This is a genomic window from Mesorhizobium shonense (assembly GCF_040545255.1).
Lineage (GTDB): Bacteria > Pseudomonadota > Alphaproteobacteria > Rhizobiales > Rhizobiaceae > Mesorhizobium > Mesorhizobium shonense.
This window is the reverse complement of record NZ_JBEPLM010000004.1, coordinates 402,070-458,399: the sequence shown is the minus strand read 5'-3', so window position 1 is coordinate 458,399 and position 56,330 is coordinate 402,070. Positions and strand designations below refer to the sequence as shown.

Sequence of the window (56,330 nt, the reverse complement as noted above, 5' to 3'; positions counted from 1 at the left end):
CTCAACGCGACGTCGCCGATCTTCACTTTCCTGCTGACGGCGTTGATCACCCGCCACGAACCGGTGACGCTGCGCAAGCTGGTCGGCGTCGGCGCCGGCATCGCCGGCATTTGCCTGATCGTCGGAACCGAGGCCCTTGGCGGGCTCGGCCATCAATTGTGGGCGCAGCTCGCCGTCATCGCCGCTACCGTCAGTTATGCCGCTGCCGCCATATTCGGGCGCAACTTCAGGGGGCTCGATCCGATGCTGCCTGCGGCCGGTTCGATGATCTGCGGCGCCGCGATCCTGATTCCCTTGAGCCTCGTCTTCGACCGGCCGTGGACATTGACGCCGTCGACGGCATCGGTCCTTGCCCTTCTAGGGCTTTCTGTCTTCTCCACCGCGCTCGCTTTCTCGATCTTCTTCCGCCTCATTCACACGCTTGGTTCGGTCGGGACCACCTCGCAGGCCTATCTGCGCGTGCCGATCGGCGTCGGCATCGGCGCCCTCTTTCTGGGTGAGAGCCTCGGGCCGACGGCCTGGCTCGGCATGGCTTTCGTCGTCGTCGGCGTCGCTGCCATGACCATTCCGGCTCGTCAGGCCAGGCTCGCCCGGTAGTTGCGCCGATCAAAAAGCCTGCCTATGTCCGAGAGCACCTTTCTCGATGAGGGGCTTGAACCTCCTGTGATCCTAGACGCCGCCCGCGCCGCCGCCAGCCAACTGTTCTCGCCCGAATTCCGCTCTGTCTTTCTGAAGACGCTGGGCCTGACGCTGCTGGCGCTGGTGGCGCTGTGGTTCGGCATCGAAAGCCTGCTCGAATGGCTGGCATGGCCATGGCTGCAGACATTTGTGCCCGGTCTGCCGTCCTGGGCGGGTTGGCTCAGCGCCATCATCGCCGGCATCATTCTGGCCGTTGGGATGGCGCTGCTCATCGCGCCTGTGACGGCGATCATCGCCGGCCTTTTCCTCGACGACGTCGCCGAGGTGGTCGAGCGCACCGACTATCCGGGCGATCCGCCCGGCCGCGCCGTGCCGGCGCTGCATTCTCTGGTGCTGGCGATAAAATTCTTCGGCGTCGTCATCCTCGGCAACATCGTCGCGCTGCTTCTGCTTCTGGTGCCGGGCATCAACATCGCCGCCTTCTTCATCGTCAACGGCTACCTTCTTGGGCGCGAGTTTTTCGAATTCGCCGCCATGCGTTTTCGCCCTGAAGCCGAAGCCAAGGCGCTGCGTCGCAAATATGCCGGCACGGTGTTCCTGGCCGGACTGCTTATTGCGGTCTTCCTTGCCGTTCCGCTGCTCAATCTTTTGACGCCGCTTTTCGCGGCCGCCATGATGGTGCATCTGCACAAGGCGGTTTCGGTGCGGGAGCTGGTTTAGTCCTGCTCAGGAGCGCCCCCGCGAAACAGCGCCTGCAGCTTGCCGAACGGCATCGCGGCGCGGGTGAAGCCGAAGGTGCCGTCCTGCTGGATCTCGCGTGCCGCCGTTTCCAGCATGCCGTAGGCGAAATTCGTCAGCCATGGTCCGAGCGAGATGCGTTTGACGCCGGCTGTGGCAAGTTCGGCGACGGTGAAGCCGGGTCTTGCCATGATATTGACGGGCTTCGTCACCGCCGAGCAGACCGTCCGCACGGTCTCCGTATCGCTCAAGCCCGGTGCGTAGAGCACGTCCGCGCCGGCTTGCTCGAAAGCCTGCAGCCGCTTGATCGTGTCGTCGAGGTCGGTCTTGCCCCACAGGAAATTCTCGGCCCGCGCGGTGAAGACGAAATCGTGCTTGAGCGCCCGGGCCGCTTCGACGGCCGCGGCGACGCGTTCGACGGCATGCGAGAAATCGTAGATCGGATTGCCGGGGTCGCCGGTATGGTCCTCGATAGAGCAGCCGGCAAGGCCGGCGGCTTCGGCCGCGAAGATGGTTTCGGCCGCCTGCTCGGGGCTGTCGCCCTTGCCGCGCTCGAGGTCGGCCGAAACCGGCAGATCCGTTGCAGCCGTCACTTCGCGGCAATGGTGGATCATGGCATCGAAGGTTACGGCGCCGTCGGGCAGGCCGCGCGAGAAGGCAAACCCGGCGCTGGTCGTGGCCAGCGCCTTGAAACCGAAAGAAGCCAGAAGCTTTGTCGTGCCGATATCCCAGGGATTGGGCATGACGAAGGTGGAGGCGTGCAGATCGCGAAAAATCTTGCCGTTGTCCATGGCGTGTCCTCAATCGTGATCGGGGTTGTGACGGGAAATCTATCGCGCGTGCCGGGGCCGGGCAAATGAATGCGCTTCGTTCAGAAGCGTTTCTCGTTTTCTGCTGACAATTTCTCGAAGGCGTCGGAATCCTTGACGTAGCGCGACTTGGCCTTGTCCCAATGATAGGTGACCGAAATGTCGTGCGAGACCGCCTTGGGTGCCGCCTCCTCGCAGCTTTCCCCGCTCGGCGCCGTGGCATCGGTCACCGTCACCTTGATCGCCGCATAGGGCCGACTATGGCCCTTGGTCTGAAAGGCGAGGTTCTGCGTGCGCCTGTAGGCGCAGTAATTTTCGTCGAACGTGTAGATTGTGTCGATCAATTCGAAGCGGTCGTCTCGGACCATGATCAGCAGCGTGCCGACATAGCCCTGGTTGGAGTTGAAATGCGTGCTCGTGGTGACGATGGCATCGTCGCCGGCGGCGATCGAAATTTTGCCGGGCTCGCGGAAAGAGGTGCTTCTGTCGACGGCCACGTTTGCGGTGTCGAGCAGTCTCGGCTTGCCGGAGAGATCATAGAGCGCCAGCACGGCGAAGCCCTCGGCGTCGTCGGATGAGTAGCCGAGGTCGTAGAGCATCGCCAGCCGGTCCTTGCCGCCGGCCTTGATGGTGAGCACGGCGGCGTCCGACAGGCTTGTGGTCGGGGGCGGCGAGCCGCCATCATCATCGCCGGTTATGTCACGCATCTGGATCGGCGGGGTGCCGTCGTCCGGGATGATCAACTTCGCGAGGTCGAGATAGGTCACGCCCGGATGGCCGGGAACGGCGCTGCTCGGTTCGGGAAAGCTGACGGACTCTGCGCCCGCGGGCGCCCACAGGCATGGCAGCAGCAGGCATGCGAGCAGGAATCGGAGCAGGATGAACGTCATGGAGCGCCCCCTTGAGAGCACGCAGGCTAGCACGGCCAACGGTGACAAACAGCCGGATCGTCCGCGCCGAAATGAACTCAGTGAATCGGCACCAGTCCGGCGAGTTCGCGCATGTCGTCGAACAGGATGCCGCCTGCTTTTACGAGGCCCTCCGGGTCCGAGAACGGATCGGCATGATAGGAGAACACGCGCATGCCGGCGGCGATGCCGGCCTGCGTGCCGGCGACGCTGTCCTCGATGACGATGCAGTCGGCCGGCGCGAAGCCCATCGTTTTTGCCGCATGGAGGAAGAGGTCCGGGAACGGCTTGCCGCGCGCGACCATGGTGGAGGAGAACATGGCGTGCTCGAACAGCGGCAAAAGCCCGGTCTGGCCGAGCGTGATATGCATCTTCGAGACCCGCGCCGATGAAGCCACGCAATAGGCGATGCCGGCGGCGCGCACCTTCTCGATGAAGTCGCGCACGTGAGGGATCGCCTCGACGCCATGCGCGAACAGGTCCGGCAGGCCGGCGTTCCAGCGCTCGACGAAATCGGCGCCGAGCCTGACGTCGGTCTCCGCTTCGATCTCTTTTTGCACCGAGGCCATGCTGCGGCCGGAGAAGTTCTTGCGGCAATATTCGAATGTGGTTTGAAAGCCGGCCTCGGAAAGCCATTCGGCGAGGCGCCGGTTGGCAAGGTTTTCGGTGTCGACCAGAACCCCGTCGCAGTCGAAGATGACCAGCCTTGGAACTCGCATCTTACATCAGGCCGTGCCGGTCGACCCGAACCCGCCGGCCCCGCGCGCCGTGCCGCCGGCGAGCGACCGTTCCTCGCCGGCAAACTGCGTCACCGCGGCGAACACGATCTGGGCGATCCGCATGCCGCGCGTCACCGCGAAATCCTCGTCGCCGAGATTGACGAGCAGCACCTTCACCTCGCCGCGATAGTCGCTGTCGATGGTGCCGGGCGTGTTGAGGACGGTGAGCCCATGCTTGAAGGCAAGCCCGGAACGCGGCCGTACCTGGCCTTCCATGCCTTCCGGGATTTCCAGGATCAGCCCTGTCGGCACCAGCGCGCGTTTTCCCGGCAGGATCAGCAACGGCCGGTCTTCCGGCACCGCGGCGCGCAGGTCCATGCCGGCAGCGCCCGCGCTTTCATAGGCAGGCAGCGGCAAGCCCTCGCCATGCGGAAGCCTGACGAAACCGACGGTGGGGCCGATGACGGAGGAGGGATAGACAGCGGTGCGCATGAGCCCATTCCTATCGGCGCGAATGGCGATTCGGTCAACTCGAAGCCGAGCCTATCAACGGCTTTCTTTAAGCGCGGTTCCGGAAGCTAAAGCGCGTCGCGATCTTTCAGATTCGCTCTTGCGCTTTAGGTTTTTGATTTTACGCATGTCTTTGTCCCGAAACCGGTTCCCACTTTCGGGAGACATGCTTTATCAGCGTAGCTCTACTGGAACGACCGTCGTCTCCTTGATTTCCTCCATCACGAAGGACGCCGAGACGTCCGACAGCGCCACCTTGGCGATCAGCCGCTGGTAGAGCCGGTCATAGGCTTTGACGTCGGCGACGCGGGCCCTCAGCACATAATCGAGGTCTCCGGACATCCGGTAGACGCCGGTGATCTCGGCAAAGCCGGTCACCGCCGCGCGGAACTTTTGCAGCCAGTCCGGGTCGTGGTTCGACGTGCGGATCAGTATGAACACCGATAGGCCGAGCCCGAGCTTGTCGGCATCGACCAGCGCCACGCGCCCGGTGATGACCCCGTCCTCCTCCAGCCGCTTGACGCGGCGCCAGCAGGCGTTGCGCGACAGCGCCACCCGCTCGGACAGCTGGTCGACGGAAAGCGTGCCGTCGCGCTGGAGCTCGGCCAGCAGTCTTCGATCAATTTCGTCGATATCGGATGCCATTATTGGGATGAATGTCCCAAAATAAGGTCGAATGCAAGGATAATTTGGGATCGATGAACCTTCGGCGCGTGGCAGGATACCCAGCATCGGGGCTCATCCCGGCAGGAGGGACCACCATGACGACACGGCTTACGGCGCTCTTCACGTCTCACCCGGAAAAGGTCGGCGAGACCTATTTCGGCCACATGGCCTTTGCCGCCTGGTTCTGCTCGCGCCTGTCGATGGCCGCGGGCGCTGCGCTCGTTCACGCTTTCTTGCCATTTCTGTTCGAGACTACGGCCAGCCGCATAGTTCGCGAGCTCTATGAGCGCACGCACAATCGAGGCTCACACGCGGTGAAGGAGCCGAAGGCTCTCATGGATCGCGCCTGATAGATGGTGGAATGCGATGTGCCGGTGGGCGGCCTATCTGGGTGAAGCGGTCTTCCTCGAAGACATCATCACCGCGCCCTGCCATTCGCTGATCGCCCAGAGCCACTGTGCCCAGGAGGCCAAGTCGCCGACCAATGGCGACGGCTTCGGCCTTGCCTGGTATGGCGACCGCCCCGAGCCCGGCCTCTATCGCGACATCCTGCCGGCCTGGTCGGACCCCAACCTGAAAAGCCTCTGCCGGCAGATCAAATCCGGCCTGTTCCTCGCCCATGTGCGCGCCTCGACCGGCGGCGCCACCAGCCGCATGAACTGCCATCCCTTCATCTCCGGCCGCTGGTCGTTCATGCATAACGGCCAGATCGGCGGCTTCGAAAAGATCCGCCGCGCGTTGGAGAATTCGCTCTCCGACGAAGTCTTCGACCAGCGCGAAGGCACCACCGATTCCGAACTCTTTTTTCTCCTGATGATCGACGAGGGTCTGTCCACTGACCCGCAAGGAGCGGTGTCGCGCGGCACCAGCCGCGTGCTGGAAGCCTCGCACCGCGCCGGCATCGAGCCGTCGCTGAAACTTACCACCGCCTTTTCCGATGGGCAGGCGCTCCACGCCGTGCGCTACGCCACCGACGATCATGCGCCGACGCTCTACACCTCCGCCTTTCGCAATGGCGGCCGCTGCGTCGTCTCCGAGCCGTTCGACCGCGACGGCGGCGAGTGGCAGGCGATCCCTCCGGCGAGCTTCGTTACCATGACGGCGGATGGCACCAGCATCCGGCCGTTCGCGCCGGCAACGAACAAGCTGGCTGTGGTCGGCTAGGCGCAATCCCAACCCGCCGAGAGACCTGCGACCTGGGGTCGGGTCGGTGGCGCGACGGATTGCCGGCGTCTTCTGGACAGTCTTCGGCAAAGGATCAGCAAAACATCAGCCCGACATAAGGACGCCAAACCGTCCTCCTGTCATCTGTGGCGCCTTACGGGGGCGTGAATGGATTTCATTCGCGGCCTCGATTCGATGCGCAAAAGAGGATGACTGAACAATGTGCAGATGGGCCGCCTATCTCGGCGAAGCAATCTTCCTTGAAGAGATCGTCACCGCGCCCTGCCACTCGCTGATCGTTCAGAGCCGTCACGCGCGGGAGGCGAAATCACCGACCAACGCCGACGGCTTCGGCCTTGCCTGGTATGGCGACCGGCCGGAGCCTGCCCGGTATCGGGATACCCTGCCGGCCTGGTCCGATGGCAACCTGGCAAGCCTCTGCCGGCAGATCAAATCCGGACTGTTCCTGGCTCATGTGCGCGCCTCGACAGGCGGTGGCACCAGCCGCATGAATTGCCATCCCTTCGTCTCCGGCCGCTGGTCGTTCATGCACAACGGCCAGATAGGCGGCTTCGAGAAGATCCGCCGGGTGCTGGAGAATTCGCTCTCCGATGCCGTCTTCGACCAGCGCGAGGGCACCACCGATTCCGAGCTCTTCTTTTTGCTCATGATCGCTGAAGGTCTGTCCCGCGACCCGCATGGCGCCGTCTCGCGCGCCACCAGCCGTGTCCTGGAAGCCTCACGCCTAGCCGGTGTCAACCCGTCGCTGAAGCTCACGGCCGCCTTCAGTGACGGGCAGGCGCTCTACGCGATACGCTACGCCACCGACGACCAGGCGCCGACGCTCTACACCGCTGCCTTCGCCAAGGGGGTCGGCCGCTGCATCGTCTCCGAGCCGTTCGATCGCGATGGCCGCGCGTGGCACGAGATTCCGCAGTCGAGCTTTGTCACCATGACCAGGAATTGCACCAGCATCCATCCGTTCGCGCCCACTGTCGCCGAGCTGGCGCTGGCGGGCTGAGGCATTCATGCGCCCGGCGCAATTTCAATCAAGCGCGGCCTGGCACGCAATGCTGGATTCGGCTTGAAGCCTTGCCGCCATCCGCCATGTTGATGGACAGGCGCGAGAGGCAGACGGAGCGCTCGCCATGGATATCGTGTTTTCCTCGACCATCGAACTCGCTGCCGCGATCGCGGCAGCGGGAAATCTCGGCGGTGGAGGTCCTCGATGCCCATCTTGCGCAGATCGACAGGCACAACGGGGCAGTCAACGCGGTCGTCACGCTTGACCCGAACGGAGCCATTGAGGGCGCCAGGCAGGCGGATACGGCCCTGGAGCGTGGTGATACAGTCGGCCCCCTGCACGGTGTGCCATTCACGCTGAAGGACGCGCATGAGACGGCGGGAATGAAGACGACCGCCGGCTTCCCACCCTTTGCCGACTATGTGGCGAGACAAGACAGTCCGGTGGCCGCCCGGCTGAAGGCCGCCGGCGCCGTATTGGTCGGCAAGACCAACGTCGCCACCATGCTGGGCGACTGGCAGTCGGACAATCCGCTCTTCGGCCGGACCAGCAATCCCTGGGATCTGTCAGGCACGGCAGGCGGGTCCAGCGGCGGGGCGGCCGCCGCCGTCGCAACAGGCATGACGCCGTTCGAGATCGGCACCGACATGCAGGATTCCATCCGCCTGCCGGCCAGCTTCTGCGGCGTCTACGGCCTGAAGCCGACCGAAAATCGCGTCTCGCTGGCCGGCGCCTTCCCCGATCCGGGCGGCACGCCGCGCAGTGTGCGACTGATGTCTTGTGTCGGCCCGCTTGCCCGCAACATCGAGGATCTGGCGCTGATCCATCGGATCATTGTCGGGCCGGACGGAGCGGATACCGATCTGGCGCCGGTCCCGTTTGACCCGACGCCGAAGCTCGAATTGAAATCGCTGCGCATCGCCTGCGCAAATGCCTTCCCCGGCTTCCCGGTTGCCGCCGAGATCAGTGCCGCCGTCGAAGGCCTGGCCGCGGAGCTCGCGTCAGTTGGCGCGACTGTGGAGGAAGCGAAATTGCCGAAGCTCGATCTGCACGACGATCTCGCCGAGGGCGGCAAGCCGATCGGCATGATGATGGAGGCCACCCAACCGGAGCCGCCGGAGCAGCCGACGCCGGTGTCGCGTTGGTTCGCGGCGCTCGCCCGCCGCGACCGGTCGATCCTTACCTGGGAGCGTTTCTTCGAAAGCTGCGATGCCTTGCTCTGCCCGGTCGCGATGACCACGGCCTTTGCGCATTGCAAGCCTGGCAGCCCGCTTAAGGTCGACGGGAAAGACGAAAGCTATTGGATGCTGCCGGCCCATGGCTCGGTCTTCAACTATTCCGGCCACCCGGCAATCGCGATCCCTTGCGGCCACGACGGGAATGGCTTGCCCATAGGCTTGCAGCTAGTCGGGAAGAAATGGTCGGAATCGCGGCTGCTCGGCATCGCCGCGGCGATCGCGCCGCTTGCCGGCGGTTTCCGCCGGCCGCCGGGTTATTGACCGAAACGCGACAGCGCATAGGGCGCGAGCAACGCATCGCGCTCGCCGTCGAGGATTTCGCGGGCCGCAAACAGTCCAACCGCCGGCGCCAGCGTGATGCCGGAATGGGTGACGGCGACATAGAGGCCGCCGACGCCGTCGGCGCGGCTGACGATCGGAAAGCCGTCGGCCGGGGTAGGCCGGTAGCCGACGGTGTGGAAATCGAATTCCAGCCCGTCCGCGTCGCGCAGCATCGCCTTCGTCGCTTCGAAAAGCGCGCGTGCGGTGGCTTCCGGATTCTCGCCCGGATCGCCGCCGCCGAAATCCGAGCCGGCGATGATGCGCCCCTCGGCCGTCTGGCGCATGTGCAGCCTGTCGGCCAGCACCAGCCCGTTGAGCAATTTCTTGTAGGGGCGCGAATGGACGATCAGGCCGGGCGGCGTCTCGATCGGTATCCTGATGCCGGCCGTCGCGGCGATCGCCGGAGAGCCGGCGCCGGCAGCGATCACCACCTCGTCGGCGGCGATGGTTTCACCTGAAACGACGACGCCCATGACCTGTCCGTTGGACAGCGCCAGCCTATCGACGGTCGCGTTGACGATCCGCGCGCCACGCCGCTCGGCATCGGCAAGCAGCGCCCTGGCGGTGGCGACCGGTTCGGCCACGCCTTCCTCCGCGACGTAAAGGGCAAACTCGGGAAACTCCGCGAGATTGGGCTCGATGCGCGCTGCTTGCATGGCGCCGATCCGCTCGATGCCGTAACCCCAGGACGAATGCTCGGCCGCATAGGCTTCGAGCCTGTCCGCCGGCTGGTCCCAGCACAGGCCGCCGCACCAGGCGAGCGGCAATCCCGGCAAGTCCTTCGCCAGCCGCTTCCACTCGGCTATGGCGCGGATGCGCAGCCGAAAATAGGTTTCAGGGTTACCCCAGCTGGCATTGATCCAGGCGAAGGAATTCGGTGTCGCCACACCGCCGGCGCCGCTCCCGGAAACGATCGTCACCCGCGCGCCGGCCTTTGTCAGATGCCAGGCGATCGATGCGCCGATGATGCCGGCGCCGATGACGATGACTTGTTTGGCCACGATATTTTCCTCCTCGGCTTTACGTCCCGGACCTCCCCACTGCCATTTGCCGCGGCCCTTGCCAACGCAAAATTTTTCGTCGCTTGACATCAATACGTACGTACGTATTATATACGCATGGCTAGACAATCACTCCGCGAAAACCTCCTCGAAGCCGGTTTCCAGACCATTTGGAATTCCGGCTATTCGGCGGCCGGCGTGCGCGACATCGTCGCCGCGGCCGGTGCCCGGCCGGGCTCCTTCACCAATCACTTCGCCTCCAAGGAAGAGTTCGCCGGCGAGGTGCTGGAACGCTACTTCGCCTATGTTAGCGGGCTGGTCGAAAAGGCGCTGGCGCAGGATGGCACGCCTCCGGCCGGCAGGCTCCGCCGCTATCTCGATGTCATCACCTCGAAGCTTGAAGCGCATGACTGGGCGCGCGGCTGCATGATCGGCAATCTCAGCCTTGAGACAGCGGTTCACAGCGAGCCGCTCAGGCTGCGGCTGGTCGACATTTTCGAGCGCTGGCGCCAGCCATTCGCGGCTTGCATTGCCGAAGGCCAGGCGGCGGGCGAGATCACCAACGCATTCGATGCCGAGGACCTCGCCGATTTCCTGCTGTCGTCCTGGCAGGGCGCCATGCTGCGCATGAAGGTCGAGCGCGGTCCGGAGCCGCTCGAGCGGTTCAAGAAAATCATCTTCGGCACCGTGTTTGGGAAGGAGACAGCGCGATGAATTCGAAAATCGACGGACAACAGACCGGCGCTGCCGCGCCGCGGCGGTCAGAGGTCGCGGTGCTCGATTCCACCATGTCCTATATGGAGGCCGGCACATCCGGCCCGACGGTGCTGTTCCTGCACGGCAACCCCACCTCTTCCTACATTTGGCGCAACATCATTCCGCATGTCGCGCCGGTCGGCCGTTGCATCGCGCCGGACCTGATCGGCTACGGCCAGTCGGGCAAGCCCGATATCGACTATCGCTTCTTCGATCACGTCCGCTACCTCGATGCCTTCCTCGAGGCGCTCGACATAAAAGACCTGGTGATTGCCGCGCAGGACTGGGGCACCGCCCTTGCGTTCCATCTCGCGGCAAGGCGGTCGCAACGCATTCTGGGCCTTGCCTTCATGGAATTCATCCGGCCTTTCGAGCACTGGGAGGATTTCCATCAGCGCCAGCAGGCGCGCGAACTGTTCAAGGCGCTGCGCACGCCCGGCGCCGGCGAAAAGCTGGTGCTGGAGGACAACGTCTTCGTCGAGAAAGTGCTGCCAGCCTCGGTGCTGCGCACAATGAGCGATGAAGAGATGGCCGCTTATCGGGCGCCGTTCCCGACACCCCAATCGCGCAAGCCGGTGCTGCGCTTGCCAAGGGAATTGCCGATCGAGGGCCAGCCGGCGGATGTCGCCGCCATCAGCGAGCACGACCATCGGGCGCTGCGGCTTTCCTCCTGTCCGAAACTGCTTTTCGCGGGCGATCCCGGCGCGCTGATTTCGCCGCAGGCGGCACAGCAATTCGCGGCCGGGCTGAAGAACTGCCGGTTCATCAATCTGGGGCCTGGCGCGCATTATCTGCAGGAAGACCATGCTGACGCGATAGGCAGCGCCATTGCCGGCTGGCTTCCTGAAATCGTTCAGTCGAACCGCACGGCTGAGCCGGCCCAAGCCTGATCCGGAAAGCTGGTTTCCCCTGAAGAGCCGGCCCTGATACGTATCGGCAACCGGCATAGTCCTCGCCGCCGGTCTCGAGAGGTGCCGGGCAGGTCGCAAGACAGGTCTGCCAGGGCTTTACTTGCTAGCCAAGTGCTTCTCTCTTCGCGCCTGCGAGCAGTCCGGTCAGCTCTTCATATCGCCGCATGAGACGCGGTGAGTCGACTTTCCTTGCGACAGCAAGCACGGTGCCGAGCTCCAGCTCCGCGCCGGCGCGATCGCCCAACTGAATGAGCAGCGCCGCGAGCGAAAGCCTGGCGTCGGCGACATTGATCGGCGAGCCGATCTCATTCCAGCGCGAGCATGCGATCTGCAGTTCCCTAGCAGCTTCGGTGAGGCGCTCCTCCTGTACGAAAAGCTCTGCCTTGGCCTCCGCGGTCAGCGCCTGGATGGATGCCATCGGCCAGCGCTGCGGTTGCGTCTCCAGTTCGGCGATCACCTCTTTCGCGCGCTCAGGCCGATTGGTGCGTGCCGCCACCTTGGCGAGAGTGGCAAGGACCATGCCTCGCCGCTGCAGGGTCGGCCAGCCGTTCCCCACCAGGGAGCGCTCAAGGGCGCTGAAAGCGGCCTCCGCTTCGCCCTGCTCGAGTTGCAGCAGCGCCAGGCCGGGCTGCGGATCCCAGCCCGCTGCATGCGAAGCGCGGTAGGCCGTTTCCGCTTCCGTGAATTCTCCGGCCGCGAGATGAATGTCGCCGAGCACACGTAAGGCATCGCCCGTCGCCCAGGGCGCGTCGAGCGCGAGCTGGTCGAGTGCCGCGCGCACCAGGGCCTCCGCTTCCTTCAGCGTGCCGTGAACGCCGAGCACCTCGGCGCGATGCAGCCGGCACGAGCCCGACAGTTCTTCCAGCCCGTGTCCCCTGCACCAGTCCTCGTAGCCGGAGGTCCATTGGTTGGCTCTCGCCCAGTCGCCGAAATTCCGGCAGGCCCACAGAATGTTGCAGTAGAGGATTCCGCCGACGACCGGGTCCACGTCGCTGGAAAGACCGAGCGCGGCGGCAAAATCCTGGTCTTCCTGCCCGGCCTTGGTTTCGCCGAGGCAGAGCTTGAAGAAGCCGCGATAGATCAGGCCGAGCGATTCCACGACCGGATCATCGAGGTCTCTGCCGACGGCAAAAGCCTGCTCGGCGAGCGCAAGCGCCTGCTCCGGCTCGGCTTCCGCGCCCATGATGCGCGCGCCCATCCAGCACCACAGGCCGTGCTCCCTGCTGTCGGCGGCGTTGTCGATCAGCTGCGCGGCGCGCTTGTGCCAGCCCTTGGCGACGGCAAGCTCGCCCCTCTCGAGATGGATCCTGGCGAGGGTGATTGCCGGGGAAGCCGCGCGCAAGCGCTCGCCGGCCACGCCGTAAGCCGTCACCGCGCGCGCCAGGAGCGGGATGGCTTCAGCCGGCCGCCCCATGCATTCCAGCGCCAACGCCCATTCTTCCAGATCGGCAGTCAGCAGCTCGTCGGCGGCATCCGCTTTTGCGAAAGAAGCCGCGGCCTCATGCCATTTTCTGCCCGCAACGGCCGAACGTGCCGACAGGATCGGTGAACCGGGGCTCGAAGGCTTGCCGCCCGCATCGGCCGGCCTGTTCTCCGAAACGGGCGGCTGATCGAGGCAAATGCGGTAGCCGAAGCGGGGCAGGTTGCGCAGCGCCGTCTCCATGCCGCTCTGGCGCAGAACGCCGCGGGCGAGACTCGCCACGCGCTGCAAGGAGGCTTCGGTCACCGTCACCCCGGGCCACAGCGTTTCAAGCAATTCGTCCTTGCTCAAGGCGCGGTCCTGGTGCCGCAGCAAAATGGCGAGGAAGTCGAAGACCAGGGGCTGCGCCTCGATCTCGCGTCCGGCGAGAAGAAGGGCGCGAGAGTCCTCGTTAAGCTCGAAATCGCCGAAGCGATAAATTCCCATCGGCAGCAATCCCCGAAACAGCAATAGGCAAAGGATCAGAAGAAGATAAGGGCGGCGTAAGGACTGTCGGCCGCCTCTTGCGCAATTCTCCGTCTGCCTGGCGGGCCAAGCTGCAGTTTAGCTCAGCGGCCCCGGGGATGTCACCGGCACCGACCTGGTCGAGCGTCCGGAGGCATTTGAACCTCAGATCAAGGAGATTGCGACATGCAGAAATACATCATCGAACGGGAAATCCCCAAGGTCGGCACCTTCGAGCGCGAACAGCTTCGCGACGCCTCCAAGGCCTCGAACGCCGTTCTGGCCGAGCTCGGCCCGGACATCCAGTGGGTGGAATCCTTCGTGGCGGACGACAAGACCTTCTGCGTCTACCTCGCCAAGGACGAGGCGATCATCCAGCGCCATGCCAAGATGAGCGGCTTCCCGGCCACGAAGATCACTGAGGTCAAGCGCCTGTTCGATCCGACGACGGCCTACGCTCGCGCCTGACCGGGAGGACGGATCGTGAACCGCTTCGCAGATATCGTCCTTGCCATGGGCGTCTCCGTGCTGTTTTGCGGCGCCGCTCCTGCCCATGACATGCCCGATCCGGTGCTCAACCGGTCTCGGGAAATGGCGGCCAAGTACCTCGACATAAAGGTCGCCAAGGCGGAGGGCTACCAGCAGCTTTTCGAATGCACGACGCATGACGAGCATGGCACCATGGGCGTTCACTTCATCCATCCCGGCCGTGCCGGGGACGGCAAGCTGGTGCTCGGCGAGCCGGACGTCCTGACTTACGAGCCCGAGGCCGACGGGTCCATGCAGCTCGTCGGCATGGAGTACATCGTCTTCGAAAAGGACTGGAAGGGAAAGGCCGTTCCCGAATTCCTCGGCCGAACCCTCCAGCGCAAGACGACGGTAGGGACCCACCCGGTGGACCCCTACTACCAGCTCCATGTCTGGCACTGGCGGCACAATCCGGCTGGCATGTTCGCCGACTGGAACCCCTATGTGAGCTGCGAGCACGACCGGTCCTGACCTCTTGTCGGCACAGCCTTTTGGGAGGGTCATCGAAGGCCCTCGCAATTTCATCGTTCAACTGAAGGAGATATGACCATGACTGCCCTTGGACAGGAGCTTGTGGCCAATCGGTCCGTGCTCGGGCGCTTCTTTGCCATAGCCATTGATATCTGCCGTGTCGGCGGAAGTTTCCTCGCGCGAATCATCCGTATCCGCAGGGATCGTGCCTGGCTGGACGAGTTGCCGGACCATCTGCTGCGCGACATCGGTATCGAGCGGGCGGAGATACGGTCGAGCACCAGGTTGGGCCGCAAGGGCGGCCGTAGCGAGCGGACCTGAAAGGACGCGGGCTTCCTTGCCAAGGTCTGCGGCAGCGCCGCTCGGACGTGCCCGATCTGCCCGAAACTGTCGACATGCCCAAAATGCGCTGCTAGAAGCCCGCGCCACAGACAGGATTTCACGACTTGGCAGAAGACATCGAACAGGCGGTATCGCGCCGCCGCACTTTCGCGATCATCGCCCACCCCGACGCCGGCAAGACCACGCTCACCGAAAAGCTGCTTTTGTTCGGCGGCGCGATCCAGCTTGCCGGCGAGGTCAAGGCCAAGAAAGACCGTATCCAGACCCGGTCCGACTGGATGAAGATCGAGCGCGAGCGCGGCATCTCGGTCGTCACCTCGGTGATGACCTTCGAATATGACGACAATGTCTTCAACCTGCTCGACACGCCCGGCCACGAGGATTTCGCCGACGACACCTACCGCACGCTGTCGGCGGTGGACTCCGCCGTCATGGTCATCGACGCCGCCAAGGGCATCGAGCCGCGCACGCTGAAGCTGTTCGAGGTTTGCCGGCTGCGCGACATCCCGATCATCACCTTCGTCAACAAGATGGACCGCGAGAGCCGCGATCCGTTCGAGATTCTCGACGAGATCGAGCAGAAGCTGGCGCTGGATACGGCACCCGTCACCTGGCCGATCGGCCGCGGCAGGACGTTTTCCGGCACCTACCACCTGGCGCAGAACGCCGTGCGCAGGAGCGACGACGAGAAGGAGCGCACGCCGGTCCACGGTCCCGATTCCAACCGCGTCGCCGGGCTTTTGCCGGAAAACGAGCGCAACGACTTCATCGAGGAGCTGGAGCTCGCGCGCGAAGCCTGCCGTCCGCTCGATGTCGACGCCTTCCGCGAGGGCCATCTGACCCCGGTCTATTTCGGCTCGGCGCTGCGCAATTACGGCGTGCGCGACCTGATCGAGGCGCTCGGCGCCTACGGGCCGCCGCCGCGCGCGCAGGAAGCCGATGAGCGAACGGTCGAGGCGACCGAGGAGAAGATGACCTCCTTCGTCTTCAAGATCCAGGCCAATATGGATCCCAACCACCGCGACCGCATCGCCTTTGTCCGCGTCTGCTCTGGCAAGCTCGAGCGCGGCATGAAGGCAAAGCTGGTGCGTACCGGCAAGCCGATGAGCCTGTCGGCGCCGCAGTTCTTCTTCGCCCGCACCCGCGTCACCGCCGACGAGGCCTTTGCCGGCGACGTCGTCGGCATCCCCAACCACGGCACGCTGCGCATCGGCGACACGCTGACCGAGGGCGAGGAGATACTGTTCCGCGGCGTGCCGAACTTCGCGCCCGAAATCCTGCGGCGCGTGCGCCTCGGCGACGCCATGAAAGCCAAGAAGCTAAAGGAAGCGCTGCATCAGATGGCCGAGGAAGGCGTGGTGCAGCTGTTTTCGCCGGAAGACGGCTCGCCCGCCATCGTCGGCGTCGTCGGCGCGCTGCAACTCGATGTGCTCAAGGAACGGCTGAACATCGAATACACGCTGCCCGTCGACTTCGAGATGTCGCGCTTCTCGGTCTGCCGCTGGATCTCGGCGGACGACGGGGCGGAAGTGCAGCGCTTCATCGAAGGCCATCGCGGCGATATCGCCCGCGACCTCGACAACGATCCGGTGTTCCTCGCCCAGCACGCTTTCTCGCTGAACTACGAGGCCGAGCGCTGGAAAGCGATCCGCTTCACCGCGGTCAAGGATTACCAGATCCGCGACAAGGCGGCGTGATTCACGGCGCTCCCTTCTCCCCTTGTGGGAGAAGGTGTCGCCGAAGGCGACGGATGAGGGGTGTTCCAGGGAACACCAGCCTCTCATTCCGTCCAGCACCCCTCATCCGTCTCGGCGCTGCGCGCCGATCCACCTTCTCCCACAAGGGGAGAAGGAAAGGCGCTCACCCCCTGGCCGCCGCCTCGATCTTGGCGATGTCGATCTTGCCCATCTGCATCATCGCCGACATCACCCGGCCGGCCTTCGCCCTGTCTGGATCCTGAAGCAGCCTCGGCAGTTGCTCCGGCACGACCTGCCAGGAAACGCCGAACTTGTCCTTCAGCCAGCTGCAGCGTCCTGGTTCGCCGCCGCCTTCGGTGAGCTTGGTCCAGAAATGATCCACCTCTTCCTGCGTCTTGCAGTCGATCGACAGCGAGATCGCTTCGGTGAACTTGTATTGCGGCCCGCCGTTGAGGGCCTGGAACTGCACGCCGTCGAGCTCGAACGAGGCCACCAGCACCTGGCCTTCAAGGGCATGGCCCTTGGGCCAGCGCGTGACGCTCAGCACCTTCGAATTCTTGAAGATGGAAACGTAGTGGTTCATGGCCTCCTCAGCCTGGCCGTCGAACCAAAGGAAGGTGGTGATCTTCTGCATGTCTTGCTCCTCGGACTTGTTCAGGTTGGTTCCATCTTCAAACGGCGCGCCGGCGATTTGGTGCAGCTTCCGTGCCGTCTGCCACAAGGACGCTTCAGCGAGGCGTGGTCCGACAGCGGCAGCAAAAATTTCCTGAAGAGCTCAAATTTCCCGAAGCGTGCTGGTGCAGCGCAAAACTGTGGCAAGGCCGGACCTTGGCCGCTATAACCGCTGCCGACTGAAATACAGCGCCGTCGCGCCACGCTCAGCGCGGCCAGCCAGCAAGGACAATCCGATGCCTGCCTATCGTTCCCGCACCACCACCCATGGCCGCAACATGGCCGGCGCCCGCGGCCTGTGGCGCGCCACCGGCATGAAGGATTCGGATTTCGGCAAGCCGATTATCGCGGTGGTCAATTCCTTCACCCAGTTCGTGCCGGGCCATGTGCATCTGAAGGACCTCGGCCAATTGGTCGCGCGCGAGATCGAGAAGGCCGGCGGCGTCGCCAAGGAGTTCAACACCATCGCAGTCGACGACGGCATCGCCATGGGTCACGACGGCATGCTCTATTCGCTGCCGTCGCGCGAACTGATCGCCGACTCCGTCGAATACATGGTCAACGCGCATTGCGCCGACGCCATGGTCTGCATTTCGAATTGCGACAAGATCACGCCCGGCATGCTGATGGCCTCGCTGCGCCTCAACATCCCGACCGTCTTCGTGTCAGGTGGGCCGATGGAAGCGGGCAAGGTGGTGCTTTCCGGCAAGGCGCAGGCGCTCGATCTGGTCGACGCTATGGTGGCGGCGGCCGACGACAAGATCTCCGACGAGGACGTCAAGGTCATCGAGCGCTCGGCCTGCCCGACCTGCGGCTCGTGCTCCGGCATGTTCACCGCCAATTCGATGAACTGCCTGACCGAGGCGCTCGGTCTTTCGCTGCCCGGCAACGGCTCGACTTTGGCTACCCATGCCGACCGCAAGCGCCTGTTCGTCGAAGCCGGCCATCTGATCGTCGATCTGGCGCAGCGCTACTACGAGCAGGAGGACGACAGCGCGCTGCCGCGCAGCATCGCTACCAAGGGCGCCTTCGAGAACGCGATGGCGCTCGACATCGCCATGGGCGGCTCGACCAACACGGTGCTGCACATCCTCGCCGCCGCGCATGAGGGCGAGGTCGACTTCACCATGGAAGACATCGACCGGCTATCGCGCAAAGTGCCGGTTCTCTGCAAGGTGGCGCCGGCCAAGTCCGACGTGCACATGGAGGACGTCCACCGCGCCGGCGGCATCATGGCGATCCTCGGCCAGCTCGACGAGGCCGGGCTGATCAACCGCGACCTGCCGACGGTGCACACCGCAACTCTCGGCGAGGCCCTCGACCATTGGGACATCGCCCGCACCTCGGCCGAAAACGTGCGCGAGTTCTTCCGCGCCGCCCCCGGCGGCGTGCCGACGCAGGTCGCCTTCAGCCAGGACCGCCGCTGGGACGAGCTCGACACGAACCGCGAGACGGGTGTCATCCGCTCGGCAAGGACGCCGTTCTCGAAGGATGGCGGCCTCGCCGTGCTGAAAGGCAATCTGGCGCTCGACGGCTGCATCGTGAAGACCGCCGGCGTCGACGAGTCGATCCTGAAATTCACCGGCCCGGCCCGCGTCTTCGAGAGCCAGGACGCTTCCGTCAAGGCGATCCTCGGCAACGAGATCAAGGCGGGCGACATCGTCGTCATCCGCTATGAAGGACCGCGCGGCGGGCCAGGCATGCAGGAAATGCTCTACCCGACCAGCTACCTGAAATCGAAGGGCCTCGGTAAGGCCTGCGCGCTGATCACCGACGGCCGCTTCTCCGGCGGCACGTCGGGCCTGTCGATCGGTCATGTCTCACCGGAGGCCGCCGAAGGCGGGCTGATCGGCCTGGTTGAGGAAGGCGACACGATCGAGATCGATATTCCGAACCGCAAGATCCATCTAGCCGTCGGCGAGGCCGAGCTCGACGCCCGCCGCAAGGCGATGGCGGCGAAAGGCGCGGATGCCTGGAAGCCGGCGGAAAAGCGCAAGCGCAAGGTGACGACCGCGCTGCGCGCCTATGCCGCCTTCGCCACCAGCGCCGACAAGGGCGCGGTGAGGAAAGTGCCGGAGTAGGAAGCACTTCCCCTTCTCCCCTTGTGGGAGAAGGTGTCGCCGAAGGCGACGGATGAGGGGTGTTGGAAGGATCTCAACGATGAAGAAATCGGCACTTGAAGCATCCCATTCTTCAACGCCTCATTTCTTCCAACACCCCTCATCCGTCTCGGCGCTGCGCGCTTATCCACCTGCTCCCACAAGGGGAGAAGGGGAGCGCCGGAGTCACGGCATCAGCTGATATTCATAAAGCTTCTGGTAAAGCCCGCCCTGCTTGAGCAGGGTTTTGTGCGGGCCGCTTTCCCGCACATTGCCGTGCTCCAGCACCACAATCGTGTCGGCCTGGTGCACGGTCGACAGCCGGTGGGCGATGACGATCGTCGTACGCCCGGCCGTGAGCTGCTGCAGCGCGTCGCGGAACAGCGCTTCGGATTCGGCGTCGAGCGCGCTGGTCGCCTCGTCGAGCAGCAGGATCTCGGCATTGCGCAACATGGCGCGCGCGATCGAGATGCGCTGGCGCTGGCCGCCGGACAGCAGCGAGCCGTTCTCGCCGACTTCCGTCTCGTAGCCCTTGGCCATGGCGCTGATGAACTCATGCGCGTTCGCGGCCCTGGCGGCGGCGATCACCTCTTCGTCGGTCGCACTCTCACGGCCGAGGCGGATGTTGTGCATGATGGTGCCGGCAAACAGGAACGTGTCCTGGCTGACATAGGCGATCTTTTCGCGGAGCGAGGCGATCGTTGCAAAGGAGATGTCCTGGCCGTCGAACATAACCTTGCCGCCCTGCGGGTCGTACATGCGCATGATCAGGTTGAGGATCGTCGACTTGCCGCTGCCCGAAGGCCCGACCAGCGCCGTCATCTTGCCGGCCGCGAGCGTCAGGTCGAAGCCTTCGAACACCGGCGGGCTCTCCGGATAGGCGAAGCTGACATGGTCGAACCGGATTTCGCCCTGGCCCGGCTGCAGCGGCTTGGCGTCGGGCTTTTCGGCGAGCGTCAGCGGCCTGTCGGCGAGCTGGAACATCATGCGCACGCCGACGATGCCGGTCTCCAGCGAAATGCGCACGCGCGCCAGGCGCTTTGCCGGCTCATAGGCAAGCAGCAGCGCTGCGATGAAGGCCATGATGTTGCCCGGCATCTGGCCGCCTTCCAGCACCAGGAAGCCGCTGACCAGCACGGCGCCGGCGATTGCCAGCCCGGCGAGCGTTTCCATCACCGGGCTGGTGGCTGCCTCGAGCGTCGCGATGTTGTTGGCGCGGTTCTGCACGTCCGACACGGCCTTGTACATGCGCTTGCGCATCGCACCTTCGAGATTGAAGGATTTGACAACACGCACGCCGATCGCCGTTTCCTGCATCACATGCACGATCTGGCCGAGCGAGCGGAATTCCATCTTGGCGATCTTGCGGACGCGCTTCAGGATACGGTTGACGCCGTAGATGGCCACGGGACCGACGACGAAGCAGATCAGCGACAGTGCCGGTTGTTGCCAGACCATGACCGCGACCAGGACAATCAGCGTCACCAGATCGCGCACGTAAGATGTCACGACGAGGTCGAGCACGCTGCGCGCTGCCTGGGCGTTGTTGGTCATGCGCGTGATCAGCTCGGACGACGAGGTCGCATGGTAGAACTCGATGCCTTGCGCCAGGATCCGGTCATAGATCTTGCGTTGCCGGTCGGCGATGATGGCGTTGCCGACCCGGCTCATGAAATAGGCCTGGACGAAGTTGGCGACGCCCTTGAGCAGGAAGATCACCGCGACCGCCGCCGCAATCAGGTTGACCCGGTCGATCCGCTTGTAGATCACGAATTCGTTGGTGATCTCGCGCAGGATCCAGGCGCTGGCGCCCGTCATGGCGGCCACCACCAGCATCGACACTATGGCGGCGCCGTAGCCGAATTTATGCTCCCGGAAAGATTCCCTCACCAGCCTCGCGACGAGGCGCTGGTTTTCCGTCGAGCGGAAGAAGCGAAACAAACGGCCGATCCCCTGCCTGTGAATTTCGGATTCGCCACGAGGGCGAGAGGCGGCTTATAGAGCGAGTTGTCGCCGGAGGAAACCTTTCGCCGCCGGGGAAGGAAACGGCTGCGGCAGGCCATCCTTTCGGCCACGATGATTGCTGATTCTATAAAGGGATGACGACAGATGGATTTCGACCTCATCGTGCGCGGCGGCACGCTGCCGGACGGTAGGATTGCCGACATCGGCATCACCGGCGAGACCATTCGAGCGATCGAGCCGGAACTGCCGGGCTCGGCGCGAAGCGAAGTCGACGCGCGCGGCAATCTCGTCTCGCCGCCCTTCGTCGATCCGCATTTCCATATGGACGCCACGCTCTCCTACGGCATTCCGCGCATCAACGCCTCCGGCACGCTGCTCGAAGGCATCGCGCTGTGGGGGGAACTGAAGCCGCTGTTGACGCATGAGGCCGTGCGCGATCGCGCGCTCGCCTATTGCGACTGGGCAGCGTCGATGGGCCTGCTTGCCATCCGCAGCCATGTCGATGTCTGCGACGACCGGCTGTTGGCAGTCGAGGCGCTGCTCGACGTCAAGAAAACGGTCGCGCCCTGTATCGACCTGCAACTGGTCGCCTTTCCGCAGGACGGGCTTTATCGCTCGCCGACGGCGCGCGAAAACACCATTCGCGCGCTCGATCTCGGCGTCGACATCGTCGGCGGCATCCCGCATTTCGAGCGCACCATGGCCGACGGCACGCGCTCGGTGACGGAGCTTTGCGAGATCGCCGCCAAGCGCGGCCTTATGGTCGATATGCATTGCGACGAGACCGACGATCCGCTGTCGCGCCACATCGAGCAGCTTGCCTATGAAACGCAGCGGTTGGGCCTGCAGGGCAGGGTGGCCGGCTCGCATCTCACCTCGATGCATTCCATGGATAATTACTACGTCTCGAAGCTCCTGCCGCTGATTGCCGAGGCCGGTGTCTCGGCCATCCCCAATCCGCTGATCAACATCATGCTGCAGGGCCGTCACGACACCTTCCCGAAGCGGCGGGGGCTCACCCGGGTGAAGGAAATGCTGGCGCTCGGCATCCGCGTCGGCTGGGGCCAGGATTGCGTGCTCGACCCCTGGTATTCGCTGGGCACCGCCGACATGCTGGACGTCGCGTTCATGGGCCTGCATGTCGCGCAGATGTCGAGCCCGGCCGACATGGCGCGCTGCTTCGACATGGTCACCAACGTCAACGCCGCCATCATGGGCCTCGACCATCTCGGTCTCGCCGTCGGCAAGCGGGCGAGCCTCGTCGTGCTGGACGCAGGCAATCCGATCGAGGCCGTACGCCTTCGCCCCGAACGCTTGTGCGTCGTCGCCAGAGGCAGGGTGGTGGCCGAGCGGGAGAAGCGGGAGACCAAGCTGTCGATCGCCGGTCGGCCGGAGCAGGTGAACCGACGGCATAAGACGTCGTAGGTCTCTGTACAGCGATCTGCTTGGTTTGGGGCAAAGCATCACGAACGGTTCGCGATTGGCCGGAACGCTCGTGACTTCGTCATTCTATGGCGGAGCAAGGAGCGAAGCGACGCGGCGCAGACCATAGAATCCATGCCGTTACCTCTAAGCGTCGCTGCGGTGTAGAACGATCTCTGTCCTGCGCCGCCTCCGCCCTTCGCGCGAGGTCACGGAATGGATCCTCGGGTCTGCGCGTCCGCTTCGCTCCCGCTCCGCCCGTGGATGACGAAGTTCCGGAGCTTCGGCCAACCTCGATTTCAGCCGCTGGTCTTACGAATTTCCCTCGTCAAGCCGCCGGCTTGCAGCTAGGGAGCCCGCATGGCTCCTCTTGCCCGCAATTTCACGATCAGGAACGTTCTGCTGGCCGGCATCCTTTTGATGCTGGCCGGCGACTTCATGTTCGCGCTGAACGACGCAATGGGCAAATGGCTGGTCGCCTCCTTCTCCGTCGGTCAGGTGGTGCTGATCCGTTCGATCGGCGCCTTCTTCGTGCTCGGCCCGATGATCGCCAACCAGGGTGCGGGCAAGCTGTTCCAGATGGAGCGGCCGATACTGCAGTTCCTCCGCGTCGTGGCGACCACGCTCGACACCGGGCTCTTCTATGCCGCCGTCGTCTATCTGCCGCTCGCCGACGTGATGAGCTTCTACATGGCCGGGCCGATCTATGTCGCGGCGCTCTCGCATCTCTTGCTTGGCGAGAAGGTCGGCTGGCGGCGCTGGCTGGCGATCCTGGTCGGCTTCTGTGGCGTGTTGATCATCCTTAAACCCTCGTCGGCGGCGTTCTCGCTGGCGTCGACCTATGCGCTCATCGGCAGCGTCGCCTTTGGCTTCGCCATCATCCTCGGCCGGCGTTTGCGTGGAACGAGCGACACGACACTGGTCACCTGGCAGACAATCGGCACGCTGATTGTCGGCGGCGTTCTCACCATCGGCGCCTGGCGGACCCCAACCGCGCTCGATTTCGGCGCCATGCTCCTCCTCGGCGTTGTCTCCTGTGCCGCCCATCTGATGATCACCCGGGCGTTGAAGCTGGCGCCCGCCTCAACGCTGGCGCCGCTGCATTACAGCCTGCTTCTGTGGGCCGTGGTCTTCGGTCTTGCCTTCTTCGGTGACGTTCCGAGCACCCGCATCCTCGTCGGCTCGGCCATCGTCGTGCTTGCCGGCATCTTCATCTTCCACCGTCAGAAGGTGGTGGAAACCGTCGTGCCGCCGGAAAACGTGCCGAAGGGCGTCAATTAGCCCCTTCGTATCGCCGCCAGATGCCGTGAAAACTCCGGCGTCTCCATCAGCGCCTTGCAGCGCGCGAAGCGGCCGTCGGCATAGGCGCGGAAGTCGTCGACCGGATTGTTGTTGGCGAGCTGGATCAGTCCCCACAGCGTCCAGAGCAGGTCGCACATCGCCTTGTGGATGACGACGCGGCCGCGCTCGGCCGGTCTTGCCTCGCCGCCGAAATAGGCGCGCATCAGTTCCTCGTCCTGGGTCGCATCGAACTTGCCCTCGACCGAGAGGTCGCCGAGGTCCCACAGCGGATCGTTCATGCCGGAATATTCCCAGTCGACGATCCACATCCGCTCGCCGGTATCGAGGAAGTTCTCGCAGAGCGGATCGCAGTGGCAGGCGGCGAGCTGGATGGGATGGGCGGCAAGCGCCTCGCGCACAATGCTCGCCTCGCGCACCACGTCGTGATAGCCGGGAGGCAGAGCCACATCCTTGGTCGACAGCACCTTCAGATAGTCGTCGATCATCGCAAACAGCTCGAAACGAAACGGGAAGACCGCGCCCGACATATGCAGCTTGCGGAAGGCCCCGCCGGCACGCGCCGGGCTGCCCGGCCTAGCCTTGAATTTTTCCGGCGACATTGTTTCAGCGCCGGCGATGAAGCGCGTCGCCATCACGCCCGACGCCGGATCGGAAAAGAGCACCTCCGGGCTGACGCCGGCCTCGGCCGCTTCGCGCGCCGCCATCGCCTCGTTGGCGCGGTTGATGTATTCCTCCGTGCCCTTGCCGGGAATGCGCAGGCAGACCTCGCCGGCCCTGTAGACACGGTTGGTAAGGCCTCCCAGCCGCTCCAGCGGACCCTCGTACCCGGCAAGCGCCGGAATGGCGGCCAGCGCCGCGCGCGCCTCGTCCATCGTCATCCCCCTTTACCATCACGCCATGTTTATACGGCGGAACGGTTCCACAGTTTTTGCCGCTTGGCTACCATGGGCGGACGCGAATCGGCGGCGGGAGCGGCAATGAAGGACGGCAAGCACAACAGCGCGCTGGGCGCTGCTTACGCCGCAACACGGCCGGATGAAGTGGCGGCGATCTATGACAGCTGGTCCGAGACCTATGACGCCGACATGTCGGCCGCCGGCTATCGCCACCCGACGATCTGCCTGGCGCTGCTTGCCCGCCATCTGCCGCGCGGCGCCGAACCCTTGCTCGACGCCGGCGCCGGCACCGGCCTGATCGGTGAGTGGCTCGCCATCACCGGCTACCCACAGGTCGAGGCGCTCGACATCTCGCAAGGCATGCTGGACAAGGCGGCTGCGAAAGGCGTCTACACGGCGCTGCATCGCCTGGCGCTGGGCGGTGCTTTGCCCTTCGCCAACGGCGCCTATGCGGGCATCGTCTCGGCCGGCGTCTTCACCTCGGGCCATGTCGGGATCGAAGGCCTGGACGAACTGATCCGCATCTGCCGTCCAGGCGGCATCATCGTGCTGACGGTCAAGAACACGCTCTGGCAGGCCGGCTTTGCCGAACGGATTGCCGCGCTGGAAGCGCAGGGCACTATAACCCGCATTGAGGAAACTCGCCCTTACGCTTCGATGCCTGGCGAAGGCGACACGGTGCCGAGCCGAGGTCTGGTGCTGCGCGTCCGCTGAGCCCAGCGCTAACGCTTGTGATTCGAGTCGTTAGTCCACATGGCCGCGCCCCAATCGTGTTGCGGCGTCGCGACAATATTGCCGAACTCAGCGCTGCCCCTCATCCGCCTGCCGGCACCTTCTCCCCGTATAGTGACGGGGAGAAGGTGGCTGGCCGCAGCCTCGGCGCTCTTTTCTGCAACGAGCGGGGATTGGCGAAACCGCCGATGACAGCGTCCTTCTCCCCGTTCTAACGGGGAGAAGATGGCGGCAGCCAGATGAGGGGCAGCGCGACGCTCGGAGGTCTGTTTCTCCGCATTGAACCGAGGTAAGCGGAGCGGAGACGTTACGCTTTGATCTTTTCTCCTAGCGGATCATACATCGGCTCGAGATGGATTTTTGCCGGCGTGCGCTCCATCGCCACCACCAGCTCGTAGTCGCCCGAGGCGAGAAAGTCGTCGCTGATGCCGTCGGCATTGCGCACATAACCGTAGCCGATGTTCTTGGCCACCGTGTAGCCGTAGCCGCCGCTGGTGAGATAGCCGACCGGCTCGCCGTTGCGCAGGATCGTCTCGCGGCCGACCAGCACGATCTCCGGATCGTCAACCGTGAAGCCGGCAAAGCGTTTTGTCGGCGGCTTGCCGGCCGCCTTCTCCAGCGCCCGTCGTCCGACGAAATCGATGTTCTTCCTGAGCTTGACCGCCCAGCCGAGACCCGCTTCATGCGGCGTGTCGTTCGGCGTGATATCCGATCCCCAGGCGCGGTAGCCCTTTTCTAGCCGGAGCGATTCCAGCGCCCGGTAGCCGACCGGCCGGATGCCGTGCTTCTTTCCCGCCGCCATCAGCGCGTCAAAAATCTCACCCGTGGCGGCGATCGGCACATGCAGTTCCCATCCCAGTTCGCCGACATAGGTTACGCGCAGCGCCCGCACTACGTGGCCGGCAATTCCAATCTCGCGCGCGTGGCCGAAGGGGAAGGCGGCGTTGGAGACATCGGCGTCCGTCACCGCCGCCAGCACATCGCGGGCGCGTGGTCCCATCAGCGACAGCGTGCCGAAATCTTCGGTAACATCCTTCAGCCGGGCGTCGAGACCCTCGCCGATATGGTCGCCGATCCATGAAAGATCATGGATGCGGAAGCCCGTCCCGGTGACGACGTAGAACCGGTCCTCGCCGAGCCTCGACACGGTAAGGTCCGCCTCTATGCCGCCGCGCGTGTTGAGAAGCTGCGTGTAGGTCAATCGTCCGACCGGCTTATTGATGTCGTTGGCGCAGATCCAGTCGAGCGCCTTCAGCGCGTCGGCGCCGGTCATCTCGAATTTGGCGAAGGAGGACTGGTCGAAGATGCCGACTTTTTCACGCACGTGGCGGTGCTCGTCGCCGACCGGTCCAAACCAATTCTGCCGCCCCATCGAATAGATGTCCTCAGGCGCTGTGTCATCCGGCGCGAACCAGTTCGGCCGTTCCCAGCCGAGCTTGGAGCCGAACACGGCGCTGTGCGTCTTCAGCCGCTCATAGAGCGGCGAGACGATACGTGGGCGGCCGGACAGATATTCCTCATGCGGGAAGCCGATCGTGTAGTGCTTGCCATAGGCTTCGAGCGTGCGGTCGCGGACCCAGTCGCGGTCACGGTGCAGATTGGAAAAGCGCCTGATGTCGACCACCCAGAGGTCGAGCGGCGCCTCGCCGTCGACCACCCACTGCGCCAGCACCCAGCCGGCGCCGCCGCCGGACGCGATGCCGAAGGCGTTGAAGCCGGCGCCGACGAACATGTTGGCGCATTCGGGCGCGACGCCGAGGATGAAATTGCCGTCCGGCGTGAAGCTCTCCGGCCCGTTGATCATCTGCTTGACGCCGGCGTTGGCCAGCGCCGGCACGCGCTCGATCGCCTGGTGCATATGCTGCTCGAAGTGATCGTAGTCGTCGTCGAACAGCCGGAACTCCCAATCACTAGGGACATCGCCGGTCGTCCAGGCCTGCGGGTTCGGCTCATAGCCGCCCATCACCAGCCCGCCGACCTCCTCTTTGAAATAGGTGCGGCGGTCGGGGTCGCGGATCGTCGGCGCGTCGTTGGCGAGCCCCTCGATCCTTTCGGTGATGATATACTGGTGCTTGACCGGCTGCAGCGGCACGTTGATGCCGGCCATGGCGCCGACCTGGCGCGCCCATTGTCCGGCGCAGTTCACCACCTTCTCGCAGGCGATGTCGCCCTTCTCGGTCTTCACCGCGGTGATGCGGCCGTCCTTCATCTCGAAGCCGGTGACGCGCACATCCTCGAACAGTTTGGCGCCATGCATGCGCGCGCCCTTGGCGAGCGATTGCGTGATGTCGGAGGGGCTTGCCTGGCCGTCTGTCGGCAGCCAGGAGGCGCCGACGAGGTCGCCGGTTTCCATCAGCGGCCACATCCGCTTCACCTCGGCCGGCGACAGGAGCTGCATCTCCATGCCGAAGCTCTTGGCCGTCGTCGCCAGCCGCTTGAACTCGGTCCAGCGGTCGGCGTTGGTGGCGAGCCTGAGACACCCCGTCATCTTCCAGCCGGTCGCCAGCCCGGTCTCTGCTTCCAGCCCCTTGTAGAGCTCGACCGAATATTTGAGCACACGCGTGATCGACGCCGATGACCGCAGCTGCCCAACGAGGCCGGCGGCATGCCAGGTCGAGCCCGAGGTCAGCTTGCCCTGTTCCAGCAGCACAACGTCGGCCTTGTGGTCGCGCGCTAGATGATAGGCGGTCGAGCAGCCGATGATGCCGCCGCCGATGACGACGATCCCGGCATGGCTGGGTAAGGTCATGGGGTTAGTTTTCCATATTTCGTCCGGTAGTTTTCCAGCGCCGCGTCGAGCCGCACCAGGTTCTCCTCGGTATAGGCGACGTAGTCGATGCCGGGCGCGTCGAGATAGAGCTCGGAGACCATGCTCCACATCGCCTCGCGCAGCAGCGAGGCGCATTGCATGGCGGCGTGCGACCGGCGGATCTCGCTGTCCGGCTCCTTCATGAAATAGGCGGTCAGGAAGGCGAAGGATTCGTCGTCGCTCATGCCGGCATTGGAGGCGGCGCCGGCGAGATCGAACATCGCGGTGTTGAAGCCGGCATATTCGAAATCGATCAGCCATAGCCGCTTGCCGTCGTCGAGGATGTTCGCCGGCAAAAGATCATTGTGGCCGAAGACGATCGGCAAAAGCTTCTGCGCCCGTTCGAGCTCGTCCGCGAGCGTGAGATAACGCGGCAGCTCTTCCTTCTTGCGGCTGCCGCCTTCGTCCAGCGTGCGGGCGTAGTCCCGGATGACGTGGAACACCCAGAACATGAAGCCGGCGCCGGAGACATGGTTGGGCATCTCGCGATGGAAGCCGCGCAGCAGTGCCGCCACGCGGCCGAGATCGGCGCGCACGTCCTCGGCGAGGAAAGTCCTGGCGCCGAGAAATTCCGTCACCAGAATTCCGGGCTCGGCATAATGCACGGCCGGCGCGAAGCCCGCCGCATGCGCCGCGCGCGCCGTCATCACCTCGCGCTCGCGGAAGACATGATGGAACGGAAAGTCCTGGCCGAAGCGCACGACATGCCGCCCGGCGGCGTCGGTGACGACGTAGTTGGCGTTGCTGAGACCACCCGGCAGCGGCTCGATCTCGATGCTGCCGCTCCAGCAAGGCAAGGCACGGATGCGGTCTTCGGCGACTACGGGGGCACTCACGGGCCTGGTCCTGCTTCAGCCGGCTTTCGACAAAGCGCCGGTTTTTGACAAAGCGATGAGAGAAAACAAAAAAGCCTCGTCGGTGCGGGACGCCAGGATCGATATCCCGCACCGCACCGACGAGCCCCTTGGCCAGGTTCAGGATCCCGGCATCCGCCCCCGCGGATTCGAAAAAAGCTCGCGCCAGGCACGTTCCAGAAAATCTGGTCGGTCGATTGCGGCTCTGCCATCACCCTCCCGTGGCAGTTCCGAGCCTGTCACTCCATCAATCTCACGCCAGCGTGACATTGCTGTCAATAAAAAGCTGTGACCTTTTTTGGGTGTTTTGCCCGAAAATATAAGCAATTCCTTTAAAAGCGTTAGGAATGCCTTAGAATCGGTCAAAATCCCGGACATCCACATGATCCATTCGAAACGGCATGGCGAGATCCTGCGGCTCCTCGGCGAGGAGGGGACCATCACCATCGCCAGCCTGGCAGAGCGGCTGGGCGTGTCGCTGGAAACGGTGCGGCGCGACGTCAGGCCGCTTACCGACGAGGGATCGATCCTCAAGATGCACGGCGCCGTCAGCCTGCCGTCGATGGCAGGCGAAGCGCCGTTCGAACGCCGCATGCGTGAGAACGCCGAGGCCAAGCGCCTGATCGCCCGCATGGTCGCGGCCACCATCCGCGACGGCGAGTCGGTCATGCTCGACACCGGCACCACCACCTCCTTCCTGGCGCGCGAGCTGCTTGGTCATCGCCGGCTGACGGTGGTCACCAATTCGTCCGACATCGCCCGCACGCTGGCGACCGTGAACGGCAACAAGGTCTATATGGCCGGCGGCGAGCTGCGCAGCGATTCAGGCGCGGCTTTCGGTGTCACCGCGATCGACTTCGTCAGCCGCTTCTCGGTCAGCCACGCCGTGATCTCCATCGGCGCGGTCGACGCCGTCGCCGGCCTCACCGACTATGAGCTGGAGGAAGCGGAATTCGCCCGCATGGTGCTGTCGCGCGGCCAGCGCTCGCTGGTCATCACCGATCACACCAAGTTCGGCCGGCAGGGGCTGGTCCAGGTTTGCGGCTTCGACGGTTTTTCCGAGCTCGCCACCGACCAGCCGCCGCCGCGCGACATTGCCGCCGCGCTCAGCCAGGCCGGCGCGCGGCTCAGTATTGCGGCGACCTAGCGCTGGAGCCCGACCGGCTTTCCTTCTACGCCCAGCCAGTGTTTAGTCCGGCCATGGCCTTCACCATTCGCCAGCTCCAGTTCTTCGTTGCCGTCGCCGAGCAAGGCACGGTGTCGGGCGCAGCCCAAAACCTCTCCATCTCGCAATCCTCGGTCACCGAGGCGATCAAGGAATTGGAGAGCGATCTCGGCGTCGAACTGTTCGAGCGTCATCCACGCGGCTTGAACATCACCCACAAGGGCCACCAGTTCCTGCGCCACGCCACCAAGATCCTGGCCGATGTCGCCGACGCGCGCCGCGCTTTCCTCGGCGACCAGCTGACGGCGGGCGGCCGGCTGCAGCTCGGCGTCACCTCGCTGGTCGCCGGCTATGTGCTCTCCGATCTGCTGGCCCGCTACCGGCGCGCCTATCCGAGCGTCGAGGTCTCGGCCATCGAGGACAATGGCGACTATCTCGAGCACCTCCTGGTCGGCGGCAAGCTCGATATCGCCGTCATGGTCACCTCCAACCTGCGCGACCGCACCGCGCTGCAGTCCGAGATTCTCGAGGTATCCGCCTATCGGCTCTGGCTGCCGCTCAGCCACAAGCTTGCCAGCGCCGACATCATCTCGATCGGCGATATCGCGTCCGAGCCGCTGATCATGCTCACCGTCGATGAGATCGAGGAGAATACCGGCAAACTGCTGTCGGCGATCGGCGCCAGGCCGCACGTCGCCTTCCGAACCCGTTCCGTGGAAGCCGTGCGCAGCCTCGTCGCCACCGGCGCCGGCGTGGCACTGTTGCCCGACCTCGTCTACCGGCCCTGGTCGCTGGAAGGCGACCGCATCGAATCCCGCGATATCTCCGGCTCGTTGCCGGTCGTCCAGGTCGGCATGGTCTGGCGCCGTGGTTCCAGCCTGCCGCAGGCCGCCCGCGACTTCATCGGGCTTGCCCAGTCGCAGCGCATGGTCCGCCAGCGGCTCTGATCGGAGCAATTCCAGGAAAAGTGTGAAACGGTTGGGTTCGGCGACTTCGCCGTAGCCTTCCGTCCGGAATTGCGTCAAACAGGTATCGGAAAAACCGATATCGGCTTTCTGATAAATGAATTTGCGAAACCGGACTTTTCACAGCACCTTTCGCCCAGGGAACAAAGCCGCTCGGGAACGCGGCTGTCGGGGCATTTTGAGAGTTCCGGCGTTCAGGTTTGCGCATGATCCTTTCCGAAAACCGATCCGGTTTCGGGGTCATGCGCCAAAATGGGAGATCGATGATGAATGCATTCCTGAAGTCATGCACGGCGTTGACGGTTGCGCTGGCCTTCTCGGGTCAGGCGATCGCCCAGGTCAAGGAGCTCGGCAAGGGCGAGGGCGAGCTCAATATCGTCGCCTGGCCGGGTTACATCGAGCGCGGCGAGACCGACAAAAACTACGACTGGGTGACGGCCTTCGAGAAGGAGACCGGCTGCAAGGTCAACGTCAAGACCGCCAACACATCGGACGAGATGGTCTCGCTGATGAACGAGGGCGGCTTCGATCTCGTCACGGCTTCGGGTGACGCCTCGCTGCGCCTCGTCGCCGGCAAGCGCGTGCAGCCGATCAACACCGATCTCGTCAAGAGCTGGAAGACGGTCGACGACCGCCTGAAGGACGCGCCCTGGTTCACCGTCGACAAGGTGCACTACGGCGTTCCCTACCAGTGGGGCCCGAACGTCCTGATGTACAACACCGATGTCTTCAAGGAAGCGCCCAAGAGCTGGAACGTCGTCTTCGAGGAAATGAAGCTGCCCGACGGCAAGTCGAACAAGGGCCGCGTTCAGGCCTATGACGGCCCGATCCACATCGCGGATGCCGCCAACTACCTGATGTTCCACAAGCCGGAACTCGGCATCAAGGACCCTTACGAGCTCACCGAAGACCAGTACAAGGCAGCGCTCGATCTCCTGCGCACGCAACGCACGCTGGTCGGCCGCTACTGGCATGATGCCGCCATCCAGGTCGACGACTTCCAGAACGAAGGCGTGGTCGCCTCCGGCTCCTGGCCCTATCAGGTGAACACGCTCGTCGCCGCCAAGAAGCCGGTCGCGTCCACCGTGCCGGAGGAAGGCGTCACCGGCTGGGCCGACACCACGATGATGGAGGCGGACGCCGCCCATCCGAACTGCGCCTATATGTGGCTCGAGCACTCGCTCTCGCCCAAGGTCCAGGGCGATGTCTCGTCGTGGTTCGGCTCGCTGCCGGTCGTGCCCGCCGCCTGCAAGGGCAACGAGTTGCTCGGCGACGAGGGCTGCAAGACCAACGGCTACGACAATTTCGACAAGATCAAGTTCTGGAAGACGCCGGTGTCGAAATGCGCCACCGAGAACGACCAGTGCGTGCCTTACTACCGCTGGGTGTCGGACTATATCGGCGTCATCGGCGGGCGGTGAGGCGCTCAGCTTTTAGACGTTTGGCGCTGCCCCTCACCCTTACCCTCTCCCCGTGAAGAACGGGGAGAGGGGGATAGCCAGCGCTGGAGCGCTTCCTTCTCCCCGTCACTATACGGGGAGAAGGTGCCTGCAGGCGGATGAGGGGCAGCACTGCCGCCCGAATATTAAGAGCCTGACACATCAGGACAGCCCATGACCTCCGCCGTTTCCTTCAAACAAGTCTCGCGCCATTTCGGCAGCGTGCGCGCCGTCGACGCCGTCGATCTCGACATCGTGCCGGGCGAGTTCTTCGCCATGCTCGGGCCGTCCGGTTCCGGCAAGACGACCTGCCTTCGGCTGATCGCCGGCTTCGAGCAGCCGACGGCGGGCTCCATCTCCATCTTCGGCGAGCGCGCCGAGGGCGTCCCGCCCTATCGCCGCAACGTCAACACCGTCTTCCAGGACTATGCGCTGTTCCCGCATCTCAACGTGCTCGACAACGTCGCCTACGGCTTGATGGTGAAGGGCGTCGGCAAGGCCGAGCGGCTGAAGGCGGCGGAAGAGGCGCTGTCGCTGGTGCGCCTGCCAGGCTATGGCGCCCGGCGCCCCGGCCAGCTCTCCGGCGGCCAGCGCCAGCGCGTCGCGCTGGCCCGCGCGCTGGTCAACCAGCCCAAGGTGCTGCTGCTCGACGAGCCGCTCGGCGCGCTCGACCTCAAGCTGCGCGAGAACATGCAGGAAGAATTGAAGTCGCTGCAGAAGGTGCTCGGCATCACCTTCGTCTTCGTCACCCACGACCAGGGCGAGGCGCTGTCCATGGCCGACCGCGTCGCCGTCTTCAACGACGGCAGGATCATGCAGGTCGGCACGCCGGAGGACATCTACCAGCGGCCGAGGACGCGCTTCGTTGCCGATTTCGTCGGCTCGTCCAACGTGCTGCCGCCCGATTTCGTCCAGCGCTATTCCGGCCAGCACCGCTGGGGCAGCCTTCGGCCCGAATCCATCCGCGTGTCGAGTGCGGCAAGCGGCGACGGCGTCGTCGCTCGCCTGGTCGGCACGAATTATCTTGGCGCCACCACAAGGCTGGCACTCGATGCCGACGGTCTCAGGCTGCATGCGATCATACCCGCCGGCAGCCCGATGCCGGCTGAGGGCGAAGCCGTTATGCTCACCTTCAACCGCGACAGCCTGCATCTGATGGACGAGCCGACATGATTGAGGTTTGCGCACGGCGCCCCCCTCTGTCCTGCCGGACATCTCCCCCGCAAGGGGGGAGATCAGCAGCTTGTCTGTCCCGCCAGTTCTGCAACGTCGAAAATTGGCGAAGCCATTGGCGACGGCCAATCTCCCCCCTTGCGGGGGAGATGTCCGGCAGGACAGAGGGGGGTGTGAAGGATCGCGGCCTTTCCGCCATTGATCCAGTCAAGACGGCGGGCGCATCATGACTATCGCCGCGCTCAACTCCAATTCTCCCCCCGCCATCCTGCCGGGCAGCGGCGGCCTGCGCGGCGCGCTCTCCGACCTCTTCTGGCGCCGGCCGAAGCTCCTGCTTTTGCTGATGCTGCTGCCGCCGGTGCTGTGGCTGGGCATCGTCTATATCGGCTCGCTGTTTGCGCTGCTCTTGCAGAGCTTCTTCTCGATCGACGAATTCTCCGGCCTCATCAACCGCGAATTCACGCTCAAGACCTATGGCGACCTCTTCCAGGCCGCCAATCTCGATATCATCCTGCGCACGGTGACGATGGCCGCCCTCGTCACGCTCGCCTCCGCCGTCATCGCCTTCCCCATCGCCTATTACGCGGCGCGCTATGCGCGCGGCCGCTGGAAGGCGCTGTTCTATCTCGGCGTCATGCTGCCGCTCTGGTCGAGCTACCTGGTCAAGATCTATGCCTGGAAGCTGATCCTTGCCAAGGAAGGCATCCTCACCTGGCTGCTCGCCAAGCTCAATCTGCTTTGGCTGCTCGATGCCTGGCTGTCGCTGCCGATCGTCGGCGGCAACTCGCTCTCGGTCTCCTTCACCGGCACCTTCATCGCCTTCGTCTATGTCTGGCTGCCTTTCATGATCCTCCCCGTCCAGGCAGCGCTCGAGCGCGTGCCCGGCAATCTGGTCGAGGCCTCGTCCGATCTCGGCGCCTCGCCCGGCCAGACCTTCCGCAACGTGCTGTTTCCGCTGGCGCTGCCAGGCATCGTCGCCGGCTCGATCTTTACCTTCTCGCTGACGTTGGGCGACTACATCATCCCGCAGATCATCGGCACCTCGCGGCTGTTCATCGGCCAGGCCGTCTATTCGCAGCAGGGCACCGCCGGCAACATTCCTTTAGCCGCCGCCTTCACCGTCGTGCCCATCGTCATCATGGGCTTCTATCTCTGGGGCGCCAAGCGCATGGGGGCTTTCGATGCGCTCTGATCGCGGCCAGTCCGCTCCGCTCGGCCTGAAGATCGCCGCCGCCTGCGGCCTGCTCTTCCTGCATCTGCCGATCCTTTTGATCTTCGTCTATGCCTTCACGACGGAGGAGAAGAGTTTCGTCTGGCCGCCGCCGGGGCTCACCACGCAATGGTTCGCCGTCACCTGGAACCGGCCGGATGTGTGGGAGGCGCTCTCGCTGTCGATCCGCGTCGCCGCCATCTCGACGGCGATCGCGCTGGTGCTGGGCACGCTCTGCGCCGCGGCGGTCTCGCGGACGCGTTTCTTCGGCCGCGAAACCATCTCGCTGCTGGTCATCCTGCCGATCGCGCTGCCCGGCATCATCACCGGCATCGCGCTGCGTTCGGCCTTCGCGCTCGCCGACATCCCGTTCTCGTTCTGGACGATCGTGCTCGGCCACGCCACCTTCTGCGTGGTCGTCGTCTACAACAACGCCGTCGCGCGCTTCCGCCGCACCTCGGGCTCGATGATCGAGGCCTCGATGGACCTTGGCGCCGACGGCTTCCAGACGTTTAGGCATGTCGTGCTGCCCAACATCGCAACTGCGCTGCTTGCCGGCGGCATGCTGGCCTTCGCGCTGTCCTTCGACGAGGTCATCGTCACCACCTTCACCGCCGGCCAGCAGCAGACCGTGCCGATCTGGATGCTGGAGGAACTGATCCGCCCGCGCCAGCGCCCGGTCACCAATGTCGTGGCGATGGTCGTCGTGCTGGTGACGCTGCTGCCGATCCTTCTTGCCTATTACCTGACCCGCGACGGCGACCAGATCGCGGGGGGTGGAAAATGAAAACAGCGAATAGGGAGTAGCGAATAGCGAATAGGGCAGATCGGCCGTCGAACCCTACTCGCTATTCGCTACTCGCTACTCGCTCCTGATCAAGGAGAATCCCATGGACACCCAGATGCTCATCGGCTCGAAATTCGAGAAGGGCACTGAAACCGAGGAGCCGATCCTCAATCCGAAGACCGGGGCGACCATCCTCAACTTGGCCGAGGCGAGTCCGGCGCAGATAGAGGCGGCTGTCAGTGCCGCCGATCAAGCGTTCGTCAGTTGGTCGCGCACCACCCCGGCGCAGCGGTCGGGCTATCTGTTGAAGATCGCCGACCGCATCGAGGCGGAGGCGAAGGAGTTCGCGGCGCTCGAGGCGCTGAATTGCGGCAAGCCGATCAATTCCGTGCTCAACGACGAGATCCCGGCGATCGTCGACTGCTACCGCTTCTTCGCCGGCGCGGTCCGTTCGATGCCCGGCCAGGTCGCCGGCGAATATCTGCCCGGCCACACCTCGATGGTCAGGCGCGATCCGATCGGCATCGTCGCTTCCATCGCGCCATGGAACTATCCGCTGATGATGATGGCCTGGAAGCTGGCGCCGGCGATCGGCGGCGGCAACACCGTCGTCTTCAAGCCGTCGGAGCAGACGCCGCTGACGACGCTGAAGCTGGCGAAAATCCTCGCCGAGATCCTGCCCGAGGGCGTCGTCAATGTCGTGCTCGGCCGTGGCGACAGCGTCGGCAACACGCTGATCAACCACCCCAAGGTCAACATGATCTCGATCACCGGCGACGTCGCCACCGGCAAGAAAGTGCTGCAGGCGGCCGCCAAATCGGTCAAGCGCACGCATCTCGAGCTAGGCGGCAAGGCGCCGGTCATCGTCTTCGACGACGCCGACCTCGGCGCGGTGGTGGGCGGCCTGCGCGCCTTCGGCTATTACAATGCCGGCCAGGACTGCACCGCCGCCTGCCGGATCTATGCCGGCAAGAAAATCTATGACAAGCTGGTCGCCGACCTCTCCTCGGCGGTCTCCACCATCAAATACAATCAGGCGGACGACACCGAAAACGAGATCGGGCCATTGATCTCGCGCCGCCAGCGCGATCGCGTGTCGAGCTTCGTCGAGCGTGCCTCGGAATTGAAGCACATCGAGATCACCACCGGCGGCAAGCCGGGCGATGGCTCAGGCTTCTTCTATCAGCCGACGGTGGTTGCCGGCGCGCTGCAGGAGGACGAGATCGTGCGCCGCGAAGTCTTCGGCCCTGTCGTCTCGGTCACCCGCTTCTCGGATGTCGACGAAGCCGTGAACTGGGCCAACGACAGCGATTACGGCCTTGCCTCGTCCGTATGGACCAAGGACGTCTCGCGCGCCATGACGACGGCGGCTCGCCTGCAATATGGCTGCACCTGGATCAACACCCACTTCATGCTGACCAACGAGATGCCGCATGGCGGGCTGAAGCAGTCCGGCTATGGCAAGGACATGTCGCTCTACGCGCTGGAGGACTACACCGCCGTCCGCCATGTGATGGTGGCGCACGGCTAGCACCCTTTACCTCTCCCCTTGTGGGAGAGGTCGGATTGCCCCGATTTGCCCTTCGCAAATCGGTTGGCAATCCGGGTGAGGGGTAGTCAGCGCCAAGCTGGAACACCCCTCATCCGACCGAGCTTCGCTCGGCCGCCTTCTCCCACAAGGGGAGAAGGAAAGACGCAGGCAAGCATTCAACCAGGGAGGAAAACAACAATGCAACGCCGCCAGTTTCTGACATCCGCAGCGATCGCCGCCACGCTTTTCACCGTGGCGCCATCGTTTGCCGCCGACACCGCGCAGTCGGTGGTCGAGGCCTATGTCGCGGCCTGGAATGCGCATGACTCGGCCAAGGCCGCCGGGTACTTCGCCGACGACGTCAGCTACTACGACGCTTCGGTCGGCAAGCCGGTGGCGGGCAGGGAAGCCGCCAAGACCGGCGTCATCGACAACTTTCTGAAGGCCGTTCCCGATGCGGTCTGGACGATGAAGGGCAAGCCGTTGGTCGACGGCGACCGCGTCTCGTTCGAATGGGAGTTCTCCGGCACCAACACCGGCGCCTGGGGCGACGGCACGGCGGCGACCGGCAAGAAGTTCTCCATCACCGGCGCTTCGATGTTTTCCGTCAAGGGCGGCAAGATCGCCACCCAGAGCGACTATTACGACGCGCTCGGCTTCTACAAGCAGCTTGGCCTGATGTAGGGCGCGGCGATCTTTCCTTCTCCCCGTTCCACGGGGAGAAGGTGGCCCGAAGGGCCGGATGAGGGGCAGCGCCAAGTTCTGAGAAACTGGCGCCGACCCTCATCTGCCTGCCGGCATCTTCTCCCCGTGAACGGGGCGAAGAAAGCAGACCACTACTCCACCACCCTCAAGATCTGCCAAAGGCTGGTGCCGGACACGACATACGGCTCCAGCTCCTTGCCCCATTTGGCGTGCGCGTCGATCTTGGCGATCTTGGCGAAGAATTCCTCCAACTGGGCCAGGCTCTGGACCTGGTGATGCGTCTCGACGGTGGCTTCGCGCGCGCCGATCGAGCCGGTCATGATCTGGAACCCGAGATCGGCGATGCCGGCCTGCGAGCCGATATCGCGTTCCCATTGACGCATCATCTCGAGCACCCTCTGCTTGTGACCGAACTTGGCGTCGATCTGCCATCTGGCGCTGAACATTTCGTTCTCCTCCCTGATTTGCGGTTGAGACCGCGGTTGAGCTCTATTCGTCCCAGGCCTGCACGACCGTCTGCCGTGCGATGCGGCCGTTCTTCAGCTCCAGCATCGCCGCGCAGAACACTCTTGTGCCGTCCGGATAGGCGCAGGCTTGCGTGAAGGCGAGGCTGTCACCCTCGGCGATGGTGGTATCGACCTTGTGGATCATCGCCCGGCTGCAGATGTCGTCCCAGAAGATGCTGATTGCCGCGCGGCCGCGGATCTCGCGCGGTTTGCTCGGCGGATTGTTGCGGTCGATCACCCGCACGACCGCATCGTCGTTGTAGAAGCTCGACAGCATCTTGCCGTCACGGCCTTCGATCGCCTTCTTGATCGCCGCGCCGTCCACTGTTTGTGTCTTGGTCAGCATTTCATCCTCCATATGCCCGGCTGATCGGACGTTCGATTTGAAGGCTGCCCAGCAGTGGCGCCGGGCAGCGGGTCGTCACTGCGACTTCGCCTTGACGGCGGCGAACACGTCATCGGTCTGCTTCTTGAAGGTGGCGAGGTCGACCTGGCTGCCGTTGAGCATGGTCGACCAGTGACGCACGATCGCCGCCATCGCCACCGCCTCCTTGATCTCCTCGTCGCTCGCGCCGTTGAGCTTGGCGGCCTCGGTGTGGAAATAGATGCAGTACTGGCAGGGGATTTGCGCGGCGACCGCAAGGCCCAGCAGTTCCTTGGTTTTGCCGTCGAGCGCGGTGTTGGGATTGAGCTGCACGCCCTTGATCTCGGCCCAGGCGCCGGCAACGGCCACGTCCGGCAGCGTCTTGAACATGTCGGGCACCGAGCCGAGCGTGGCCTGGATGTCCTTGTAGGTGGCGGTTGCCGAAGCGTCTTCGGCCTGCGCCGGGGTGATGGCCAGCAGCGCGCCCGCAGCCAATGCGACCAGTCCGATCTTGCCTTTCAGTGTCAGCATTTCATCCTCCATTTGCAGTGCCGTCTCGGCGACATCGCCCGGCCTGCATAGGAAGAATTCGTAACCCTCGAGGTGCCTTCGCCGCTTCGCTCGAAAGCGCCATGGCTCTCATGGCCCGTCCGGGCCAGTGTGCCTGGCCGAGAAAGCCGCCGCCGCCGCCCGCGACGGCAGGTCGAGCTTGAGCAATATGTTGGCGACGTGCCGCTTGACTGTATGCTCGCTGAGCTTCAGCTCAGCTGCGATCGCCGCATTGCTCTTGCCGTCCGCAATCAGGCTCACCACCTCGCTTTCCCGCGCCGTCAAGGCCGCCGGCTCCATCGGTTTGGATTTGGGGCGGCAGGCCGGTTCCAGATGCTGTTCGGACGTGGCCTGCACCACCGGCAGCGGCTCGCCCAATTCGTCCAGGCTGATGCGACCGGCATCGACGAAATGCAGGCCGGAGCCTATCGCAAGTTCGGCGACCAGCCGCGAGGCAAGGATATCGCCGCGCCCGGCACGGACGGCGAGTTGCATCGTCACCCGCGCCGTCAGGCCGACCGGCGCGCCGCGCATCTCGATCTCGCCGACATGCACCCCTTGAGCGCCAGCCACGCCGATCTGCTGCGCGGCGTCGCGCAGCGCCGCCGCGCAGCGTATGGCGCGCGCCGGCCCATCGAAGCGCGAGATCATCAGCTCGCCATGCGTGCCGGCGACGCGCCCGCCATGGCGGCCGACCAGCAGCCGCCACGTCTCCTGGAAGCGCTGGCTGCGTTCGCTCCACATCCGGTCGCCGAGCTTGGCCGTGTCGTAGATGCGCGTCACCAGAAGTGCTGCCAGCACGCGCTCGGTGTCGGCGACCGCCGGCTGGCCGGTCAGGAACTCCTCGATCAGGTCGGCCACCCGGTCGACGTCCCCGGTCCAGATCGGGTGGTCGCGCCCGGGTAACTCGACCAGCCGGGCGCCATGGATCTTCCTGGCGAGGAAGCGGCTGGCCTCCGGGTCGACGCGCGCGTCGTTGCGGCGATGAATGAGCAGCGTCGGCGCGCTGATTGTGGAGAGAATGCCGCGCACGTCGATCCCGGCATTCATGCGGGCAAGCGCGGCCGCGGCGGTCGGGCTGGCCGACAACCGCTCGAACCGTCCCCACCACTGGGCGAAGTGCGTGTCGTCCACTCGGCCCGGCGCGAAGTTCGGCAAGGTCGCGCCGGTGCCCCAGGACGTCTCCACCGTCTCGATGAAGGCTTCCAGCCGCTCCGGCGCCATCACCCATTTGTGGAAATGCGCATAGCCGCCATAGAGCGCCAGGGCCCGCGTCCGCTCAGGGTAGGTGGCGGCGAACAGCATTGCCATCGGCGCGCCTTCCGAGGCGCCGAGGATCGCCGCGCGGCCGCTGCCGGCGGCATCCATCACCGCGCGCACGTCGTCCATGCGGGCCTCCAGGCTGGGCAGATGACGGGTATCGACGCGGTCGGAAAGCCCGGTGCCGCGCTTGTCGAACAGGATCAGCCGCGAGAAGGCGGAGAACCGTTTCAAGAGGCGGCTGTAGCCTTCGTCCTCCCATTGCAGGTCGAGATTGGAGATGAAGCCGGGAACGAAGACGAGATCGAACGAGCCCTGGCCGACCACCTGATAGGCGATCCGCACATCCCCGCTACGGGCGTATCTGGTCTCGATCGGCCTCACGCAACTGCCCCGCCGGCCAGACGATTTCCTGTCGCCGACCATAGCAGAACGCCGCCGCGCGCGGCAGACAAACTTTAGAGATTGAAAATGTAAGGAGCTTTGGAACCCGCGGCCCCCGCTCCTATTCGTGCGGAACGGTGCCCCCGGCCGCCGCGGGTTTGGCGTAACCGAGGCTCTTGTCGGCCTGTTCCGGTGTCAGCGGCCGCTTGATCCTGGCCGAGGCGGCGATCACCAGCTCGTCAAAATCCTCCGGGTCGCCGTCGAGCAGCTCGAAGAACTGCCGCCGCATCCGCGGCTCCCAAAACTTGTTGATATGCTCGGCAACACCGGTAATGCCTTCCTCGCGCGGCTTTGAATGGAAGAAGGTGGCGATCTGGTTGGCCATGCGCACCAGCTTTTCCCTGGTGCTGGCGATGTGGTCTTCGTCATGCGACATGCTTGGCAACTCCGCAAGCCACCCGTTCCGGGTGGGTGAAAATATCGAAATCGTCGCCGCGCACCAACGCCACCAGCGTCATGCCGGCGGCCTCGGCCGTGCGGATGGCAAGTGCGGTCGGCGCCGAAACGGCCATGATGATCGGGGCGCCGATGGCGGCCGTCTTCTGCACCATCTCCACCGACACGCGCGAGGTCACCACGACGGCGCCGGTCGCGCCGCCGATGCTGGCTTTCGCCAGCGCGCCGGCCAGCTTGTCCAACGCGTTGTGGCGGCCGACATCCTCGCGCGCCATGACGATACCCTTGCCGGGAACATAGAAGCCCGCGGCATGCACCGCGCCGGTCTCGATGTGCAGCGGCTGCTGCTTCGACAGCAGCCTGACCGAACGGGTGACGTCCTCGGCGCCAAGCGTAAGCTTCGACGAACCGACAGCGTCGACCGTCCGCATCGCTTCCTCGATGGATTCGATGCCGCACAAGCCGCAGCCGACCGGGCCGGCAAGCCGGCGCCGCCGCGCCTCAAAGCGGGTGTTGGCCTTGTCCTTCAGCTTGATCTGGATGTCGATGCCGGCGCCGAGATCCTCGACCTCGATCGCCTCGATCTCTGCCGGGTCGGCAATGATGCCCTCGGTCAGCGAGAAGCCGAGCGCGAAATCCTCGAAATCGGCTGGGCTCGCCATCATCACCGCATGGGTGGTGCCGGCATAGGAGAACGCCACCGGCGTCTCCTCCGGCACCATGCGGTTCGCGGCCGTGGTGCCGCCGGCGCGACGCGCGAGACGAGAGATTTGGGCGAGGGGGCGGCGTTGGTTCGTCACGAGGCGTGCCCCTCTGTACAGCCCGTCCTCCGCAACAGCTGTGGACGCACGCGCCTTTCCTCTCCCCCGTCGATCGGGGGAGAGGTGTCAAGCGAAGCTTGACGGAGTGGGGATCGACTGCTCGCCAGATACGCCGGATTGCCTGCTCTTTGGCTTATGCCCGGATTTCGGCGGCTGCGTGTTGCGGGACCGGCTTCCCCCACTCCGTCGCTGCTGCGCAGCGCCACCTCTCCCCCTTCCGGAGGGAGAGGAAAGGAGCCGAGAGTTCGCGCGCTTTCCTTTACCCCGTCGACCGGGGGAGAGGTGTCGAGCGAAGCTCGACGGAGTGGGAGTCGACCAACCGTCAAGATTGAAGCTCTTGTTGTCGAATGCCTCGACACAACTACTCCGCCGCTTGCAGCGGGGCGATCCGCCTGCTCTGCTTGGCCTGCTCGTTATAGTCCTTCTGCCAGTCGGTCGGGCCGTTGGACGGCGCCACCTGCACGGCGGTGACCTTGTATTCCGGACAGTTGGTCGCCCAGTCCGAGAAGTCGGTCGTGATCACGTTGGCCTGGGTGTCCGGGTGGTGGAAGGTCGTGTAGACGACGCCCGGCGAGACGCGGTCGGTGATCAGCGCGCGCAGCGTGGTTTCGCCGGAACGGCTTGCCAACCGCACCCAGTCGCCGTCGCGGACGCCGCGGTTCTCGGCATCGTGCGGATGGATCTCCAGCCGGTCCTCGGCATGCCACGCGACGTTTTCGGTGCGCCTGGTCTGCGCGCCGACATTGTATTGCGACAGGATCCGCCCGGTGGTGAGCAGCAGCGGATAGCGCGGGCCCGTCCGCTCGTCCGTAGCGACATATTCGGTGCGGATGAACTTGCCCTTGCCGCGCACGAAGCCGTCGACATGCATGATCGGGGTGCCGAGCGGCGCCTTCTCGTTGCAGGGCCACTGCACCGATCCGACGCGGTCGAGCAGCTCGAAGGAAACGCCGGCGAAGCTCGGCGTCGTCTTGGCAATCTCGTCCATGATCTCGGAAGGATGCGTGTAGTTCCAGTCGAGCCCGATGGCACGGGCAAGAACCTGCGTCGCCTCCCAGTCGGCGTAACGCGCCTTCGGCTCCAGCACCTTGCGCACCATGTTGATGCGGCGCTCGGCATTGGTGAAGGTGCCGTCCTTCTCGAGGAAGGTGGAGCCCGGCAGGAAGACATGCGCGTAGTTGGCCGTCTCGTTGAGGAAGAGGTCGTGCACGACGACGCATTCCATCGCGGCCAGCCCTGCGGCGACATGCTTGGTGTCCGGGTCGGACTGCAGGATGTCCTCGCCCTGGATGTAGATGCCCTTGAAAGAACCGTCGACGGCGGCGTCCAGCATATTGGGGATGCGCAGGCCCGGTTCGTCGTCCAGCTTCACGCCCCACAGGCTTTCATAGATGTCGCGCACTGCTTCGCCGGAGATATGGCGGTATCCCGGCAGCTCGTGCGGGAAGGAGCCCATGTCGCAGGAGCCCTGCACGTTGTTCTGGCCGCGCAGCGGATTCACACCGACGCCTTGCCGGCCGATATTGCCGGTGGCCATGGCCAGGTTGGCGATCGCGATCACCGTGGTCGAGCCCTGGCTGTGTTCCGTCACGCCGAGGCCGTAATAGATCGCGCCATTGCCGCCCTTGGCGTAGAGCCGCGCGGCGCCGCGGATAGCCTCCGGATCGACGCCGGAGAGCTTGCCGACAACTTCAGGGCTGTTTTCCGGCAGGGCGACGAAGGACGCCCAGTCCTGGAACTCGGCCCAGTCGCAGCGCTCGCGGATGAAGGCTTCGTTGTAGAGGCCCTCGGTGACGATGACATGCGCCAGCGCCGTCAGCACCGCCACGTTGGTGCCGGGCTTCAGCGGCAGGTGATAGTCCGCTTCGACATGCGCAGACTTGACCATCTCGGTGCGGCGCGGATCGATCACGATCAGCTTGGCGCCCTGGCGCAGCCGCTTCTTCAGCCGCGAGGCGAACACCGGATGCGCGGAAGCCGGATTGGCGCCGATGATGATGGCGACGTCGGTGAACTCGACCGAGTCGAAATCCTGCGTGCCGGCCGAGGTGCCGTAGGTCTGGCCGAGGCCGTAGCCGGTCGGCGAATGGCAGACGCGCGCGCAGGTATCGACATTGTTATTGCGGAAGCCCTGCCGCACCAGCTTCTGGACGAGATAGGTCTCCTCGTTCGTGCAGCGCGAGGAGGTGATGCCGCCGATGGAGCCGCGTCCGTACTGATACTGGATGCGGCGGAATTCCTTCGCCGTATGGGCGATCGCCTCTTCCCAGCTCACTTCGCGCCACGGGTCGGTGATCTTGTCGCGGACCATCGGCGACAGGATGCGGTCCTTGTGCGTGGCATAGCCATAGGCGAAGCGGCCCTTGACGCAGGAATGGCCGTGGTTGGCCTTGCCGTCCTTGTAGGGCATCATGCGGATGACCTCGTCACCCTTCACTTCGGCCTTGAACGAGCAGCCGACGCCGCAATAGGCGCAGGTGGTGACGGCCGAGCGCTCCGGCATGCCCTTCTCGAGCACTGTCTTCTCGCGCAGCGCGTCGGTCGGGCAGGCCTGGACGCAGGCGCCGCAGGAGACGCACTCGGAAGCGATGAAGTCCTCGTGCATGCCGGCGACCATGCGCGATTCGAAGCCGCGGCCCTCGATGGTCAGCGCGAAGGTGCCCTGCACCTCTTCGCAGGCGCGCACGCAGCGCGAGCAGACGATGCACTGGGCCGGATCGTAGGTGAAATAGGGGTTGGATTCGTCGCGGGCGATATAGTCGACCGCCAGCGAGCCATGGCCGGGCGCGACGCCGTTCTCTTCCTTGACGTGGTTGCGGCCCTCGACGCCGTAGCGGTTTTCGGCGAGGCCGACCGACTTCGCCACCGCGTCGAACTCGCTGGCGCCGGTGCCGGCCTTCTCGTTCCAGCCGCTCGGATGGTCGGAGACATAGAGCTCCATGACGCCGCGGCGGATTGCGTCGAGCCGGTCCGATTGCGTGCGCACCACCATGCCTTCGCCGACCGGCGTCGTGCAGGAGGCCGGCGTGCCGCCGCGGCCCTCGATCTCGACCAGGCAGACGCGGCAGGAGCCGAAGGAGTCCAGCATGTCGGTGGCGCAGAGCTTCGGGATCTCGACCCCGCCTTCCATCGCCGCGCGCATGATCGAGGTGCCTTCCGGCACGGTGATGCTTTGGCCGTCGACCGTCAGCGTGACCTGCTTCGTCGCTTTCGACTCGGGCGTGCCGTAGTCGATTTCTTCGATAAGTGTCGGGAAGTCGGCTTTGATGTTCATCGGCCAGCTCCTATTCAGCAGCCACGCGCGCCGGCGCAGGCTTGAAATCCTCGGGGAAATGCGTGATCGAGCTCATCACCGGGTAGGGCGTGAAGCCGCCCAGCGCGCAGAGCGATCCGAACTTCATCGTGTTGCAGAGATCGGTGACCAAGGCGAGGTTCTTCTCCGCCTCGATGCCGGCGGCGACCTTGTCGAGAACCTCCACGCCGCGCGTCGAGCCGATGCGGCAGGGCGTGCACTTGCCGCAACTTTCGATGGCGCAGAATTCCATGGCGAAGCGTGCCTGCTTCAGCATGTCGGCGGTGTCGTCGAAGACGGTGATGCCGGCATGGCCGATCAGCCCGTCGCGCTTGGCGAATTCTTCGTAGTCGAACGGCGTGTCGAAAAGCGCGCGCGGGAAGTAGGCGCCGAGCGGGCCGCCGACCTGCACCGCCTTCACCGGACGGCCCGAAGCCGTGCCGCCGCCGATCTCGTCGACGATCTCGCCGAGCGTCAGGCCGAAAGCCGTCTCGAACAGGCCGCCATGCTTGACGTTGCCGGCGATCTGGATCGGGATCGTGCCGCGCGAGCGGCCCATGCCGAAATCCTTGTAGTAGGCGGCGCCCTTGTCCATGATGATCGGCACGGAGGCTAGGCTGATCACGTTGTTGATCACCGTCGGCTTGCCGAACAAGCCCTGGATGGCCGGCAGCGGCGGCTTGGCGCGCACCACGCCGCGCTTGCCTTCGAGGCTGTTCAAGAGCGAGGTTTCCTCGCCGCAGACATAGGCGCCGGCGCCGACGCGGATTTCCATGTCGAAAGCGTTGGGAGAACCCAGCACGTTGACGCCGAGCACGCCCGCCTTGCGGGCGATCGCGACGGCCTTGTTCATCGTCGCGACGGCGTGTGGATATTCCGAACGGATATAGACAAAACCCTTGGTCGCACCGGTGGCGATGCCGGCGATCGCCATGCCCTCGATCAGCACGAAGGGATCGCCTTCCATGATCATGCGGTCGGCGAAGGTGGCACTGTCGCCCTCGTCGGCATTGCAGACGATGTATTTGCGCTCGGAACTGGTATCCAGCACCGTCTTCCACTTGATGCCAGTCGGGAAGCCGGCGCCGCCGCGGCCGCGCAGGCCGGATTCGGTAACTTGGCTGACGATGTCGGCGGGCGCCATGGCGACCGCGTTCTCAAGGCCCTTCAGGCCGCCATGCGATTTGTAGCTGTCGAGCGACAGCGGATCGGTGACGCCACAGCGGGCGAAGGTCAGCCGCGTCTGCTTGGCGAGGAAGGGGATCTTGTCGGGCGCGCCGAGCCAGCGCTTGTGATGGCCGCCCTTGAGGAAGCCGCTGTCGAACAGGCTTTTGACGTCCGACGGCTTCACCGGCCCATAGGCGACGCGGCCCTCGGCGGTCGCCACCTCGACCATCGGCTCGAGGAAATAGGCGCCCCGCGAGCCGTTGCGCACGATCTTGGCCTCGACGCCGCGCTCCTTGAGCTCCTTCTCGATCGCCCTGGCGACCTTTTCGGCGCCGAGCGCCAGCGCGCCGGAATCCGCGGGGATATAGATGCGCGGGATCATGAACGCACCTCCGCGACGATCTCTTCGATCTTCTCGTCGTCGAGCCGGCCGATCACTTCGCCGTCGAGCATCGCCGACGGCGAGCAGGCGCAAAGCCCGAGGCAGTAGACCGGCTCCAGTGTAACCGATCCGTCACGGGCGGTCTCGTGAAAATCGATGCCGAGCAATTGCTTGACCTTGGCGGCGACAGCATCCGAGCCCATCGACTGGCAGGCTTCCGCCTGGCAGAGCTTCAGCACGTGCCGGCCGGCGGGTTGCGCGCGGAAATCGTGATAGAAGGTGACGACGCCGTGAACTTCGGCCCTGGAAAGGTTCAGCCCGTCGGCGATGACCGGCAGTGCGGCCTGCGGCACGTGTCCGAACTCTTCCCGGATGCCGTGCAGGATCGGCAGCAGCGGACCTTCGAGGTCCTTCAACTCCTCGATGATCGCCGCAATGCGTGACGCGATCTCGGTACTTGCAGGCTGCACCGTCATGCAGCGCCCTCCCTGGTCATCATGGCGACCCAATGTATGTCACCCCAAGATATAGAGCGGTTTTGAGGCAACGACATGCACAGGGCGCATTATCGCTAAGTCCTTACGAAATCAGAGGAAACCCCCGAGATCAATAAAGCCGATCCGTTGCTTGATAGAAATTTTCTATCGACAACGCTCAGCCTGCATTCTCTAGCCTAGCGGTGGGCGCGGAAATCGTCTGCCAGCGCCATCGCCTCGTCCAGCAGCGCCTGCACCAGCGGCGTGTGCGGCTCGCGCGGCGCCGCCACCAGCCCGACCGTGTGGCTGGCATCCGGCTCGACGATCGGAATGGCCCGGATTGGCTCGGAAAAACCGAACGTTTCCGCAAGGTTGAGCGGCATGATCGATGACCATTTGCCGGTCCGGATATGCGAGAACAGAACGATCATCGAGTTGGATTCCAGCGTCGGACGCACTTCCACGCCGGCTTCCGCCAGATGCTGGTCGATGATGCGCCGGTTCTGCATGTCCGGCGTCAGAAGGCAGAGCGGCAGCTGGCTTATCTCGGCCCACGTCACTTTGTCGCGGTCCGAATAGGGATTCCCCACCGCCGTGATCAGTTGGTAGCGCTCGTCATAGAGCGGCACGCTGGTCACCCGCCCCAGCGGCTCGTTGTCGAGATAGGTGATGCCGGCATCGATATCGAGATTGCCGAGCAGCGACAGCACTTCGATCGAGGTCCGCGACAGCACCGAAAAGGTGACTCCCGGATGCTTTTCGCGGAACGGCGTCGTCAGCCGCGCCACCATGGCGAGCGCTGTCGGCACGGCCGCGATGCGGATGCGGCCGGACAGACCGTGACGCGCCGCCCGCATTTCCTCGCGCATGGTCCGTGAGTCGCCGACGATGCGGCGCGCCCACGTCAGCACCTGCCTGCCTTCCGGCGTCAGGCCCTGGAAGCGCGAGCCGCGCAGCACCAGCATCACGCCGAGCTGCTCCTCGAGCTGCTTGATGCCGGCCGACAGCGTCGGCTGGGTGACGCCGCACACCTCGGCCGCGCGGCCAAAATGCTCCTCCTTGGCTAAAGCGATGAAGAATTCCAGCTTGTCGATCATGCCATTCGATCCACCGCGATTTGCCTAAGGTCAGGGAAATCGCCTTGCTTCGCAAGACACACGCAATCGAACCTCATCCACATTTTTAAGCCGGCTCACCTGTTTTCCCGTGCTGCGCTTGGGGTTATGTGGTGGAGACGCGGACGCATGGAGGACCAGATGCTGGGTTGGTTTCGCAAACTGTTGCCGCGCGAGGATCGCTTCTTCGAGCTGTTCGAGCGGCATTCGCGCGCGGTGGTCGGCGGCGCCGAGGCCCTTGAGCAGCTTCTCCAGGGCAAGGACATCGACCGCTGGTGCCAGAAGATCGTCGATCTCGAGGACGAAGCGGACGGCATCACCGCGGAGGTGCTGCTTGCCGTCAGGCGCTCCTTCATCACGCCATTCGACCGCGGCGACATCAAGGATCTGATCCAGTCGATGGATGACGCCATCGACACGATGCACAAGGCCGTCAAGACGGTAAAACTGTTCGAGATGCGGGAATTCGATCCGCTGATGCGGGAAATGGGCGGCGTTATCGTCCAGGCCGCCCGCCTGGTCGCCGAGGCGATACCGCTGCTCGGCAAGGTCGGCGCCAACGCCGCGCGCCTCAACGCCATCGCCGAAGAAGTCATGCGCGTCGAGGGGCGGGCTGACGACCTGCATGAGCAGGGCCTGAAAGATCTCTTCAGGAAGCACGGCAATAGCGATGCCATGGCCTATCTGATCGGCTCGGAGTTCTACGGCCAGCTGGAGAAGGTCGTCGACCGTTTCGAGGACGTCGCCAATGAGATCAGCGGCATCGTGATCGAGAACGTATAGGCGATGGACGCCGCGATCGCCTTTCCCCTGCTGGTCGGCCTCGTCGCCGTCGCGCTGTTCTTCGATTTCCTCAATGGCCTGCACGATGCCGCCAACTCGATCGCGACCATCGTTTCCACCCGCGTGCTCAGGCCGCACTACGCGGTGATCTGGGCGGCGTTCTTCAACTTCATAGCTTTCCTGTTCTTCGGCCTGCATGTCGCCGAGACGGTGGGAAAAGGCATCGTTGATGCCGAGATCGTGACGCCGGCGGTGATCTTCGCCGCGCTCGTCGGCGCCATCGTCTGGAACATCGTCACCTGGATCGCGGGCATTCCGTCGAGCAGCTCGCATGCGCTGATCGGCGGGCTGGTCGGCGCCGGCGTCGCCAAGGCCGGCACGGGGGCCATCGTCTGGTCCGGGCTGGGCAAGACGATAGCGGCGATCGTGCTTTCGCCGGCAACCGGATTCGTGCTGGCGCTCGTCCTCGTTCTCGTCGTCTCATGGCTGTTCGTGCGCCAGACGCCGTTCGCCGTCGACAACGCCTTTCGCGTGCTGCAGTTCTTCTCCGCCTCGCTCTATTCGCTGGGGCACGGCGGCAATGACGCGCAGAAGACCATGGGCATCATCGCCGTGCTGCTCTATTCGCAAGGCATGCTCGGCCAGAGCTTCTACGTGCCGCTCTGGGTGGTCATCACCTGCCAGTCGGCCCTGGCGCTGGGCACGTTGCTCGGCGGCTGGCGCATCGTCCACACCATGGGCTCGAAGATCACCCGGCTGAATCCGATGCAGGGTTTCTGTGCCGAGACGGGCGGCGCCATAACCCTCTTTGCCGCCACCTGGCTCGGCGTCCCGGTGTCGACGACCCACACGATCACCGGCGCCATCATCGGCGTGGGCGCCGCCCGCCGCATTTCCGCCGTGCGCTGGGGCATTGCCGGCAACATCGTCGTTGCCTGGGTGATCACGCTGCCGGCAACGGCGGCGATCTCGGCGCTCACCTATCTCGCCACGCGGTTGGCCGGATGAGGCGATCCGGATCCGCCTGACCGCGCAGCTATTTGCCCACCAGGTTCAGGATGTTGCCGTCGGGATCCTTGAACCAGGCGAACTTCATGCCCGAGCCGACGTGGATGTCGCCCTCGAGCGACAGTCCAGGCATATCGTAGTGCTCGAAGGTGACGCCCTTCGATCGCAGCGCTTTGACGATAGGCTCGATCTGGTCGCCGACCGCCCAGGTCGCCGCCGTCGCCTTGTTGGTGCCGGCATATTGCGAATGATAGACATTAACGACGGTATCGCCGCTTTTGTAGACGATCAGTTCGCCGTCCATATCGTCGACCTGCTTGAGGCCGAGCGTGCCTTCATAGAAGGCTTTGGCCTTCTCCAGGTCCTTCACCGCGAGATTGGCTGTCGCATTGCTGTTTTCGAGCATGACCCGTCTCCTTCTCCGGCTGTCGTTTGATAGCAATCGAAATAGCGCGGGCGGCCTGCTTGGCCATGATCGAGCTCGAAGCCTAATTCAGGTTCCGGATCCCGATCGGCAAAACCCGACACCATCCGTCGTTTTCCGGAGCACACCGGGCCAGCCATTGCTCCACGGCTTGGTTCTTGGGGGAAACTGCACTATCTGGACGCCAAAGCCCGAGGAAAAGATCATGGCCGTCACCAAAGAAATCGTCATCGAGCGCCTGAGGACGGTGAACGGGCCGGACTTCACCGGCAATATCGTCGACCTCGGCCTGGTCTCCGAAATTTTCATCGCCGATTCCAAGGTGTTCTTCTCGATCACCGTGCCCGCCGCCCGCGCGCAGGAGATGGAGCCGCTGCGCGCTGCCGCCGAGCGTGTGGTCAAGGCCATCCCGGGCGTCGCCAATGCCATGGTCGCGCTGACGGCGGAGAAGAAGGGCGGCGGCATGGAAGCGCCGGTGCGGCCGCGCCCGGCTCCGCAGCCAGCGCCGCCAAGGCCGGCTCCGCAGGCGGCACCACAGCGTGCCGCGCCGCAAGCGCCGGCCTCGCACAGTCACGGCAAGCGTGGCGTGCCGGGCATCGATGCGATCATCGCCGTCGCTTCCGGCAAGGGTGGCGTCGGCAAGTCGACCACCGCCGTCAACCTGGCGCTCGGCCTTGCCGCCAACGGATTGAAGGTCGGCGTGCTAGATGCTGACATCTACGGACCGTCGATGCCCCGGCTGCTCAACATCCATGGCCGGCCCCAGACCGTAGACGGCAAGGTCCTGAAGCCGATGCAGAATTACGGCCTCAAGGTGATGTCGATGGGCTTCCTCGTCGATGAGGAGACGCCGATGATCTGGCGCGGCCCGATGGTGATGTCGGCGCTCACCCAGATGCTGCGCGAGGTCGAATGGGGACCGCTCGACGTGCTGGTCGTCGACATGCCGCCCGGCACCGGCGACGCCCAACTCACCATGGCCCAGCAGGTGCCGCTCGCCGGCGCCGTCATCGTCTCGACGCCGCAGGACCTTGCCCTGATCGACGCCCGCAAGGGCCTCAACATGTTCAAGAAGGTCGACGTGCCGTTGCTCGGCATCGTCGAGAACATGAGCTATTTTCTCGCGCCGGACACCGGCAAGCGCTACGACATCTTCGGCCATGGCGGCGCGCGCCGCGAGGCCGAGCGCCTCGGCGTCACCTTCCTCGGCGAGGTGCCGCTCGAGATGGGCATCCGCGAAAGCTCGGATGCTGGCGCTCCCGTTGTCGCATCCAAGCCGGACGGCGCTGAGGCCAAGATCTATCGCGAGATTGCCTCGAGGGTCTGGGAAAGGGTCCAGGAAGAACGCGGCGCGGCGGAAGCCGCGGTGCCAAGCATCGTGTTCGAGTAGCGCGGATATCCCTCCCCTCAAGGGGGAGGGGGACGTCAGCCGCCCACCTTCTCTCCGAACGTCGAAAAAAACTGCCCGGCGAGCTTCTTCGAGGTCGATTCGATCAGCCGGCTGCCGAGCTGCGCGATCTTGCCGCCAACTTCGGCCTTGGCGGCGTATTTCAGGATCGTCGTGTCCGCTCCGTCGGCGGCCAAGGTGACGTCGGCGCCGCCCTTGGCGAAGCCGGCAATGCCCCCTTTGCCTTCGCCCTGGATCGTGTAGGAGTGCGGCGGCTTGAGATTCTTTAGCGTCACTTCGCCGTTGAAGGTCGCCTTGATCGGCCCGATCTTCAGCACCACCGTCGCGGCCAGCTCGGTATTGGATTTCTTCTCCAGGGCCTTGCAGCCGGGGATGGCGTCCTTGAGGATGTCCGGGTCATTGAGGGCTTCCCAAACTTTCTCGACGGGTGCGGCGATCCGCTCCTCGCCTTCGATCACCAAAGCCATCAAGACCTCCCAGGTTGCTGATGCCGATTGGTCCTAGCGCGCGGCCCTTAATCTGTCTATCGCACCAAAGTGCGGGTCTGCGGCGCTCGTGCCCCTTGCTTGCATTCGCGCATTGTCATATCGATTTGTCATACAAATACGGAGACCACGATGGCCGGCGCCCCCACCAAGAAGAAGAAATTTCGCTCGCAGGAGTGGTTCGACAATCCCGATAATCCGGGCATGACGGCGCTCTATCTCGAGCGCTACCTCAATTACGGACTGACGCGCGCCGAGCTGATGTCGGGCAAGCCGCTGATCGGCATCGCGCAGACGGGCTCCGATCTCTCGCCCTGCAACCGGCACCATCTCGAGCTGGCCAAGCGTGTGCGCGAAGGCATCGTGTCGATGGGCGGCATCCCGTTCGAATTCCCGTGCCATCCGATCCAGGAGACCGGCAAGCGCCCGACCGCGGCGCTCGACCGCAACCTTGCCTATCTCAGCCTCGTCGAGGTGCTCTACGGCTATCCGCTCGACGGCGTCGTGCTCACCATCGGCTGCGACAAGACCACGCCTGCGTTGCTGATGGCGGCGGCCACCGTCAACATTCCGGCCATCGCGCTTTCGGTCGGCCCGATGCTCAATGGCTGGCACAAGGGCAAGCGCACGGGTTCCGGCACCATCGTCTGGGAATCGCGCCAGCGCCTGTCGGCCGGCGAGATCGATTATGACGAGTTCATGGACATCGTCGCGTCCTCGGCGCCGTCGACCGGCTATTGCAACACCATGGGCACCGCCACCACGATGAACTCGCTGGCCGAGGCGCTCGGCATGCAACTGCCCGGCTCGGCCGCCATCCCTGCGCCCTATCGCGAGCGCGGCCAGATCGCCTACGAGACCGGAAAACGCATCGTCGACATGGTGCATGAGGACCTGAAGCCCTCCGACATCATGACCCGCAAGGCCTTCGAGAACGCCATCGTCGTCAATTCGGCCATCGGCGGCTCGACCAACGCACCGATCCACCTCAACGCGATTGCCCGTCATCTCGGCGTGCCGCTCGACAATGACGACTGGCAGAATGTCGGCCTCAACATCCCGCTCCTCGTCAATCTGCAGCCGACAGGCGAGTATCTCGGCGAGGACTATCACCACGCCGGCGGCGTCCCGGCGGTGGTGGCCGAGCTGATGAAGGGCGGCCTGTTGCCGCATCCGGACGCGATCACCGTCAATGGCAAGACCATGGGCGACAATTGCAGGGATGCCGTCAACGAGAACCCGGACGTGATCAGCAGCGCCGCCAGGCCGCTCAAGGCCAATGCCGGCTTCATCAACCTCAAGGGCAATCTGTTCGATTCCGCTATCATGAAGACCAGTGGCATCTCGTCGGAATTCCGCGAGCGCTACCTCTCCAACCCGAACGATCCCGAGGCCTTCGAAGGCAAGGCTATCGTCTTCGACGGTCCGGAGGACTACCACGCCCGCATCGACGATCCGGCGCAGGGCATCGACGAGCACACGATCCTGTTCATGCGCGGCGCCGGCCCGGTCGGCTATCCGGGCGGCGCCGAGGTGGTCAACATGCAGCCGCCGGCCTACCTCATCAAGAAGGGCATCCATTCGCTGCCCTGCATCGGCGACGGCCGCCAGTCCGGCACGTCCGGCTCGCCGTCGATCCTCAACGCCTCGCCGGAAGCCGCCATCGGCGGCGGCCTGGCGCTGCTCAAGACCGGCGACCGCGTCCGCATCGACCTCAAGAAAGGTACCGCCAACATCCTCGTCAGCGACGAGGAGATCGCCAGGCGGCGGGCCGAGCTGCAGGGCAATGGCGGCTATCATTATCCCAAGCACCAGACGCCGTGGCAGGAGATCCAGCGCGGCATGGTCGACCAGTTCTCGGCCGGCATGGTGCTGAAGCCGGCGGTGAAATACCAGGACGTGGCGCACACCAGCGGCGTGCCGCGCGACAATCACTGAGTTTTCCTGCTTCGGGAAATCGAGGGGCGGCTTGCGCAGCGCGGGCCGCCCTTTTCTTATGCCCTTGTTTCGGCCGCTTGGCGCATCCAGATAGCGTCATACCAGCTGAGTGAGGAGACAAGCATCATGGCTAAGAGGCGCTCTTCCCTCGGCTTCCTCGGCATGTTCGGTCGCTCGGGCGACCTGCGCCAGCTCGATGATGCTCTGCGCCAGGCGGACCTGCATCCGGCCTTGGTGCCCGAGGGCGTAAAACTCACCATCGTCAATCTGATGAACGATCGCTGGCCGGAGGAGCCGCCGCCCCAGGCTTATGCGTCGGTGGCGCAACTCTGCGGCTATTGCATCGCCGGGCCTGAAACCTTCGAGCAAGCCAATGGCAAGGAACGCACGTTGGAAGCCGAGCGCCGCATCGAGGCGGCGCTCGAAGCCGGCGACAGTTTCGATGCGCAGATCGTGCTGATGACGCTGCACGCGAAGCTGATCAGCGCCGAAGTCGTCGAGCGTTACGGGCTGAGTGCGGAGTGAGCTGCGAGAGCGTAGAGTTCAACCGCCCATCTTGCTGCGCGGCAGCTTGATCATCTCGCCGAAGCGGGCGCGCAGCTTGTCGTCGGTGAGCCTCGACACGTGGCGCGGAAAACGCTCGGCCAGTACGCGCTTCTTCTCGGCGATCGCCCGCTGCAGGATGTCGGGCCGGCCCTTCTCGTTCCATTCCTTGGGCGAGAAGCGGTCGCCGACAGCGGGATAGAAATATTCGGTCTGCATCAGCTTCAGCGTCTGCTCGTTGCCGAGATAGTGGCCCGGTCCCTTGAGACAGACGTCGGCGATCGTGTCGATCGACAGCGCCTCATCCGTCACCTCGATGCCGCGCACGCAGCGCAGGCAGTGGCCGAGCATGTCGTTGTCGATGATCAGGCTTTCGAGGCAGAAGCCGAGCAGCGAGGCATGCATGCCGGCCGATTCATAGACGAGGTTGAGGCCGGACAGCCCAGCCATCACATTGGTGATGCCTTTTTCATAGCCGGACTGGATGTCGGGCAGCTTCGAGTCCGTCATGCCGGCGGCCGAGCCGCCCGGCAGGTCATAATATTGCGCCATCTGCGCGCAAGCCGCGGTCAGCACCGACTGCTCCGCCGAGCCGCCGGACATGGCGCCGGTCCTGAGGTCGGAGACGAACGGCCAAGTGCCGAAGATCGCCGGATGGCCGGGCTTGATGGCGTTGACATAGACCAGGCCCATCAGCACTTCGGCCACCGCTTGCACGACGGCGCCGGCGATTGCCGCAGGCGCCGTGGCGCCGGCCTGGCCGGCCGAGAGGAGCAGGATCGGAATGCCGCCCTCGACGCAGGCTTCCAGCACGCCGCAGGCATCTTCGGCGAACTTCATCGGCGGCACGACAAAGCAGTTCGAGTTGGAGACGAAC

The 56,330-nt window shown here is 64.5% G+C and carries 55 protein-coding genes (2 of these 55 only partly in view); 29 read left to right on the top strand and 26 right to left on the bottom strand.

Annotated features, from left to right (window positions below; all coding sequences use genetic code 11):
• Together ABID26_RS14470 and ABID26_RS14465 are read left to right on the top strand one after the other, a co-directional pair.
• Window positions 1-597 carry the 3' portion of a DMT family transporter gene (locus ABID26_RS14470; protein WP_354415899.1) on the top strand. Its footprint begins 306 nt before the window's first position, so the window shows 597 of its 903 coding nt (coding positions 307-903); its start codon lies beyond the left edge, outside the window; it ends in the stop codon at window positions 595-597.
• Between the two features lie 66 nt (window positions 598-663).
• Window positions 664-1,359 carry a sulfate transporter family protein gene (locus ABID26_RS14465; RefSeq protein WP_354415906.1) on the top strand — a complete coding sequence of 232 codons (696 nt, stop codon included), beginning with the start codon at window positions 664-666 and terminating at the stop codon, window positions 1,357-1,359.
• On the opposite strand, the gene ABID26_RS14460 is transcribed toward ABID26_RS14465, so the two are convergent.
• The 5 genes from ABID26_RS14460 to ABID26_RS14440 form a co-directional block, all read right to left on the bottom strand.
• Entirely contained in the window at window positions 1,356-2,168 is an 813-nt protein-coding gene (locus ABID26_RS14460) for an isocitrate lyase/PEP mutase family protein (RefSeq protein ID WP_126096469.1), read from the bottom strand. The genes ABID26_RS14465 and ABID26_RS14460 overlap by 4 nt on opposite strands.
• Before the next feature lie 80 nt (window positions 2,169-2,248).
• Entirely contained in the window at window positions 2,249-3,076 is an 828-nt protein-coding gene (locus tag ABID26_RS14455; protein ID WP_354415898.1) for a hypothetical protein, read from the bottom strand.
• Between the two features lie 77 nt (window positions 3,077-3,153).
• The gene (locus ABID26_RS14450; RefSeq protein WP_189521393.1) at window positions 3,154-3,813 is read right to left on the bottom strand and encodes an HAD family hydrolase; all 660 of its coding nucleotides are present in this window, start codon (window positions 3,811-3,813) and stop codon (window positions 3,154-3,156) included.
• Window positions 3,814-3,819: 6 nt separating this feature from the next.
• The gene (dut, locus tag ABID26_RS14445; RefSeq protein ID WP_354415897.1) at window positions 3,820-4,305 is read right to left on the bottom strand and encodes a dUTP diphosphatase; all 486 of its coding nucleotides are present in this window, start codon (window positions 4,303-4,305) and stop codon (window positions 3,820-3,822) included.
• Window positions 4,306-4,497: 192 nt separating this feature from the next.
• Complete coding sequence (locus tag ABID26_RS14440; protein WP_292370126.1) at window positions 4,498-4,968, bottom strand: Lrp/AsnC family transcriptional regulator; 471 nt, start codon at window positions 4,966-4,968, stop codon at window positions 4,498-4,500.
• Window positions 4,969-5,084: 116 nt separating this feature from the next.
• Here ABID26_RS14440 and ABID26_RS14435 point away from each other — a divergent pair, with 116 nt between their 5' ends.
• From ABID26_RS14435 to ABID26_RS14420, 4 genes are all read left to right on the top strand, one after another.
• The gene (locus tag ABID26_RS14435; RefSeq protein WP_320218530.1) at window positions 5,085-5,339 is read left to right on the top strand and encodes a DUF6356 family protein; all 255 of its coding nucleotides are present in this window, start codon (window positions 5,085-5,087) and stop codon (window positions 5,337-5,339) included.
• A 16-nt stretch (window positions 5,340-5,355) separates the two neighbouring features.
• Complete coding sequence (locus ABID26_RS14430) at window positions 5,356-6,153, top strand: class II glutamine amidotransferase (RefSeq protein WP_354415896.1); 798 nt, start codon at window positions 5,356-5,358, stop codon at window positions 6,151-6,153.
• Window positions 6,154-6,373: 220 nt separating this feature from the next.
• Window positions 6,374-7,174: a class II glutamine amidotransferase gene (locus ABID26_RS14425; protein WP_354415895.1), complete on the top strand. Its 801-nt coding sequence runs from the start codon at window positions 6,374-6,376 to the stop codon at window positions 7,172-7,174.
• A 194-nt stretch (window positions 7,175-7,368) separates the two neighbouring features.
• A complete protein-coding gene (locus ABID26_RS14420) occupies window positions 7,369-8,676 on the top strand; it encodes an amidase (RefSeq protein ID WP_354415894.1) in 1,308 nt (435 codons plus the stop codon).
• Here the strand turns inward: ABID26_RS14420 and ABID26_RS14415 are convergent.
• Window positions 8,670-9,737 carry an NAD(P)/FAD-dependent oxidoreductase gene (locus ABID26_RS14415; RefSeq protein ID WP_292341663.1) on the bottom strand — a complete coding sequence of 356 codons (1,068 nt, stop codon included), beginning with the start codon at window positions 9,735-9,737 and terminating at the stop codon, window positions 8,670-8,672. The two genes, ABID26_RS14420 and ABID26_RS14415, sit on opposite strands and share 7 nt — an antisense overlap.
• A gap of 117 nt (window positions 9,738-9,854) precedes the next feature.
• Here ABID26_RS14415 and ABID26_RS14410 point away from each other — a divergent pair, with 117 nt between their 5' ends.
• Both ABID26_RS14410 and ABID26_RS14405 read left to right on the top strand, forming a co-directional pair.
• Window positions 9,855-10,451, top strand: a complete 597-nt coding sequence (locus tag ABID26_RS14410; protein WP_292303468.1) for a TetR/AcrR family transcriptional regulator — start codon at window positions 9,855-9,857, stop codon at window positions 10,449-10,451.
• Window positions 10,448-11,383, top strand: coding sequence for a haloalkane dehalogenase (locus tag ABID26_RS14405; RefSeq protein WP_354415893.1), 936 nt, complete (start codon window positions 10,448-10,450; stop codon window positions 11,381-11,383). The genes ABID26_RS14410 and ABID26_RS14405 overlap by 4 nt, the downstream gene beginning before the upstream one ends.
• A 124-nt stretch (window positions 11,384-11,507) precedes the next feature.
• On the opposite strand, the gene ABID26_RS14400 is transcribed toward ABID26_RS14405, so the two are convergent.
• Complete coding sequence (locus ABID26_RS14400; protein ID WP_354415892.1) at window positions 11,508-13,310, bottom strand: winged helix-turn-helix domain-containing protein; 1,803 nt, start codon at window positions 13,308-13,310, stop codon at window positions 11,508-11,510.
• Window positions 13,311-13,514: 204 nt separating this feature from the next.
• On the opposite strand from ABID26_RS14400, the gene ABID26_RS14395 reads away from it, so the two are divergent.
• The 4 genes from ABID26_RS14395 to ABID26_RS14380 all read left to right on the top strand — a co-directional run bounded on the left by ABID26_RS14395 (window position 13,515) and on the right by ABID26_RS14380 (window position 16,366).
• Entirely contained in the window at window positions 13,515-13,796 is a 282-nt protein-coding gene (locus ABID26_RS14395; protein ID WP_126096456.1) for a DUF4242 domain-containing protein, read from the top strand.
• Between the two features lie 15 nt (window positions 13,797-13,811).
• Window positions 13,812-14,327, top strand: coding sequence for a hypothetical protein (locus tag ABID26_RS14390; protein ID WP_292303463.1), 516 nt, complete (start codon window positions 13,812-13,814; stop codon window positions 14,325-14,327).
• Between the two features lie 78 nt (window positions 14,328-14,405).
• Window positions 14,406-14,648, top strand: a complete 243-nt coding sequence (locus ABID26_RS14385; protein WP_292303462.1) for a DUF1127 domain-containing protein — start codon at window positions 14,406-14,408, stop codon at window positions 14,646-14,648.
• Window positions 14,649-14,773: 125 nt separating this feature from the next.
• Window positions 14,774-16,366: a peptide chain release factor 3 gene (locus ABID26_RS14380; RefSeq protein WP_292303461.1), complete on the top strand. Its 1,593-nt coding sequence runs from the start codon at window positions 14,774-14,776 to the stop codon at window positions 16,364-16,366.
• A gap of 163 nt (window positions 16,367-16,529) precedes the next feature.
• Here ABID26_RS14380 and ABID26_RS14375 read toward each other — a convergent pair whose 3' ends face one another.
• Window positions 16,530-17,000, bottom strand: a complete 471-nt coding sequence (locus tag ABID26_RS14375) for a VOC family protein (RefSeq protein WP_292301539.1) — start codon at window positions 16,998-17,000, stop codon at window positions 16,530-16,532.
• Between the two features lie 274 nt (window positions 17,001-17,274).
• Between ABID26_RS14375 and ilvD the strand changes: the two genes are divergently transcribed.
• Window positions 17,275-19,119, top strand: coding sequence for a dihydroxy-acid dehydratase (ilvD, locus tag ABID26_RS14370; RefSeq protein ID WP_292301623.1), 1,845 nt, complete (start codon window positions 17,275-17,277; stop codon window positions 19,117-19,119).
• A gap of 204 nt (window positions 19,120-19,323) precedes the next feature.
• Here the strand turns inward: ilvD and ABID26_RS14365 are convergent, their stop codons facing one another.
• Window positions 19,324-21,078 carry an ABC transporter ATP-binding protein gene (locus ABID26_RS14365; RefSeq protein WP_292301541.1) on the bottom strand — a complete coding sequence of 585 codons (1,755 nt, stop codon included), beginning with the start codon at window positions 21,076-21,078 and terminating at the stop codon, window positions 19,324-19,326.
• Window positions 21,079-21,246: 168 nt separating this feature from the next.
• Between ABID26_RS14365 and ABID26_RS14360 the strand changes: the two genes are divergently transcribed.
• Together ABID26_RS14360 and ABID26_RS14355 are read left to right on the top strand one after the other, a co-directional pair.
• Window positions 21,247-22,527 (top strand): amidohydrolase family protein, encoded by a 1,281-nt coding sequence (locus ABID26_RS14360; protein ID WP_292301543.1) that lies wholly within the window; start codon window positions 21,247-21,249, stop codon window positions 22,525-22,527.
• Window positions 22,528-22,884: 357 nt separating this feature from the next.
• Complete coding sequence (locus tag ABID26_RS14355; protein WP_292301545.1) at window positions 22,885-23,805, top strand: DMT family transporter; 921 nt, start codon at window positions 22,885-22,887, stop codon at window positions 23,803-23,805.
• On the opposite strand, the gene ABID26_RS14350 is transcribed toward ABID26_RS14355, so the two are convergent.
• A complete protein-coding gene (locus tag ABID26_RS14350) occupies window positions 23,802-24,704 on the bottom strand; it encodes a phosphotransferase family protein (RefSeq protein ID WP_292301547.1) in 903 nt (300 codons plus the stop codon). The genes ABID26_RS14355 and ABID26_RS14350 overlap by 4 nt on opposite strands.
• 99 nt (window positions 24,705-24,803) lie before the next feature.
• On the opposite strand from ABID26_RS14350, the gene ABID26_RS14345 reads away from it, so the two are divergent.
• On the top strand, window positions 24,804-25,436 hold the full coding sequence (locus tag ABID26_RS14345; RefSeq protein ID WP_292301549.1) for a class I SAM-dependent DNA methyltransferase: 633 nt from the start codon (window positions 24,804-24,806) through the stop codon (window positions 25,434-25,436).
• Window positions 25,437-25,761: 325 nt separating this feature from the next.
• On the opposite strand, the gene ABID26_RS14340 is transcribed toward ABID26_RS14345, so the two are convergent.
• The 3 genes from ABID26_RS14340 to ABID26_RS14330 form a co-directional block, all read right to left on the bottom strand.
• A complete protein-coding gene (locus tag ABID26_RS14340; protein WP_292301550.1) occupies window positions 25,762-28,203 on the bottom strand; it encodes a GcvT family protein in 2,442 nt (813 codons plus the stop codon).
• Window positions 28,200-29,099, bottom strand: coding sequence for a phosphotransferase family protein (locus tag ABID26_RS14335; protein ID WP_292301552.1), 900 nt, complete (start codon window positions 29,097-29,099; stop codon window positions 28,200-28,202). The genes ABID26_RS14340 and ABID26_RS14335 overlap by 4 nt, the downstream gene beginning before the upstream one ends.
• Before the next feature lie 138 nt (window positions 29,100-29,237).
• Window positions 29,238-29,495, bottom strand: coding sequence for a hypothetical protein (locus ABID26_RS14330; RefSeq protein ID WP_126096444.1), 258 nt, complete (start codon window positions 29,493-29,495; stop codon window positions 29,238-29,240).
• A gap of 4 nt (window positions 29,496-29,499) precedes the next feature.
• Here ABID26_RS14330 and ABID26_RS14325 point away from each other — a divergent pair, with 4 nt between their 5' ends.
• From ABID26_RS14325 to ABID26_RS14290, 8 genes are all read left to right on the top strand, one after another.
• Complete coding sequence (locus ABID26_RS14325) at window positions 29,500-30,264, top strand: DeoR/GlpR family DNA-binding transcription regulator (protein ID WP_292301555.1); 765 nt, start codon at window positions 29,500-29,502, stop codon at window positions 30,262-30,264.
• A gap of 53 nt (window positions 30,265-30,317) precedes the next feature.
• Window positions 30,318-31,229 carry a LysR family transcriptional regulator gene (locus ABID26_RS14320; RefSeq protein WP_320302334.1) on the top strand — a complete coding sequence of 304 codons (912 nt, stop codon included), beginning with the start codon at window positions 30,318-30,320 and terminating at the stop codon, window positions 31,227-31,229.
• 284 nt (window positions 31,230-31,513) lie between these two features.
• Window positions 31,514-32,668: an ABC transporter substrate-binding protein gene (locus ABID26_RS14315; protein WP_292301559.1), complete on the top strand. Its 1,155-nt coding sequence runs from the start codon at window positions 31,514-31,516 to the stop codon at window positions 32,666-32,668.
• Between the two features lie 192 nt (window positions 32,669-32,860).
• On the top strand, window positions 32,861-33,859 hold the full coding sequence (locus tag ABID26_RS14310) for an ABC transporter ATP-binding protein (RefSeq protein WP_292301561.1): 999 nt from the start codon (window positions 32,861-32,863) through the stop codon (window positions 33,857-33,859).
• A 226-nt stretch (window positions 33,860-34,085) separates the two neighbouring features.
• Window positions 34,086-35,051, top strand: a complete 966-nt coding sequence (locus ABID26_RS14305) for an ABC transporter permease (RefSeq protein ID WP_292301563.1) — start codon at window positions 34,086-34,088, stop codon at window positions 35,049-35,051.
• Entirely contained in the window at window positions 35,041-35,856 is an 816-nt protein-coding gene (locus ABID26_RS14300; RefSeq protein ID WP_292301565.1) for an ABC transporter permease, read from the top strand. The genes ABID26_RS14305 and ABID26_RS14300 overlap by 11 nt, the downstream gene beginning before the upstream one ends.
• A gap of 103 nt (window positions 35,857-35,959) precedes the next feature.
• Window positions 35,960-37,387, top strand: a complete 1,428-nt coding sequence (locus tag ABID26_RS14295) for a gamma-aminobutyraldehyde dehydrogenase (protein ID WP_354415891.1) — start codon at window positions 35,960-35,962, stop codon at window positions 37,385-37,387.
• 198 nt (window positions 37,388-37,585) lie between these two features.
• Window positions 37,586-38,071: an ester cyclase gene (locus ABID26_RS14290; protein WP_292301568.1), complete on the top strand. Its 486-nt coding sequence runs from the start codon at window positions 37,586-37,588 to the stop codon at window positions 38,069-38,071.
• Between the two features lie 152 nt (window positions 38,072-38,223).
• On the opposite strand, the gene ABID26_RS14285 is transcribed toward ABID26_RS14290, so the two are convergent.
• From ABID26_RS14285 to ABID26_RS14240, 10 genes are all read right to left on the bottom strand, one after another.
• Window positions 38,224-38,538 (bottom strand): hypothetical protein, encoded by a 315-nt coding sequence (locus ABID26_RS14285; protein WP_126096437.1) that lies wholly within the window; start codon window positions 38,536-38,538, stop codon window positions 38,224-38,226.
• Window positions 38,539-38,581: 43 nt separating this feature from the next.
• Entirely contained in the window at window positions 38,582-38,944 is a 363-nt protein-coding gene (locus ABID26_RS14280; protein ID WP_292301572.1) for a nuclear transport factor 2 family protein, read from the bottom strand.
• 75 nt (window positions 38,945-39,019) lie between these two features.
• Window positions 39,020-39,493 carry a carboxymuconolactone decarboxylase family protein gene (locus tag ABID26_RS14275; RefSeq protein ID WP_126096435.1) on the bottom strand — a complete coding sequence of 158 codons (474 nt, stop codon included), beginning with the start codon at window positions 39,491-39,493 and terminating at the stop codon, window positions 39,020-39,022.
• 108 nt (window positions 39,494-39,601) lie between these two features.
• Complete coding sequence (locus ABID26_RS14270; protein WP_354415890.1) at window positions 39,602-41,155, bottom strand: alpha/beta fold hydrolase; 1,554 nt, start codon at window positions 41,153-41,155, stop codon at window positions 39,602-39,604.
• Between the two features lie 121 nt (window positions 41,156-41,276).
• Window positions 41,277-41,591 (bottom strand): formate dehydrogenase subunit delta, encoded by a 315-nt coding sequence (locus ABID26_RS14265; protein WP_126096433.1) that lies wholly within the window; start codon window positions 41,589-41,591, stop codon window positions 41,277-41,279.
• On the bottom strand, window positions 41,581-42,411 hold the full coding sequence (gene fdhD / locus ABID26_RS14260; protein ID WP_354415889.1) for a formate dehydrogenase accessory sulfurtransferase FdhD: 831 nt from the start codon (window positions 42,409-42,411) through the stop codon (window positions 41,581-41,583). Before fdhD ends, ABID26_RS14265 begins: the two co-directional genes overlap by 11 nt.
• A 382-nt stretch (window positions 42,412-42,793) precedes the next feature.
• Window positions 42,794-45,706, bottom strand: coding sequence for a formate dehydrogenase subunit alpha (gene fdhF / locus ABID26_RS14255; RefSeq protein ID WP_354415888.1), 2,913 nt, complete (start codon window positions 45,704-45,706; stop codon window positions 42,794-42,796).
• Window positions 45,707-45,716: 10 nt separating this feature from the next.
• On the bottom strand, window positions 45,717-47,273 hold the full coding sequence (locus ABID26_RS14250; RefSeq protein ID WP_354415887.1) for a formate dehydrogenase beta subunit: 1,557 nt from the start codon (window positions 47,271-47,273) through the stop codon (window positions 45,717-45,719).
• On the bottom strand, window positions 47,270-47,749 hold the full coding sequence (locus ABID26_RS14245; protein WP_354415886.1) for a formate dehydrogenase subunit gamma: 480 nt from the start codon (window positions 47,747-47,749) through the stop codon (window positions 47,270-47,272). The genes ABID26_RS14250 and ABID26_RS14245 overlap by 4 nt, the downstream gene beginning before the upstream one ends.
• Window positions 47,750-47,946: 197 nt before the next feature.
• On the bottom strand, window positions 47,947-48,846 hold the full coding sequence (locus ABID26_RS14240; RefSeq protein WP_292301583.1) for a LysR family transcriptional regulator: 900 nt from the start codon (window positions 48,844-48,846) through the stop codon (window positions 47,947-47,949).
• Between the two features lie 159 nt (window positions 48,847-49,005).
• Between ABID26_RS14240 and ABID26_RS14235 the strand changes: the two genes are divergently transcribed.
• Window positions 49,006-49,647: a DUF47 domain-containing protein gene (locus ABID26_RS14235; protein WP_126096427.1), complete on the top strand. Its 642-nt coding sequence runs from the start codon at window positions 49,006-49,008 to the stop codon at window positions 49,645-49,647.
• Window positions 49,648-49,650: 3 nt separating this feature from the next.
• A complete protein-coding gene (locus tag ABID26_RS14230; RefSeq protein ID WP_292367641.1) occupies window positions 49,651-50,655 on the top strand; it encodes an inorganic phosphate transporter in 1,005 nt (334 codons plus the stop codon).
• Window positions 50,656-50,683: 28 nt separating this feature from the next.
• On the opposite strand, the gene ABID26_RS14225 is transcribed toward ABID26_RS14230, so the two are convergent.
• Window positions 50,684-51,061: a VOC family protein gene (locus ABID26_RS14225; protein ID WP_354415885.1), complete on the bottom strand. Its 378-nt coding sequence runs from the start codon at window positions 51,059-51,061 to the stop codon at window positions 50,684-50,686.
• A gap of 223 nt (window positions 51,062-51,284) precedes the next feature.
• Between ABID26_RS14225 and ABID26_RS14220 the strand changes: the two genes are divergently transcribed.
• Entirely contained in the window at window positions 51,285-52,469 is a 1,185-nt protein-coding gene (locus ABID26_RS14220; protein WP_126096424.1) for an Mrp/NBP35 family ATP-binding protein, read from the top strand.
• A gap of 35 nt (window positions 52,470-52,504) precedes the next feature.
• Here ABID26_RS14220 and ABID26_RS14215 read toward each other — a convergent pair whose 3' ends face one another.
• Window positions 52,505-52,954 carry an SRPBCC family protein gene (locus ABID26_RS14215; protein WP_292301587.1) on the bottom strand — a complete coding sequence of 150 codons (450 nt, stop codon included), beginning with the start codon at window positions 52,952-52,954 and terminating at the stop codon, window positions 52,505-52,507.
• A gap of 150 nt (window positions 52,955-53,104) precedes the next feature.
• Between ABID26_RS14215 and ABID26_RS14210 the strand changes: the two genes are divergently transcribed.
• Together ABID26_RS14210 and ABID26_RS14205 are read left to right on the top strand one after the other, a co-directional pair.
• Window positions 53,105-54,910: an IlvD/Edd family dehydratase gene (locus ABID26_RS14210; RefSeq protein ID WP_354415884.1), complete on the top strand. Its 1,806-nt coding sequence runs from the start codon at window positions 53,105-53,107 to the stop codon at window positions 54,908-54,910.
• 126 nt (window positions 54,911-55,036) lie between these two features.
• Window positions 55,037-55,435, top strand: coding sequence for a hypothetical protein (locus ABID26_RS14205; RefSeq protein ID WP_354415883.1), 399 nt, complete (start codon window positions 55,037-55,039; stop codon window positions 55,433-55,435).
• 18 nt (window positions 55,436-55,453) lie between these two features.
• On the opposite strand, the gene ABID26_RS14200 is transcribed toward ABID26_RS14205, so the two are convergent.
• Window positions 55,454-56,330, bottom strand: the 3' portion of a protein-coding gene (locus ABID26_RS14200; protein ID WP_354415882.1) for a trimethylamine methyltransferase family protein. 713 nt of this gene lie beyond the right edge of the window; 877 of the gene's 1,590 nt are visible here — the last part of the coding sequence; the start codon falls outside the window, past its right edge — the gene reads right to left on this strand; it ends in the stop codon at window positions 55,454-55,456.

Coding starts and splice junctions, on each gene's coding strand:
- ABID26_RS14460 (WP_126096469.1), bottom strand. CDS start 2,168: ATGGACAACGGCAAGATTTTTCGCGATCTGCACGCCTCCACCTTCGTC.
- ABID26_RS14455 (WP_354415898.1), bottom strand. CDS start 3,076: ATGACGTTCATCCTGCTCCGATTCCTGCTCGCATGCCTGCTGCTGCCA.
- ABID26_RS14450 (WP_189521393.1), bottom strand. CDS start 3,813: ATGCGAGTTCCAAGGCTGGTCATCTTCGACTGCGACGGGGTTCTGGTC.
- dut (WP_354415897.1), bottom strand. CDS start 4,305: ATGCGCACCGCTGTCTATCCCTCCTCCGTCATCGGCCCCACCGTCGGT.
- ABID26_RS14440 (WP_292370126.1), bottom strand. CDS start 4,968: ATGGCATCCGATATCGACGAAATTGATCGAAGACTGCTGGCCGAGCTC.
- ABID26_RS14435 (WP_320218530.1), top strand. CDS start 5,085: ATGACGACACGGCTTACGGCGCTCTTCACGTCTCACCCGGAAAAGGTC.
- ABID26_RS14430 (WP_354415896.1), top strand. CDS start 5,356: ATGTGCCGGTGGGCGGCCTATCTGGGTGAAGCGGTCTTCCTCGAAGAC.
- ABID26_RS14425 (WP_354415895.1), top strand. CDS start 6,374: ATGTGCAGATGGGCCGCCTATCTCGGCGAAGCAATCTTCCTTGAAGAG.
- ABID26_RS14410 (WP_292303468.1), top strand. CDS start 9,855: ATGGCTAGACAATCACTCCGCGAAAACCTCCTCGAAGCCGGTTTCCAG.
- ABID26_RS14405 (WP_354415893.1), top strand. CDS start 10,448: ATGAATTCGAAAATCGACGGACAACAGACCGGCGCTGCCGCGCCGCGG.
- ABID26_RS14400 (WP_354415892.1), bottom strand. CDS start 13,310: ATGGGAATTTATCGCTTCGGCGATTTCGAGCTTAACGAGGACTCTCGC.
- ABID26_RS14395 (WP_126096456.1), top strand. CDS start 13,515: ATGCAGAAATACATCATCGAACGGGAAATCCCCAAGGTCGGCACCTTC.
- ABID26_RS14385 (WP_292303462.1), top strand. CDS start 14,406: ATGACTGCCCTTGGACAGGAGCTTGTGGCCAATCGGTCCGTGCTCGGG.
- ABID26_RS14375 (WP_292301539.1), bottom strand. CDS start 17,000: ATGCAGAAGATCACCACCTTCCTTTGGTTCGACGGCCAGGCTGAGGAG.
- ilvD (WP_292301623.1), top strand. CDS start 17,275: ATGCCTGCCTATCGTTCCCGCACCACCACCCATGGCCGCAACATGGCC.
- ABID26_RS14360 (WP_292301543.1), top strand. CDS start 21,247: ATGGATTTCGACCTCATCGTGCGCGGCGGCACGCTGCCGGACGGTAGG.
- ABID26_RS14355 (WP_292301545.1), top strand. CDS start 22,885: ATGGCTCCTCTTGCCCGCAATTTCACGATCAGGAACGTTCTGCTGGCC.
- ABID26_RS14350 (WP_292301547.1), bottom strand. CDS start 24,704: ATGACGATGGACGAGGCGCGCGCGGCGCTGGCCGCCATTCCGGCGCTT.
- ABID26_RS14345 (WP_292301549.1), top strand. CDS start 24,804: ATGAAGGACGGCAAGCACAACAGCGCGCTGGGCGCTGCTTACGCCGCA.
- ABID26_RS14340 (WP_292301550.1), bottom strand. CDS start 28,203: ATGACCTTACCCAGCCATGCCGGGATCGTCGTCATCGGCGGCGGCATC.
- ABID26_RS14330 (WP_126096444.1), bottom strand. CDS start 29,495: ATGTCCGGGATTTTGACCGATTCTAAGGCATTCCTAACGCTTTTAAAG.
- ABID26_RS14325 (WP_292301555.1), top strand. CDS start 29,500: ATGATCCATTCGAAACGGCATGGCGAGATCCTGCGGCTCCTCGGCGAG.
- ABID26_RS14320 (WP_320302334.1), top strand. CDS start 30,318: ATGGCCTTCACCATTCGCCAGCTCCAGTTCTTCGTTGCCGTCGCCGAG.
- ABID26_RS14315 (WP_292301559.1), top strand. CDS start 31,514: ATGAATGCATTCCTGAAGTCATGCACGGCGTTGACGGTTGCGCTGGCC.
- ABID26_RS14310 (WP_292301561.1), top strand. CDS start 32,861: ATGACCTCCGCCGTTTCCTTCAAACAAGTCTCGCGCCATTTCGGCAGC.
- ABID26_RS14305 (WP_292301563.1), top strand. CDS start 34,086: ATGACTATCGCCGCGCTCAACTCCAATTCTCCCCCCGCCATCCTGCCG.
- ABID26_RS14300 (WP_292301565.1), top strand. CDS start 35,041: ATGCGCTCTGATCGCGGCCAGTCCGCTCCGCTCGGCCTGAAGATCGCC.
- ABID26_RS14295 (WP_354415891.1), top strand. CDS start 35,960: ATGGACACCCAGATGCTCATCGGCTCGAAATTCGAGAAGGGCACTGAA.
- ABID26_RS14290 (WP_292301568.1), top strand. CDS start 37,586: ATGCAACGCCGCCAGTTTCTGACATCCGCAGCGATCGCCGCCACGCTT.
- ABID26_RS14285 (WP_126096437.1), bottom strand. CDS start 38,538: ATGTTCAGCGCCAGATGGCAGATCGACGCCAAGTTCGGTCACAAGCAG.
- ABID26_RS14280 (WP_292301572.1), bottom strand. CDS start 38,944: ATGCTGACCAAGACACAAACAGTGGACGGCGCGGCGATCAAGAAGGCG.
- ABID26_RS14275 (WP_126096435.1), bottom strand. CDS start 39,493: ATGCTGACACTGAAAGGCAAGATCGGACTGGTCGCATTGGCTGCGGGC.
- ABID26_RS14265 (WP_126096433.1), bottom strand. CDS start 41,591: ATGTCGCATGACGAAGACCACATCGCCAGCACCAGGGAAAAGCTGGTG.
- fdhF (WP_354415888.1), bottom strand. CDS start 45,706: ATGAACATCAAAGCCGACTTCCCGACACTTATCGAAGAAATCGACTAC.
- ABID26_RS14250 (WP_354415887.1), bottom strand. CDS start 47,273: ATGATCCCGCGCATCTATATCCCCGCGGATTCCGGCGCGCTGGCGCTC.
- ABID26_RS14245 (WP_354415886.1), bottom strand. CDS start 47,749: ATGACGGTGCAGCCTGCAAGTACCGAGATCGCGTCACGCATTGCGGCG.
- ABID26_RS14240 (WP_292301583.1), bottom strand. CDS start 48,846: ATGATCGACAAGCTGGAATTCTTCATCGCTTTAGCCAAGGAGGAGCAT.
- ABID26_RS14235 (WP_126096427.1), top strand. CDS start 49,006: ATGCTGGGTTGGTTTCGCAAACTGTTGCCGCGCGAGGATCGCTTCTTC.
- ABID26_RS14230 (WP_292367641.1), top strand. CDS start 49,651: ATGGACGCCGCGATCGCCTTTCCCCTGCTGGTCGGCCTCGTCGCCGTC.
- ABID26_RS14225 (WP_354415885.1), bottom strand. CDS start 51,061: ATGCTCGAAAACAGCAATGCGACAGCCAATCTCGCGGTGAAGGACCTG.
- ABID26_RS14220 (WP_126096424.1), top strand. CDS start 51,285: ATGGCCGTCACCAAAGAAATCGTCATCGAGCGCCTGAGGACGGTGAAC.
- ABID26_RS14215 (WP_292301587.1), bottom strand. CDS start 52,954: ATGGCTTTGGTGATCGAAGGCGAGGAGCGGATCGCCGCACCCGTCGAG.
- ABID26_RS14210 (WP_354415884.1), top strand. CDS start 53,105: ATGGCCGGCGCCCCCACCAAGAAGAAGAAATTTCGCTCGCAGGAGTGG.
- ABID26_RS14205 (WP_354415883.1), top strand. CDS start 55,037: ATGGCTAAGAGGCGCTCTTCCCTCGGCTTCCTCGGCATGTTCGGTCGC.